The sequence below is a fragment of the Variovorax sp. GW821-FHT06D12 genome, from assembly GCF_059419205.1.
In genome coordinates this window covers 218782-274282 of the sequence record NZ_JBWKRI010000007.1, presented here as the reverse complement: position 1 = coordinate 274282, position 55501 = coordinate 218782, and the positions used below count along the sequence as shown (strand labels likewise).

Annotated in this window: 54 protein-coding genes (2 of these 54 running past the window's edge); 38 read left to right on the top strand and 16 right to left on the bottom strand. The window is 69.4% G+C overall.

The genetic code is table 11. The features are described 5' to 3' along the window. The 10 genes from soxC to AC07SQ_RS22480 all read left to right on the top strand — a co-directional run. Positions 1-1155, top strand: the 3' portion of a protein-coding gene (soxC, locus tag AC07SQ_RS22525; RefSeq protein ID WP_495272874.1) for a sulfite dehydrogenase. It extends 210 nt beyond the left edge of the window; only the last 1155 of its 1365 coding nucleotides appear in the window; its start codon lies off the left edge, out of view; it ends in the stop codon at positions 1153-1155. After that, positions 1139-2188: a c-type cytochrome gene (locus tag AC07SQ_RS22520; protein ID WP_495272873.1), complete on the top strand. Its 1050-nt coding sequence runs from the start codon at positions 1139-1141 to the stop codon at positions 2186-2188. The genes soxC and AC07SQ_RS22520 overlap by 17 nt, the downstream gene beginning before the upstream one ends. Positions 2189-2207: 19 nt before the next feature. Further along, entirely contained in the window at positions 2208-2666 is a 459-nt protein-coding gene (gene soxY, locus AC07SQ_RS22515; protein WP_095950317.1) for a thiosulfate oxidation carrier protein SoxY, read from the top strand. 46 nt (positions 2667-2712) lie between these two features. After that, complete coding sequence (gene soxZ, locus AC07SQ_RS22510) at positions 2713-3024, top strand: thiosulfate oxidation carrier complex protein SoxZ (protein WP_172438442.1); 312 nt, start codon at positions 2713-2715, stop codon at positions 3022-3024. A gap of 67 nt (positions 3025-3091) precedes the next feature. Continuing rightward, positions 3092-3895, top strand: coding sequence for a sulfur oxidation c-type cytochrome SoxA (gene soxA / locus AC07SQ_RS22505; RefSeq protein ID WP_062473848.1), 804 nt, complete (start codon positions 3092-3094; stop codon positions 3893-3895). A gap of 12 nt (positions 3896-3907) precedes the next feature. Continuing rightward, a complete protein-coding gene (gene soxX / locus AC07SQ_RS22500) occupies positions 3908-4561 on the top strand; it encodes a sulfur oxidation c-type cytochrome SoxX (RefSeq protein ID WP_495272872.1) in 654 nt (217 codons plus the stop codon). A gap of 19 nt (positions 4562-4580) precedes the next feature. Continuing rightward, a complete protein-coding gene (soxB, locus tag AC07SQ_RS22495; protein ID WP_495272871.1) occupies positions 4581-6305 on the top strand; it encodes a thiosulfohydrolase SoxB in 1725 nt (574 codons plus the stop codon). A gap of 42 nt (positions 6306-6347) precedes the next feature. Then, positions 6348-7463 (top strand): YeeE/YedE family protein, encoded by a 1116-nt coding sequence (locus AC07SQ_RS22490; protein ID WP_495272870.1) that lies wholly within the window; start codon positions 6348-6350, stop codon positions 7461-7463. A 184-nt stretch (positions 7464-7647) separates the two neighbouring features. After that, entirely contained in the window at positions 7648-8643 is a 996-nt protein-coding gene (locus AC07SQ_RS22485) for a DUF3829 domain-containing protein (protein WP_495272869.1), read from the top strand. An 8-nt stretch (positions 8644-8651) separates the two neighbouring features. Next, a complete protein-coding gene (locus AC07SQ_RS22480; protein WP_495272868.1) occupies positions 8652-8999 on the top strand; it encodes a hypothetical protein in 348 nt (115 codons plus the stop codon). Positions 9000-9018: 19 nt separating this feature from the next. On the opposite strand, the gene AC07SQ_RS22475 is transcribed toward AC07SQ_RS22480, so the two are convergent. Continuing rightward, a complete protein-coding gene (locus AC07SQ_RS22475; protein WP_495272867.1) occupies positions 9019-10233 on the bottom strand; it encodes a hypothetical protein in 1215 nt (404 codons plus the stop codon). A 237-nt stretch (positions 10234-10470) separates the two neighbouring features. Between AC07SQ_RS22475 and AC07SQ_RS22470 the strand changes: the two genes are divergently transcribed. From AC07SQ_RS22470 to kdpE, 10 genes are all read left to right on the top strand, one after another. Beyond that, positions 10471-11121, top strand: coding sequence for a hypothetical protein (locus tag AC07SQ_RS22470; RefSeq protein WP_495272866.1), 651 nt, complete (start codon positions 10471-10473; stop codon positions 11119-11121). 213 nt (positions 11122-11334) lie between these two features. Further along, on the top strand, positions 11335-11475 hold the full coding sequence (locus AC07SQ_RS22465) for a hypothetical protein (protein ID WP_172438440.1): 141 nt from the start codon (positions 11335-11337) through the stop codon (positions 11473-11475). Continuing rightward, positions 11472-11570: a K(+)-transporting ATPase subunit F gene (gene kdpF / locus AC07SQ_RS22460; RefSeq protein WP_056576794.1), complete on the top strand. Its 99-nt coding sequence runs from the start codon at positions 11472-11474 to the stop codon at positions 11568-11570. The genes AC07SQ_RS22465 and kdpF overlap by 4 nt, the downstream gene beginning before the upstream one ends. A 1-nt stretch (position 11571) precedes the next feature. After that, positions 11572-13371 carry a potassium-transporting ATPase subunit KdpA gene (gene kdpA / locus AC07SQ_RS22455; RefSeq protein WP_495272865.1) on the top strand — a complete coding sequence of 600 codons (1800 nt, stop codon included), beginning with the start codon at positions 11572-11574 and terminating at the stop codon, positions 13369-13371. A gap of 13 nt (positions 13372-13384) precedes the next feature. Continuing rightward, positions 13385-15493, top strand: a complete 2109-nt coding sequence (gene kdpB / locus AC07SQ_RS22450) for a potassium-transporting ATPase subunit KdpB (protein ID WP_495272864.1) — start codon at positions 13385-13387, stop codon at positions 15491-15493. A 13-nt stretch (positions 15494-15506) separates the two neighbouring features. Continuing rightward, positions 15507-16100 (top strand): potassium-transporting ATPase subunit KdpC, encoded by a 594-nt coding sequence (gene kdpC, locus AC07SQ_RS22445; protein WP_495272863.1) that lies wholly within the window; start codon positions 15507-15509, stop codon positions 16098-16100. A gap of 13 nt (positions 16101-16113) precedes the next feature. Beyond that, on the top strand, positions 16114-16470 hold the full coding sequence (locus AC07SQ_RS22440; RefSeq protein WP_062473825.1) for a hypothetical protein: 357 nt from the start codon (positions 16114-16116) through the stop codon (positions 16468-16470). Beyond that, complete coding sequence (locus AC07SQ_RS22435; protein ID WP_276307467.1) at positions 16460-16594, top strand: hypothetical protein; 135 nt, start codon at positions 16460-16462, stop codon at positions 16592-16594. Before AC07SQ_RS22440 ends, AC07SQ_RS22435 begins: the two co-directional genes overlap by 11 nt. Positions 16595-16605: 11 nt before the next feature. Further along, complete coding sequence (locus AC07SQ_RS22430; protein ID WP_495272862.1) at positions 16606-19350, top strand: DUF4118 domain-containing protein; 2745 nt, start codon at positions 16606-16608, stop codon at positions 19348-19350. Between the two features lie 8 nt (positions 19351-19358). Next, the gene (gene kdpE / locus AC07SQ_RS22425; RefSeq protein ID WP_062480698.1) at positions 19359-20060 is read left to right on the top strand and encodes a two-component system response regulator KdpE; all 702 of its coding nucleotides are present in this window, start codon (positions 19359-19361) and stop codon (positions 20058-20060) included. Here kdpE and AC07SQ_RS22420 read toward each other — a convergent pair whose 3' ends face one another. From AC07SQ_RS22420 to AC07SQ_RS22410, 3 genes are read right to left on the bottom strand one after another with little or no spacing between them, the layout of a single operon-like run. Beyond that, a complete protein-coding gene (locus AC07SQ_RS22420; protein WP_495272861.1) occupies positions 20061-21227 on the bottom strand; it encodes an acyl-CoA dehydrogenase family protein in 1167 nt (388 codons plus the stop codon). It lies immediately after the preceding gene. 45 nt (positions 21228-21272) lie between these two features. Further along, positions 21273-22043, bottom strand: a complete 771-nt coding sequence (locus tag AC07SQ_RS22415) for an enoyl-CoA hydratase/isomerase family protein (protein ID WP_495272860.1) — start codon at positions 22041-22043, stop codon at positions 21273-21275. Further along, positions 22040-23035 carry a Bug family tripartite tricarboxylate transporter substrate binding protein gene (locus AC07SQ_RS22410; protein ID WP_495272859.1) on the bottom strand — a complete coding sequence of 332 codons (996 nt, stop codon included), beginning with the start codon at positions 23033-23035 and terminating at the stop codon, positions 22040-22042. The genes AC07SQ_RS22415 and AC07SQ_RS22410 overlap by 4 nt, the downstream gene beginning before the upstream one ends. A gap of 100 nt (positions 23036-23135) precedes the next feature. On the opposite strand from AC07SQ_RS22410, the gene AC07SQ_RS22405 reads away from it, so the two are divergent. Beyond that, on the top strand, positions 23136-24371 hold the full coding sequence (locus AC07SQ_RS22405; protein ID WP_495272858.1) for a CaiB/BaiF CoA transferase family protein: 1236 nt from the start codon (positions 23136-23138) through the stop codon (positions 24369-24371). 11 nt (positions 24372-24382) lie between these two features. Next, positions 24383-25069, top strand: a complete 687-nt coding sequence (locus AC07SQ_RS22400; RefSeq protein ID WP_159279552.1) for a TetR/AcrR family transcriptional regulator — start codon at positions 24383-24385, stop codon at positions 25067-25069. Positions 25070-25142: 73 nt separating this feature from the next. Here AC07SQ_RS22400 and AC07SQ_RS22395 read toward each other — a convergent pair whose 3' ends face one another. The 6 genes from AC07SQ_RS22395 to AC07SQ_RS22370 all read right to left on the bottom strand — a co-directional run bounded on the left by AC07SQ_RS22395 (position 25143) and on the right by AC07SQ_RS22370 (position 31210). Next, positions 25143-26273 (bottom strand): zinc-binding dehydrogenase, encoded by a 1131-nt coding sequence (locus tag AC07SQ_RS22395; protein ID WP_070063031.1) that lies wholly within the window; start codon positions 26271-26273, stop codon positions 25143-25145. 89 nt (positions 26274-26362) lie between these two features. Continuing rightward, complete coding sequence (locus AC07SQ_RS22390) at positions 26363-26902, bottom strand: dual specificity protein phosphatase family protein (protein WP_070063032.1); 540 nt, start codon at positions 26900-26902, stop codon at positions 26363-26365. Continuing rightward, positions 26899-27399 (bottom strand): hypothetical protein, encoded by a 501-nt coding sequence (locus AC07SQ_RS22385; RefSeq protein ID WP_447747843.1) that lies wholly within the window; start codon positions 27397-27399, stop codon positions 26899-26901. Before AC07SQ_RS22385 ends, AC07SQ_RS22390 begins: the two co-directional genes overlap by 4 nt. After that, positions 27396-28538: an MGDG synthase family glycosyltransferase gene (locus AC07SQ_RS22380; protein ID WP_495272857.1), complete on the bottom strand. Its 1143-nt coding sequence runs from the start codon at positions 28536-28538 to the stop codon at positions 27396-27398. Before AC07SQ_RS22380 ends, AC07SQ_RS22385 begins: the two co-directional genes overlap by 4 nt. A gap of 84 nt (positions 28539-28622) precedes the next feature. Continuing rightward, the gene (locus tag AC07SQ_RS22375) at positions 28623-30068 is read right to left on the bottom strand and encodes a nicotinate phosphoribosyltransferase (RefSeq protein WP_139700490.1); all 1446 of its coding nucleotides are present in this window, start codon (positions 30066-30068) and stop codon (positions 28623-28625) included. Positions 30069-30133: 65 nt separating this feature from the next. Then, positions 30134-31210: a bifunctional nicotinamide-nucleotide adenylyltransferase/Nudix hydroxylase gene (locus AC07SQ_RS22370; RefSeq protein ID WP_495272856.1), complete on the bottom strand. Its 1077-nt coding sequence runs from the start codon at positions 31208-31210 to the stop codon at positions 30134-30136. Positions 31211-31445: 235 nt separating this feature from the next. Between AC07SQ_RS22370 and AC07SQ_RS22365 the strand changes: the two genes are divergently transcribed. The 6 genes from AC07SQ_RS22365 (at position 31446) to AC07SQ_RS22340 (ending at position 37336) form a co-directional block, all read left to right on the top strand. Then, on the top strand, positions 31446-32702 hold the full coding sequence (locus tag AC07SQ_RS22365) for a hypothetical protein (RefSeq protein WP_495272855.1): 1257 nt from the start codon (positions 31446-31448) through the stop codon (positions 32700-32702). A gap of 94 nt (positions 32703-32796) precedes the next feature. Next, positions 32797-33630, top strand: a complete 834-nt coding sequence (locus AC07SQ_RS22360; RefSeq protein WP_062480682.1) for a pseudouridine synthase — start codon at positions 32797-32799, stop codon at positions 33628-33630. Positions 33631-33640: 10 nt separating this feature from the next. Then, a complete protein-coding gene (locus tag AC07SQ_RS22355) occupies positions 33641-34753 on the top strand; it encodes a winged helix DNA-binding domain-containing protein (protein ID WP_495272854.1) in 1113 nt (370 codons plus the stop codon). 87 nt (positions 34754-34840) lie between these two features. After that, positions 34841-35497 (top strand): response regulator, encoded by a 657-nt coding sequence (locus AC07SQ_RS22350; protein ID WP_062480678.1) that lies wholly within the window; start codon positions 34841-34843, stop codon positions 35495-35497. Then, positions 35494-36855: a sensor histidine kinase gene (locus AC07SQ_RS22345; RefSeq protein WP_495272853.1), complete on the top strand. Its 1362-nt coding sequence runs from the start codon at positions 35494-35496 to the stop codon at positions 36853-36855. The genes AC07SQ_RS22350 and AC07SQ_RS22345 overlap by 4 nt, the downstream gene beginning before the upstream one ends. A gap of 142 nt (positions 36856-36997) precedes the next feature. Then, positions 36998-37336: a hypothetical protein gene (locus tag AC07SQ_RS22340; protein WP_307637602.1), complete on the top strand. Its 339-nt coding sequence runs from the start codon at positions 36998-37000 to the stop codon at positions 37334-37336. 25 nt (positions 37337-37361) lie between these two features. Here the strand turns inward: AC07SQ_RS22340 and aqpZ are convergent, their stop codons facing one another. Both aqpZ and AC07SQ_RS22330 read right to left on the bottom strand, forming a co-directional pair. Further along, positions 37362-38066: an aquaporin Z gene (aqpZ, locus tag AC07SQ_RS22335; protein WP_095747097.1), complete on the bottom strand. Its 705-nt coding sequence runs from the start codon at positions 38064-38066 to the stop codon at positions 37362-37364. Positions 38067-38254: 188 nt separating this feature from the next. After that, positions 38255-39268: a zinc-dependent alcohol dehydrogenase family protein gene (locus AC07SQ_RS22330; RefSeq protein WP_495272852.1), complete on the bottom strand. Its 1014-nt coding sequence runs from the start codon at positions 39266-39268 to the stop codon at positions 38255-38257. Positions 39269-39368: 100 nt separating this feature from the next. Between AC07SQ_RS22330 and AC07SQ_RS22325 the strand changes: the two genes are divergently transcribed. From AC07SQ_RS22325 to AC07SQ_RS22280, 10 genes are all read left to right on the top strand, one after another. Beyond that, positions 39369-40277: a LysR substrate-binding domain-containing protein gene (locus tag AC07SQ_RS22325; protein ID WP_495272851.1), complete on the top strand. Its 909-nt coding sequence runs from the start codon at positions 39369-39371 to the stop codon at positions 40275-40277. Positions 40278-40344: 67 nt separating this feature from the next. Further along, complete coding sequence (locus AC07SQ_RS22320; protein WP_253252561.1) at positions 40345-41394, top strand: ABC transporter substrate-binding protein; 1050 nt, start codon at positions 40345-40347, stop codon at positions 41392-41394. Between the two features lie 158 nt (positions 41395-41552). Then, complete coding sequence (gene htpG / locus AC07SQ_RS22315; protein WP_495272850.1) at positions 41553-43589, top strand: molecular chaperone HtpG; 2037 nt, start codon at positions 41553-41555, stop codon at positions 43587-43589. Beyond that, positions 43586-44152 (top strand): hypothetical protein, encoded by a 567-nt coding sequence (locus AC07SQ_RS22310; RefSeq protein ID WP_495272849.1) that lies wholly within the window; start codon positions 43586-43588, stop codon positions 44150-44152. The genes htpG and AC07SQ_RS22310 overlap by 4 nt, the downstream gene beginning before the upstream one ends. Positions 44153-44210: 58 nt before the next feature. After that, positions 44211-45557, top strand: a complete 1347-nt coding sequence (locus tag AC07SQ_RS22305; RefSeq protein WP_495272848.1) for an SWIM zinc finger family protein — start codon at positions 44211-44213, stop codon at positions 45555-45557. Continuing rightward, positions 45554-47113, top strand: a complete 1560-nt coding sequence (locus tag AC07SQ_RS22300) for a DUF5691 domain-containing protein (RefSeq protein ID WP_495272847.1) — start codon at positions 45554-45556, stop codon at positions 47111-47113. The genes AC07SQ_RS22305 and AC07SQ_RS22300 overlap by 4 nt, the downstream gene beginning before the upstream one ends. Continuing rightward, the gene (locus tag AC07SQ_RS22295) at positions 47110-48189 is read left to right on the top strand and encodes an AAA family ATPase (RefSeq protein WP_159279537.1); all 1080 of its coding nucleotides are present in this window, start codon (positions 47110-47112) and stop codon (positions 48187-48189) included. Before AC07SQ_RS22300 ends, AC07SQ_RS22295 begins: the two co-directional genes overlap by 4 nt. Positions 48190-48202: 13 nt before the next feature. Then, positions 48203-50551 carry a DUF5682 family protein gene (locus AC07SQ_RS22290; RefSeq protein WP_495272846.1) on the top strand — a complete coding sequence of 783 codons (2349 nt, stop codon included), beginning with the start codon at positions 48203-48205 and terminating at the stop codon, positions 50549-50551. Further along, positions 50548-51762, top strand: coding sequence for a VWA domain-containing protein (locus AC07SQ_RS22285; protein WP_495272845.1), 1215 nt, complete (start codon positions 50548-50550; stop codon positions 51760-51762). Before AC07SQ_RS22290 ends, AC07SQ_RS22285 begins: the two co-directional genes overlap by 4 nt. Then, entirely contained in the window at positions 51759-52748 is a 990-nt protein-coding gene (locus AC07SQ_RS22280) for a Bug family tripartite tricarboxylate transporter substrate binding protein (protein WP_495272844.1), read from the top strand. Before AC07SQ_RS22285 ends, AC07SQ_RS22280 begins: the two co-directional genes overlap by 4 nt. A gap of 12 nt (positions 52749-52760) precedes the next feature. Here the strand turns inward: AC07SQ_RS22280 and AC07SQ_RS22275 are convergent, their stop codons facing one another. The 4 genes in view from AC07SQ_RS22275 to AC07SQ_RS22260 are tightly spaced (at most 37 nt apart) and all read right to left on the bottom strand, a layout consistent with a single transcriptional unit that may run on beyond the window. Further along, complete coding sequence (locus tag AC07SQ_RS22275; protein ID WP_495272843.1) at positions 52761-53906, bottom strand: CaiB/BaiF CoA transferase family protein; 1146 nt, start codon at positions 53904-53906, stop codon at positions 52761-52763. Further along, a complete protein-coding gene (locus AC07SQ_RS22270) occupies positions 53903-54349 on the bottom strand; it encodes a PaaI family thioesterase (RefSeq protein ID WP_495272842.1) in 447 nt (148 codons plus the stop codon). Before AC07SQ_RS22270 ends, AC07SQ_RS22275 begins: the two co-directional genes overlap by 4 nt. Before the next feature lie 15 nt (positions 54350-54364). Beyond that, positions 54365-55333, bottom strand: coding sequence for a tripartite tricarboxylate transporter substrate binding protein (locus AC07SQ_RS22265; RefSeq protein WP_495272841.1), 969 nt, complete (start codon positions 55331-55333; stop codon positions 54365-54367). A gap of 37 nt (positions 55334-55370) precedes the next feature. Beyond that, a protein-coding gene (locus tag AC07SQ_RS22260) for a Bug family tripartite tricarboxylate transporter substrate binding protein (protein ID WP_495272840.1) crosses the window boundary here: on the bottom strand, positions 55371-55501 show its 3' portion. 859 nt of this gene lie beyond the right edge of the window; only the last 131 of its 990 coding nucleotides appear in the window; its start codon lies off the right edge, out of view; its stop codon occupies positions 55371-55373.

Genomic DNA, 55501 nt, shown 5'->3' with positions numbered 1-55501 from the left:
ATATTGAACCTGCCCGCGCACAGCACGGGCCTCGGCCAACCGGTGGTCACCGACGGCTACGGCAAGCCTTCCAAGTACGAAGCCAACGTGCAGCGCCGCCAGAGCCCGGGGCTCACGCCGACCGCGCAGGCCTCGGTGTCGTTCGCGCCGCTGCAGTCGCTGTTCGGCATCGTCACGCCCAGCGGCCTGCACTTCGAGCGGCACCACCAGGGCTGGTGGGACATCGATCCCTCGAAGCACCGCCTGATGGTCAACGGCATGGTGAAGACGCCGAAGGTCTTCACGCTCGACGAGCTGATGCGCCTGCCCTCGGTGTCGCGCTTTCACTTCATCGAGTGCGGCGCCAACACCGGCATGGAGTGGGGCAACGTCGCCGTGCCCACGGCCCAGTACACGCACGGCATGCTGTCGTGCAGCGAGTTCACCGGCGTGCCGCTGATCACGCTGCTCGAGATGGCGGGCGCCGACCTCAAGGGCGAGCGCTTCGTGCTCGCCGAAGGCGCCGACGGTTCGTCGATGACGCGCACCATTCCCATGAGCCTCATCCGCTCGGGCGAGGTGCTCGTGGCCTACGGCCAGAACGGCGAGATGCTGCGGCCCGAGCAGGGCTACCCGCTGCGGCTCGTGGTGCCCGGCGTGCAGGGCGTGAGCTGGGTCAAGTACCTGCGCCGCATCGAACTCGGCGACCAGCCCTACGGCGCCAAGGACGAGACCGTGCACTACGTCGACCTCATGCCCGACGGCCAGCACCGCCAGTACACGAACATCCAGGAATGCAAGAGCGTCGTGACCACGCCCTCGGGCGGGCAGATGCTGCTCGACAAGGGCTTCTACAACATCACCGGCCTCGCATGGTCGGGCCGCGGCAAGGTCAAGCGCGTGGACGTGAGCGTGGACGGCGGGCGCAACTGGCGCACCGCGCGGCTCGAATCGCCCGTGCTCTCGAAGTGCCTCACGCGCTTCAACATCGACTGGGTGTGGGACGGCACGCCCGCCATCATCCAGAGCCGCGCGATGGACGACACCGGCTACGTGCAGCCCAGCTACAAGCAGCTGCGCGCGGTGCGCGGCACGCGCTCGATCTATCACAACAACGCCATCCAGTCGTGGCAGGTGCAGGCGAACGGGGAGGTGGCGAATGTCCAGCTTTCCTAAGCGCGCGCTGCTGTTGCTGGTCCTCGCTTGCAGCGCAGCCGCATGGGCGCAGCCCAAGACAGCAGGCTATGCCGGCATCGGCCGCGACGCCACGCCCAAGGAAGTGGCCGCGTGGGACATCGACGTGCGTCCCGACTTCAAGGGCCTGCCGCCCGGCTCGGGCTCCGTCACGCGCGGGCAGGACCTGTGGGAAGGCAAGTGCGCCTCGTGCCACGGCGTGTTCGGCGAGTCGAACCAGGTGTTCAGCCCGATCGTCGGCGGCACCACGGCCGAGGACATCAAGAGCGGCCACGTCGCGCGCCTGAAAGACCCGGCCTTCCCGGGCCGCACCACGCTGATGAAGGTCACGAGCCTGTCGACCGTGTGGGACTACGTGTACCGCGCCATGCCGTGGAACCAGCCCAAGTCGCTGACGCCGGACGATGTGTATGCCGTCACCGCCTACATGCTGAACCTCGGCGGCATCGTGCCCGACGACTTCACGCTGTCCGACAAGAACATCCGCGAGGTGCAGGCCCGCATGCCCAATCGCAACGGCGGCACCACCGCGCACGCGATGTGGCCCGGCAGCGAGTTCGGCCGCGCAGCGAAGCCCGACGTGTCGGCCGTGGCCTGCATGCGCGACTGCGTGCCGGCGGCGTCGTCCGTCGCGCAGCTGCCACCGCATGCGCGCGGCAGCCACGGCAACCTCGCCGACCAGAACCGGCTGGTGGGCGCGCAGCGCGGCATCGCCACCGCTGCGCCCGCTGCCGCTGCCGTGAAGACCAGCGCACCGGCCGCGGCACCGAAAGTGCCCGTGGCGCTGCTCGAGAAGAACAGCTGCACCGCCTGCCACGGCATGACGCAGAAGCTCGTCGGCCCCGCCTTCTCGGACATCGCGAAGAAGTACCCCGGCCAGACCGACCACCTGCTGCAGAAGATCAAGGCGGGCAGCACCGGTGTCTGGGGGGCGATCCCGATGCCGCCGCAGACCCTGGCCGACGATGATGCCAAGGCCATCGCACGCTGGCTCGCCGACAGCGCCGGACCATGATTCGACAGGAGACAACCCCATGAAAAACCGCAGACAGATGCTCACGCAGTCCGCCGCCCTCGCAGGCCTGGCGGCCACCGCCGGCTGGCTCCCCGCCACCGCGTTCGCGTACTCCAAAGACGCCTTCGATGCCAAGAGCGTGGCCGACGCGCTCAAGGCCGTCGGCGTCACCGGCGCGCCCACCGAGAGCAAGGACGTCACCATCACCGGCCCCGACATCGCCGAGAACGGCGCCGTGGTGCCGCTCAGCGTGGCCACTGCCTTGCCCGGCGTGAAGCAGCTCATGTTGCTGGTCGAGAAGAACCCCAACGCCGTGGTCGCGATCTTCAACACCTCGGAGTTCGTCGAGTCGAACTTCACCACGCGCGCCAAGCTGGGCCAGTCGTCCGACGTGTACGCGATCGCGGTCATGAACGACGGCAAGGCGCTCTTCGCCAAGAAGGAAGTCAAGGTCACGCTCGGCGGCTGCGGCGGCTGAGCGACGGGCTTCACACACAGAACACGACGAGAAGAAGGAGACCACCATGGCAGATCCCATGCGCATCCGCGCCCAGGCCGCGGGCGACAAGACGACCGTGCGCATCCTCATGGCGCACGAAATGGAAACCGGCCAGCGCAAGGACGCCGCCGGCAAGACCATCCCCGCCTGGTTCATCCAGGAGGTCACGGCCTCGCTCAACGGCAAGACCGTGCTCACGGCCGACTGGGGCCCGGCGGTGTCGAAGAACCCCTTCATGCAGTTCACGCTGAAGGGCGCGAAGGCCGGCGACAAGATCGCCGTGACCTGGAAGGACAACCGCGGCGACACCCGCACCGACGAAGCCACCGTCAGCTGACGCTTTCTTCGCCCACGCGGGCGCTCGCTCGCGTGTTGTGTTCCCCACGAGAAAAAAAGGCGGCCCCATGAGGACAACCACATGCCTGAGCCTGCTGGTGCTGGCCGGCAGCATCGCACTGCCCGCCGCGGCGCAGAAGACCACGGCCGAAGGCATCGCCGAGTACCGCGCGCTGCTGCAGGACGGCAACCCCGCCGAACTGTTCGAGGCCAAGGGCGAAGACCTCTGGAAACAGAAGCGCGGCCCCAAGGCCGCGTCGATGGAGAAGTGCGACCTCGGCAAGGGCCCGGGCGTGGTGAAGGGCGCGTTCGCCGAACTGCCGCGCTACTTTCCCGACACCGGCCGCGTGCAGGACATGGAGTCGCGCCTGCTCACCTGCATGGAAACCTTGCAGGGCTTCGACGCCGCCGCCATCGCCAAGACGCCGTTCGGCCAGGGCGAGCAGAAGAACCTCGAGGGGCTGGTGGCGTGGATCTCCGCCGAGTCGAAAGGGCTGCCGCTGAACCTGCCGCAGTCGCATGCGAGCGAACGCCGCGCCTACGAAGTGGGCAAGCGCCTGTTCTTCCTGCGCGCCGGCCCGCACGACTTTGCCTGCGCCACCTGCCACGGTGCCGACGGCAAGCGCATCCGCCTGCAAGACCTGCCCAACCTCACGAAGAACCCCGGTGCGGGCGAAGGCTTCGGCGCCTGGCCGGCGTACCGCGTGTCGTCCGGCGAGCTGTGGGGCATGCAGCGGCGGCTCAACGACTGCTTCCGCCAGCAGCGCTTTCCGTACCCGGGCTACGCCAGCGACGTGACCGTGGCACTGGCCGTGTACATGGGCGTCAACGGCAAGGGCGGCAAGACCACCGCACCGGCCATCAAGCGCTGAAGGAGCCACGCCATGAAGTCAGATCATTTCCTCGGCCTGGCCGCCGTGGCCTGCGCGCTCACCGTGTTCGGTTGCGCGTCCGTCGACAGCGCCGCCGAGCTCGACAAGCTCACCGCCGACGCGCTGCAGCGCTCCTTCCGTGACCAGGGCATCGCCAAGGTCGACCGCCTCGTGCAAGACCCCGCCAACCTCGCGTGCAGCGAAGCCGACGCCAGTGGCCAACCGCTGGACGAGCAGCGCACCAAGGAGATCGAGGCCGCCAACATGAAGACCGTGCGCTGGCCTTCCGATGGCAAGTTCGTCGGCGACTGGCGCGAGGGCGAGAAGATCGCGCAGAACGGCCGCGGCCTCACCTGGACCGACGCGGCCAACGCCGCCAACGGCGGCAATTGCTACAACTGCCACCAGATGTCGAAGGAAGAAATCTCCTTCGGCACGCTCGGCCCGAGCCTGTACCACTACGGCAAGCTGCGCGGCGTGAGCGACCCGGCCAGCGCTGCGTCCAAGCCCATCGTCGAATACACCTGGGGCAAGCTGTGGAACGCGCGCGCCTACAACGCCTGCTCGAACATGCCGCGCGTCGGCCATTCCGGCATCCTCAACGAGAAGCAGATCCGCGACGTGATGGGCTTGCTGCTCGACCCCCAGTCCCCCGTCAACCGCTGAACGCCCGGCTTCTCTCTTCATGAACCTTTCCAAGCGCGAGTTCGTCCAGATGCTCGGTGCCGGCGCTGTCGCCGGCCTGGGCCTGGGCCGCCACGACAGCAGCATGGCCGCCGGCCTCGACAGCATGTACACCGTGCCGGCCTTCGGCAACGTGTCGATGCTGCACATGACCGACTGCCACGCGCAGCTCAAGCCGCTGTACTTCCGAGAACCGGGCGTCAACATCGGCGTGGGAAACATGCGCGGCAAGGTGCCGCACCTCGTCGGCGAACATTTGCTGAAGGCTGCGGGCGTGAAGCCCGGCACGCGCATGGCGCATGCGCTCACGTACCTCGACTTCGACAAGGCCGCACAGCGCTACGGCAAGGTCGGCGGCTTCGCGCACCTGGCCACGCTGGTCAAGCAGCTCAAGGCCAGCCGTCCCGGCGCGCTGCTGCTCGACGGCGGCGACACCTGGCAGGGCTCGGCCACCTCGCTGTGGACCGATGCGCAGGACATGGTCGATGCCTGCAAGCTGCTCGGCGTCGACGTGATGACCGGGCACTGGGAGTTCACCTACGGCATGGCGCGGGTGCAGCAGATCATCGAGAAAGACTTTGCGGGCAAGGTCGAGTTCGTCGCGCAGAACGTCAAGACCGCCGACTTCGGCGACCCGGTGTTCAAGCCGTATGTGATGCGCGAGATCAACGGCGTGCCCTGCGCCATCATCGGCCAGGCCTTCCCGTACACGCCCATCGCCAACCCGCGCTACATGGTGGCCGACTGGACCTTCGGCATCCAGGACGACAACCTGCAGCGCGTGGTGAACGAGGCGCGCGGCAAGGGCGCGCAGGTGGTGGTGGTGCTGTCGCACAACGGCATGGACGTCGACCTGAAGATGGCCAGCCGCGTCACCGGCATCGACGCCATCCTCGGCGGCCACACGCACGACGGCACGCCCATGCCCACGCTGGTGAGCAACGCGGGCGGCAAGACCATCGTGGTCAATGGCGGCTCCAACGGCAAGTTCCTCGGCGTGATCGACTTCGACGTCAAGGGCAAGAAGGTGAGCGACTTCCGCTACCGCCTGCTGCCCGTGTTCTCCGACCTGATTCCGGCCGACAAGGAGATGGACGCGCTCATCACCCGCGTGCGCGCGCCCTACGAGGCCAAGCTGTCCGAAACCCTCGCGCACACCGACGGCGCGCTGTACCGGCGCGGCAACTTCAACGGCACCGGCGACCAGCTGCTGCTCGACGCGCTCATGGAAGTGCAGGACGCACCCATCGCCTTCTCGCCCGGCTTCCGCTGGGGCACCTCGCTGCTGCCCGGCCAGGCGATCACGCGCGAGTGGCTGATGGACATGACGGCCACCACATACTCGTACGCCACCGTCACGCAGATGACCGGCGAGACGCTCAAGACCGTGCTCGAAGACGTGTGCGACAACCTCTTCAACCCCGACCCCTACTACCAGCAGGGCGGCGACATGGTGCGCGTGGGCGGGCTGCAATACACCTGCGACCCGACGGCCGCGATGGGCCAGCGCATCCAGGACATGCGCCTGGGCGGCAAGCCCATCGACGCCAGCCGCAGCTACAAGGTCGCGGGCTGGGCGCCCGTGAGCGAAGAGGCGCGCACCGCCGGCAACAAGCCAGTGTGGGAGGTCATCGAGCCGTGGCTGAAGTCGCGCAAGGTGGTGGCCACGCGCCGGCTCGACGAACCCGTGCTGAAGAACATCGCGCCGAACCCCGGCCTGGGCTGAATGGGCCCCCGCACGCGCGGGGTCGCTCCCTAGAATCGGGGCATGTCCATCGCGCAGCTTTCCCTTCTCACCACGCTCGCGCTCGTGGCGGCCTTCGTGCTGTCGGCGGTGTTCGGCGCCGTCGCGCGCGCCACGCGCTTTTGCACCATGGGCGCGATCAGCGACGTGGTGGCGCTGGGCGACTGGACCCGCGTGAAGCAGTGGGCCGCGGCCGGCGGCGTCGCGCTCATCGGCTTCTCGGCGCTCGTGTCCGCGGGGCTCGTCGATGCCGACCGCACCCTGTATGCCTCGCACCAGATCCTCTGGCTGGCCGCGCTCGTCGGCGGCCTGCTGTTCGGCGTCGGCATGGTGCTGTCTTCGGGCTGCGGCAACAAGACGCTGGTGCGCCTGGGCGGCGGCAACCTCAAGGCATTGGTGGTGCTGGTGCTCATGGGCGTGTCGGCCTTCGCCACGCTGAAGGGCATCACCGCGGTGCTGCGCGTCGCGACCGTCGATGCGGTGCACATCGACCTGGCGATGAATGCGTCGCTGCCCGATGTGCTGGCCGCGTCTTTCCAACTGAAGGCATCGTCGCTGCGCCTGGCGCTCGGCCTCGTGCTCGGCGGCGCGCTGCTCGTGTGGGCCGCGTGGGGTCGCGAGACGCGCGACGTGCGCAGCCTTGTCGGCGGCATGCTGATCGGCGCGCTGGTCGTCGGTGCATGGTGGCTCAGCGGCCACTGGGCGGTGGTCGAGGAGCATCCGCTCACGCTCGAGCACGTGTTCCTCGCCACCAACTCCGGCCGCGCCGAAGCGCTGAGCTTCGTCACGCCGGTGGCCTACGCGCTCGACTGGCTCATGTTCTACAGCGACGCCAACAAGCGGCTCACGCTGGGCATCGTGTCGGTGGCCGGCGTGGTGGCGGGCGCCGCGCTGCATGCGCTGTGGTCGCGCGAATTCCGCTGGGAAGGCTTTGCCGGCACCGGCGACCTCGCGCACCACGCGACGGGCGCGGTGCTCATGGGCATCGGCGGCGTCACGGCCATGGGCTGCACCATCGGGCAGGGCCTGAGTGCGTTGTCGACGCTGAGCATCGCGAGCCTGCCGGCCATCGCGGGCATCGTGATCGGTGCGGTGGTAAGCCTGAAGTACCAAGCCTGGCAGCTCGAACGCACGCTCTGACTTTCCAGGGCACGCCTTGAAGCGAATCCTCACAATTTAGTTCGGTGCGCGGGGCGTTTTTCGCGCGTTCGCGACGATCGGACGCGGTGGCGCTGGCTATCATTTTTCGCACCTGTTGCCGCTGCGAACGATGGCCTTCATCGACGGGCGCGGCACCGAACAACCACAACCGAGGGAGAGCGCCATGACTGCGCACAACAACCGATCGGCGCGCACGCGCCTGTTTGCCTTGAGCCTTTGCTTCTGCGCCGTGCTCGCGGCCTGCAAGGAAGACAACAAGCCGACGCCGGCGGCAGCCTCGCCATCGCCGTCCGCATCGGGCAAGACCCAGCCCGCCAAGGACCCGGCCCGCGTGCAGGCCGCGGCTCGCACCACCTACAGCCAGGGCTACAACCGGCTCATCGACGACAACCGCAGCGTGGCCGCCAAGTACAAGAGCTACGTGCAGATGAACGTGAACGGCAAGTCGCCGAGCGGGAACTCGTTCTATGGCAGCCCTTCCGATGTGCAGTCCATCGTGGACGACCTGAAGAAGGCACGCGCCGACGGTTCGGGCGACGCGGCGCTCGACGCGGCCGTCGACGGCGTGGTGGCCACGGGCGAGAAGCTCGTCGCCGTCTGGACGCCGATGGACCCGTACTACCGGTCCAAGAGCTTTCTCGAAGACAAGTGGGTCAAGGGCCGCGCGGCCGACGCCGACATGAACGCCGCCTTCAAGGGCCTGCTGGCCAGCATCGACACGCTGGGCAGCGAGCTGGACCGCGTGCAGGAGGCGTCGCGCACCGAACGCATGGCCAAGCTCAAGGCCGAGGGCGACATGCTCAACTACCACACGCTGGCCTCGATGGCGGTGGCCAAGAAGTTCGTCAACGGTCTCGACCAGATCGACGGCCTGAAGAACAAGGACGCCGTCGCCAAGGTCGATGCGGCGGCCAGCGAGTTGCAGGCTTCGCTGGAAGAACTCTCCAAGGCGCTGGAAGAAGCCAAGGCCGCAGCCAAGGCCAAGGGGGAAGCAGGCAAGGCGCCCAACTACAACTACGAGTCGCTGCACGGCAGCCTGCTGAACATGATCGGCCAATGGCGCACGTTCAAGGACAGCAAGTTCCCGTCGACGTACAAGAACATCGTGAGCTACTACAACTCCGCCGTGGGTTCGTACAACCGCGGCTTCGGCCGCTGACCCGGGCCATGGGCACCGCGCGGGTTCTTTCGCGCGGCAGCGTCGCGGCCCTGGCGGTCGCGGCGCTTCTCGTTGCGACGGGGTTGGCGGGATGCGGCAGCGCCCGCGAGACGCAGCAGATTCCCGTCACCGCGTTCCGCAACTACGGCGCGTCGCCGCTGCAGCACACCTTCTACATCGGCTCCGACGCGCGCTTCCACCGCTTCCAATGGTCCAACGGCAAGCAAGGTGGCACCTGGCTGATCGCGCGCGCCGAGATGGACATCGTCAACGAAAAATCAGCCGACGACCCGGGCGTCGGCCGCGCCGGCTACTTCCTCAGCCGGCGTGACGACGGGCGGTGGATGGCGCACTGAGCCTGTCGCTCGCCCGGAATCATCGGGGCATCACGTCCATGACCACCGGGTAGTAGATGTCATAGACAGGGCCTCCGTCCGGCGTGTAGCGGAACTGAACCTGTGCGCTGTAGTGTCCGGGCGGCAGGCATCGGTCGTTGTAGCAGGCCTGCACCTGCGTACTCCAGCTGTAGCTCTTCGTCGCGTACCTGGGCAAGCCCGCTTCGTTGTAGAAGTAGTCATAGAGCCACAGGTTCGGCCCTGGGTACATGCTGGTGTCCACGCCGGGCGGTGTGTTCATCACCATGCCCATGTAGCGCATCTTGTCGCTGGTGTTGCCCGGGAAGAATACCGCGTTGTCCTGTGCGGGCGCCAGGGTGGGCGTTCCTTCCTTGACCACGAAGTGCGCCTCCGGTTTGGCCAGGACGTAGGGCGCGCTGGAGGGGTTGGTCAGCACGCTCACCTCCAGCAGCCTGGACAGTTTCTGCCCGTCCGAGGTCATGGCGCTCACGCTGAAGCTGGCCTTGTACGACGTGGCGCTCGGCAGCAGCGCCGGCAGCGAGACCACGAGGTTCGGCGAGCCGTCGCCTGCCTTCTCGACCTTGAAGGTATCGGTCGATCCGATCGCCGGCGCGACGGCCCATGAGGCGGCGCCCTCGGGCAGCGTGACCGGAACCGTCACAGGCGCCACGGCGGCGCCGAAGGGGGTGACGAAGTCGACGTTCTTGCTGCCCAGGACCAGTCCGGTCTTGACGGTGATCGCATACGGAATCTGCGGATTCTCGACCCGGATTTCCGACTGGCATGCCGTGTCCAGGCAGGCCTTGATCGTCATGTTGCCCTTGTAGGTCTTGGGGCCGTCGGGTGCGATCTTGCCGGTCATGTTCAGCGAAGCCGACTGTGCCGCGGCATTGATGGCGATGGCGGGCTTCTCTTCGAACAGCGGATCGGGCATGACGACAAGGAGCACCAGCACCTTGCCGCTGAGCAGATTCACGTCGCCCGACAGCGTGCCCGACACCAGGACGCTCGGGATCATCTGCCCTTCGTAGACCGTCTTGTCGATGCTGGCCGGCTGGTTGATGCGGATGGACAGGCCGTTGACATAGTTCACAGGGGGTGCGACGGGCGCGATGCCGATCGGAAAACCACCACCGCCTCCTCCCCCGCCACCACCACCTCCGCCGCCACAAGCGGCGATCACCAGGGACGCAAGGCCGGCCGCAGCCGCCTGAAAGACACGCTTCAGTTTCATCTCTTCCTCTCAGTGGATTTCACTTTTTTGCGGGCCCGATCGATCGCTCTTTCGGTCCGCACCCTCTTTGGTTTGCGCTGGCTTCCTGCGCGCTTGTTTTGAGAGATTGTTGTCGATTCCACCTGGCGGCGGCAAACAACCTGACAGGCATCACCGATCGCTCTGTCTTGGCAGACATGCACCCGACCCGATCGGCAGATAGCATGCGCGTTCATCCCCCCACCAACTTCGCCCCCCATGACCCTCTCGACGAGAAACCTGAAGGCGCTTCCAGACCTTCCGACGTTGAAGCGATTGACCCAGTCTCTTGCAATGCTCGACGCCATGCTCTCGCCGGAGTGGGAGTACCGGTACTACTCGTTCAACGCCGCGTGGTCGGATGAGGCGGCGATGGCATCGATGCGCAATGGTTCGGGCGATCATTGGTTTGCCATCTTCTGCCAGGCCGGCGCCGCGCTCCACGGGCTTGCGCACGAGGCTCCGGCATTCCGGCCGGGGACGCCATGGCCCGGAATCTTCGAACGACTGCCGGGGGAGTTCCGCGCCAACCTGCTGGAAGAGCCGGCGTTCACGACCAGCGACAGCACCTTCTGTCTCTGGCGCCTGAGCCATGAAGAACGCTGGACTTGCGGACCGGTCGAGCTTCCGCCGGGTGAAGATCCGGATGGCTCCGCCGAGCTGCTTGGCATCCTCGCCGGCCGGCCCGAGCAGTACGTCGAATTCGCGTCCGACTACTACGAACGCGACCTCGACCTGGGCGATGTCGAGGCGATCTATCGGCACCAACCGCTCAGCGACGCGCTCGTCCGGCGATTCAATCCCGACCTCGACATGGCGTCGCTCGAAAATGACATCGCCGAGATCGGGTATCCCCGGCAGGTGGACTGACAGGGCCGCGCCATCGGCAACAGTCTTGGCTGTTTGAATGGCTCCGGCCCCTTGCTGGAGCTCGCCGAGACATTCGACGCGACGCATCAGGCGGGCCTCGCCCTCCGCGTTGCCGGCGTTTTTACGCTTTCTTTACGGCCCCCCACTCACTCTTTCCCCCGGTTTTACGCACGCCTGCCGAGACTCGTTTCATCTTGTTTGCAGGAGTGATGAATGGACATCGTCTGGATGGGCGCCTTGCTGGCGCTGTGGGTCGTGGTGGCGGCCATGGTCGTCGGGCTGAACCGGCTCGAAGGGCCGCAGAAGCCGCACGCGGGCGTTGATACGACACGCACGCCGGGGGATGCATCGTGATCGGCCTCGAAGTCCTGTACGGCTTCGGCGCGCTGGTTGCCGTGGTCCTGTTCGCGTACCTGGTGTTCGCGCTGATCTGCGCCGAGGAGTTCTGACATGGAAACCTCGGCCTGGGTCTTGCTGGCCCTTTTTCTCGGCGCGCTGCTGGTGCTGGCCTGGCCGCTGGGCAAGCTGCTGGCCGCGCTGTGCGCCGAGCGCGTGCCGCGCTGGATGCAGCGCATCGAAGCGCCGCTGTACCGCCTCGCGGGCACGCAGCCCGAGCAGTCGATGCACTGGCTGCGCTACGCGCTGGCGCTGCTCGCGTTCAACGCCATCGGCGCGATCTTTCTCTATGCCTTGCAACGCCTGCAGGGCGGGCTGCCGTTCAACCCGGCCGGCATGGGCGCGGTGTCGCCCGACTCGGCCTTCAACACGGCGGTGAGCTTCGTCGCCAACACCAACTGGCAGGGCTACGGCGGCGAGTCGACCATGAGCTATCTCACGCAGATGCTCGGCCTGGCGGTGCAGAACTTCCTGTCTGCCGCCACCGGCATCGCGGTCGCCTTCGCACTGGTGCGCGGCTTCGCGCGCCGCGGTGACGGCAAGGGGCTGGTCGGCAACTTCTGGGCCGACGTGACGCGCGTCACGCTGTGGGTGCTGCTGCCGATCTCGTTCGTGCTCGCGCTGTGCCTGGCAGGGCAGGGCGTGATCCAGAACTTCGACGCCTACAAGAGCGTGCAGACGATCGAGGCCACGGCCTTCCAGCAACCGAAGAACGGCCCCGACGGCCAGCCGCTGAAGGACGACAAGGGCGCCCCCGTGATGGAAGACGCCACCACCCCCACGCAGACGCTGGCCATGGGCCCGGTCGCTTCGCAGGAAGCGATCAAGATGCTCGGCACCAACGGCGGCGGCTTCTTCAACGCCAACTCGGCGCACCCCTACGAGAACCCGACGGCGTTCAGCAACCTGCTGGAGATGCTGGCGATCTTCCTGATCCCGGCGGCGCTGTGCTTCGCCTTCGGCCGCGTGGTCGGCGACCTGCGCCAGGGCTGGGCCGTGCTCGCGGCGATGACGGTGCTGTTCGTGGTGGCGGTGCTGGCCGTCACGCCCGCCGAGCAGGCCGGCAACCCGCTGCTGGGCCCGCTGGGCGTGGACCAGGTGGCCAGCGCGCTGCAAAGCGGCGGCAACATGGAAGGCAAGGAAGTGCGCTTCGGCATCGATGCCTCGGCCCTCTTCGCCGCCGTGACCACCGCGGCCTCGTGCGGCGCGGTGAACGCCATGCACGACTCGCTCACGCCCATCGGCGGCATGGTGCCCATGGTGCTGATGCAGCTGGGCGAGGTCGTCTTCGGCGGCGTCGGCAGCGGCCTGTACGGCATGCTGGTGTTCGCCATGCTCGCGGTGTTCATCGCGGGCCTGATGATCGGGCGCACGCCCGAGTACCTCGGCAAGAAGATCGAGGTGCGCGAGATGAAGCTGATCTCCATCGCCATCCTGGTTACGCCGGTGCTGGTGCTTGCGGGCACGGCGCTGGCGGTGAGTGCGGGCGCGGGCAAGGTCGGCATCGCCAACCCCGGCGCGCACGGCTTCTCCGAGGTGCTGTATGCGCTGACCTCGGCCGCCAACAACAACGGCAGCGCCTTCGCGGGCCTGTCGGCCAACACACCGTTCTACAACGGCCTGCTCGGCCTGGCGATGTGGCTCGGGCGCTTCGCGATGATCGTGCCGGTGCTCGCCATTGCCGGCGCGCTGGCCGCCAAGAAGCGCCTGCCCGTCACCAGCGGCACGCTGCCCACGCACGGCCCGCTGTTCGTCTTCCTGCTGATCGGCACCGTGCTGCTGGTCGGCCTGCTCAACTACGTGCCGGCGCTGGCCTTGGGCCCGATCGTCGAACACCTCGTGCTCTGGAAATAAGAAGGAGCGCACCATGACTGTCAAAACCAAAACCTCTCTCTCGCTGTTCGATGCAGCACTGGTCAAGCCCGCGCTGTGGGGCGCCTTCGCCAAGCTGAACCCGCGCACCCAGTGGCGCAACCCGGTGATGTTCATCGTCTACATCGGGAGCATCCTCACGACGCTGCTGTGGGTGCACGCGCTGAGCTTTCCGGGCGACACCGGCATGCAGCCCGCCTTCGTGCTGGCCGTGACCATCTGGCTGTGGTTCACCGTGCTGTTCGCCAACTTCGCCGAAGCGCTGGCCGAAGGCCGCAGCAAGGCGCAGGCGGCCTCGCTGCGCGGCCTGCGCAAGGACACCTGGGCCAAGAAGCTGAAGGACCAGCAGCAGCCGCACCACGGCGCGCCGTGGCTGCCCGAGCAAGCGCCCAACCTGCGCAAGGGCGACGTCGTGCTGGTCGAAGCCGGCGACGTGATCCCGCTCGACGGCGAAGTGATCGAAGGCGTGGCCTCGGTCGACGAGAGCGCCATCACCGGCGAATCGGCGCCCGTGGTGCGTGAGTCGGGCGGCGACTTCTCAGCCGTCACCGGCGGCACGCGCGTGCTGTCCGACTGGCTGGTGGTGCGCATCTCGGTGAACCCGGGCGAGTCGTTCCTGGACCGCATGATCGGCATGGTCGAGGCGGCCAAGCGCCACAAGACGCCGAACGAGATCGCGCTGACCATCCTGCTGGTGGCGCTCACCATCGTGTTCCTCATGGTCACCGTCACGCTGCTGCCGTTCTCGGTGTTCAGCGTCGAGGCCGCGGGCGCGGGCACCGTGGTGTCGCTCACCGCGCTGGTCGCGCTGCTCGTGTGCCTGATCCCGACCACCATCGGCGGCCTGCTCTCGGCCGTGGGCGTGGCCGGCATGAGCCGCATGATGCAGGCCAACGTGATCGCCACCTCGGGCCGCGCGGTGGAAGCCGCCGGCGACGTCGACGTGCTGCTGCTGGACAAGACCGGCACCATCACGCACGGCAACCGCCAGGCCAGCGCCTTCCTGCCCGCGCCCGGCGTGCCCAAGGGCCGCCTCGCACGCGCCGCCATGCTCGCCTCGCTGGCCGACGAAACGCCCGAGGGCCGCAGCATCGTCGAGCTGGCACGCCGCGACGGCCTCGAAGCGGCTTCGGTCGAAGGTGCGCGCTTCGTGCCCTTCACCGCGCAGACCCGCATGAGCGGTGTCGACCTGCCGGCCGCGCCGAACAGCCTGGACGTCGACGCCATCGTGCTGCGCAAGGGCGCGGTCGATGCGGTGCGCCGCCATGTCGAAGCACTGGGCGGCAGCGTGCCGGCCGAGATGCTGCGCGCCGCCGAAGAAACGGCACGCCGCGGCAGCACGCCGCTGGCCGTGGCCGAAGGCAACCGCGTGCTCGGCGTGGTCGAGCTCAAGGACATCGTCAAGACCGGCATCAAGGACCGCTTTGCCGAGCTGCGCCGCATGGGCATCAAGACCGTGATGATCACGGGCGACAACAAGCTCACGGCCGCCGCCATCGCGGCCGAGGCCGGCGTGGACGACTTCCTGGCCGAGGCCACGCCCGAGGACAAGCTCGCGCTCATCCGCAAGTACCAGGCCGAAGGCCGGCTGGTCGCGATGACCGGCGACGGCACCAACGACGCCCCCGCGCTCGCGCAGGCCGACGTGGCCGTGGCCATGGGCAGCGGCACGCAGGCCGCGAAGGAGGCCGGCAACATGGTCGACCTCGACTCCAACCCGACCAAGCTGCTCGAAGTGGTGGAGACCGGCAAGGCGCTGCTCATGACGCGCGGCTCGCTCACCACCTTCTCGATCGCGAACGACGTGGCGAAGTACTTCGCGATCATTCCGGCGATCTTCGTGTCGACCTACCCGCAGCTCGGTGCGCTCAACGTGATGCGCCTGGCCAGCCCGTCGTCGGCCATCCTGTCGGCGGTGATCTTCAACGCGCTCGTCATCGTGTTCCTGATTCCGCTGGCGCTCAAGGGCGTGCGCTACCGGCCGGTGGGCGCCGCCGCACTGTTGCGCCGCAACCTCGCCATCTACGGCCTGGGCGGTTTGCTCGTTCCCTTCATCGGCATCAAGTTGATCGACTGGCTGCTGGTTGCAGTCCATCTGGTCTGAGGAGTTCTTCATCATGAAAAACAACAACGGCAGCATCGTCCGTCCCGCGCTCGTGCTCTTCGCGCTGCTGAGCGCATTCACCGGCCTGCTCTACCCGGCGGCCGTCACCGGCGCCGCGCAGGCGCTGTTCCCCGCGCAGGCAGCGGGCAGCCTGGTCGTGCGCGACGGCAAGCCCGTCGGCTCCGCGCTCATCGGCCAGAACTTCAGCGACCCGAAGCACTTCTGGGGCCGCCCGTCGGCCACCGCGCCGCAGCCCTACAACGCGAGCGCCTCGGGCGGCTCCAACCAGGGCCCGCTGAACCCCGCGCTGGCCGATGCCGTGAAGGCGCGCGTCGAAGCGCTGCGCGCGGCCGACCCGGGCAACACCGCGCCGGTGCCGGTGGACCTCGTCACGGCCTCGGCCAGCGGGCTCGACCCCGACATCAGCCCCGCCGCCGCGCATTACCAGGCTGCCCGCGTGGCGCGCGATCGCGGCGTGCCGATCGATCAGGTGAACGCGTTGATCGCGAAGAACACCCAGTCGCCGCTGTGGGGCGTGCTGGGCGAATCGCGCGTCAACGTGCTGGCGCTGAACCTGGCGCTCGATGCTTCTTCGACGGTGCGTTGAGGAGAAAACAACCATGGCCTATGCCGCCTACCGTGAACATCCTGTCGCCGTCGTGCGAAGTCCGATCGCGCCGCGCACGACGCAGTTCCATGTGCTCGACGTCACCGTCTGCTGCGCCGACGCGCTGCGCGTGCGCCGAAGCATCGCCGCCTGCGCCGAGGCCGGCGTGGTGCGCTGCGAGCCGTTGCTGCATGCCTGCAGCTCGCAGGAAAGCGACGCGCCCTGCGTGCGCCTGATGATCCGTTTCCCGACCGCGCGCTATGCCGAGGTGCTGCACCGCCTCATCGAATGCGTGCCTTCGGGCGAGATCGGCCGGCTCATGAGCTGGCGCGATCACCTCGCGCGCTGCGGCCTGCGCCATGGTCACTGACCTGCTGCACGCGCTGCTGGCCATGGCAGCGCTGTTCGTGCCGCTGGGATTCGCCTGGTGGGTGCTGTCACGCACCGCGCGCCGACATGAACGGCGGCGCAAGAACGGGCCGCCGATGCGATAACCTGAGAAGCCATGCCCGAGACCCGCCCCGACCCCGACGCCCTGCTCGCGCAACTGCGCAGCGACGAGGCGCGCGCGCTGCGCGGCAAGCTGCGCATCTACTTCGGTGCCAGCGCGGGCGTGGGCAAGACCTGGGCCATGCTCAGCGCCGCCCGGCGCGAGCGCGAGGCCGGGCGCGACGTGCTCATCGGCGTGGTCGAAACCCACGGCCGCAGCGAGACCGCCGCGCTGCTCACGGGGCTCGACACGCTGCCGCTGCGCGAGGTGCCTTACCGCGGCCGCACGCTCGCCGAGTTCGACCTCGACGCCGCCCTCGCGCGCAAGCCCGCCGTGCTGCTGGTCGACGAACTGGCCCACACCAACGCGCCGGGTTCGCGCCACGCCAAGCGCTGGCAGGACGTGCAGGAGCTGCTGGCCGCCGGCATCGAGGTGTGGTCGGCGCTCAACGTGCAGCACCTGGAAAGCCTCAACGGCACCGTCGGCGCCATCACCGGCGTGCGCGTGCACGAGACCGTGCCCGACACCGTGCTCGACGAAGCCGACGAGGTGGTGCTGGTCGACGTCACGCCCGACGAACTCACGGCGCGGCTCGCGGCCGGCAAGGTCTACCTGCCGCAACAGGCCGAGCGCGCCGCACAGAATTTCTTCCGCAAGGGCAACCTGATCGCGCTGCGCGAGATCGCCCTGCGCCGCACCGCCGAACACGTGGAAGACGACGTGCGCGGCTGGCGCGTCGAGCAGTCGGGCCCCGGCGGCAACGGGCAGGGCGGCGCGGCGCTGCAGGCCTGGAACACCTCGGGCGCGATCCTGGCCTGCGTCGGCCCGCACGAGGGCGCGGCGCAGACTGTGCGCACCGCCGCGCGGCTCGCGGGGCAGCTCAATGTGCGCTGGCATGCCGCGTACGTCGAGACGCCGCGGCTGCAGCGCCTCGATGCCGCACAGCGCGACCGCATCCTCGCCGTGCTCAAGCTGGCCGAAGAACTGGGCGCGGCCACGGCCGTGCTCACCGGTGCGGATGTGGCGGAGCAACTGTCCGAGCAGGCGCGGCGCCTGAACTGCGCGACGCTGGTCATCGGGCGCGCGGAGCCCGTGCGCGGCTGGCGGCGCTGGTGGGGCGCGTCCGCCGTGCCGCTGGCGCGCGCGCTGGCGCAGCGGGCGCCGGCGCTCGACATCCTCGAAGTGGGCCGCGCCGACAGCGCGCGCCGCCTGTCGCAGGCGACGCTGGTCGCCACGCAGGCCGACGACGACGACGAACGCGCGCAGTCGCGCTGGCCCGGCTACGCGTGGGCGGCTGCCACCAGCATCGCGCTCACGCTGCTGTGCACCCCGCTGACGGGCGTGCTGGAGTTGTCCAACATCGTCATGCTGTTTTTGCTCGGCGTGGTGGGCGTGGCGATGCGTTTCGGGCGCGGGCCTTCGGCGCTCGCGGCCATGCTCAACGTGGCGGCCTTCGACTACTTCTTCGTCGCGCCGCGCCTGTCCTTCGCGGTCAGCGACGTGCAGTACCTGCTGACCTTCGCCGTGATGCTCGGCGTCGGCCTGCTGGTGGGCCAGCTCACCGCCGGGCTGCGCTTCGCGGCCGGCGTGTCGACCAGCCGCGAGCGTCGTGCGCGTTCGCTGTTCGAGCTCACGCGCGAACTCTCGGCCGCGCTCGAAAGCACCCAGGTCGTCGCGCTCGGCGCCGCCGCCGTGCAGGCCCATTTCGGCGGCCATGCGCGCGTGCTGGTCACCGACGCGGCCGACCAGCTCGTGCCCCCCGCCGACCCGCCGCCCGGCTTCGACGCGCAGGTGGCCGACTGGGCCTTCCGCCACGGCCAGCCCGCTGGCCTGGCCACCGCCACGCTCGCCGCCCAGCCCTGGCACTACGTGCCGCTGCGCGCGCCCATGCGCGTGCGCGGCGTGCTCGCGCTGTGCCCGGCCCGTCCGCGCTGGCTGCTGATTCCCGAGCAGGCGCAGCAGCTGGACACGCTCGCGCGCCAGATCGCCATCGCGCTGGAGCGCGTGCACTACGTCGAAGTCGCGCAGCGCGCCGTGGTCGAGATGGAATCGGAGCGCCTGCGCAACGCGCTGCTCGGCGCCATCTCGCACGACGTGCGCACGCCGCTCACCGCGCTCATTGCGCTGGCCGAATCGCTGCAGACCCTGCCGCCCGAAGAGCACGGCGAGGCCGCGCGCGCCATCGTCGCGCAGGCGCACGCGCTGCATGCGCTGGTCAGCAACCTGCTCGACATGGCGCGCCTCGAAAGCGGCGTGGCCGGCGGCGCGGTCAACCTGCGGCGCGACTGGCAGTCGGTCGAAGAGGTGGTGGGCGCCGCCATCCGCGCCGCCCGCCCCGCGCTGCGCGGCATGACCGTGCAGACCGCGTGGGACCCCGAGCTGCCGCTGGTCGAGTTCGACGCCGTGCTGATCGAGCGCGTGCTCGTCAACCTGCTGGAGAACGCCGCCAAGTACGGCGCTGCGCCCATCGAGGTCGGCGCGCGTGCCGAGCCCGCCGCGCTGGTGCTCACGGTGCGCGACCATGGCCCCGGCCTGCCCGCAGCGCTGCACGGCCGTGAGCAGACCCTGTTCGACAAGTTCACGCGCGGCGAGGCCGAATCCGCCACGCCCGGCGTCGGCCTCGGCCTGGCCATCTGCCGCGCCGTCGTGAGTGCGCACGGCGGCGAGATCAGCGCGGCGAATGCGCGCGACGGCGGTGCAGAATTCACCGTCACCCTCCCGCGCCGCGAGCCACCCGAACCCGCTGAAGCCCAGCTCTGAAACCCGCCATGCCATCCCCCACCGCCATCGTGATCGAAGACGAGCCGCAGATCCGCCGCTTCGTGCGCGGCGCGCTCGAGGCCGAAGGCTGGCAGGTGCACGAGGCCGGCACCCTGCGCGACGGCCTGGCGGCCGCCGGCACGCGCCAACCCGATCTGCTCGTACTTGATCTGGGCCTGCCCGACGGCGACGGCGTGTCGCTGATCCGCGATGTGCGCGGCTGGTCGCAGGTGCCGATCATCGTGCTCTCGGCCCGCACCGACGAAGCCGACAAGATCGCCGCACTCGACGCCGGCGCCGACGACTACCTCACCAAGCCCTTCGGCACGGGTGAGTTGCTCGCCCGCGTGCGCGCCAACCTGCGCCGCCCACGCGCCGCGGGCGGCAACGGCGACGAACCGGCCGCCGAGGCCGTGTTCCGCTTCGGCGAGATCGAACTGGACCGCGCCGCCCGCATCGTGCGCCGCGCCGGCGCCGAGGTGCACCTCACGCCAACCGAGTACCGGCTGCTGTCGGTGCTGGTGGCCAACGCCGGCCGCGTGCTGACGCAGCGGCAGCTGCTGCGCGAGGTGTGGGGCCCGTCACACACGGACCAGAGTCACTACCTGCGCATCTACATGGGGCATCTGCGACAGAAGCTGGAGGCCGATCCGGCGCAGCCGAAGCATCTGTTGACGGAGACGGCGGTGGGGTACCGGCTGGTCGTCTAGTCAGCGTTTCAGGCCGAGCAGTTCGCGCGCCACGACCCAGCGGTGCACTTCGCTCGGCCCTTCGTAGATCCGCATCAGGCGCGCTTCGTTGGCCATCTGATGCAGTGGCATTTCCTTGGTCATGCCCATGGCGCCGAACATCTGCATCGCGTGGTCGATCACTTTCCCCGCCATCTCGGTGGCGAACACCTTGACCATGGAGACCTGGCTGCGCGCCTCGTCGCCACGATCGATGCGCGCGGCTGCTTCGTAGGTCATGAGTCGACAGGCGTGAATGCGCGTGGCCGCGTCGGCAATCCACCATTGCACCGTCTGGCGTTCGGCGAGCGAGGCGCCGAAGGTGCTGCGCTGCGGTGCGTACTCGCACATCATGTCGAGCGCGCGCTGGGCGCGGCCGACGCACCACGCGGCCATCTGCAGGCGCCGGCTCGACAGGCGCGCCTGCATCGGCGCGAACCCCTGGCCTTCCTGGCCGAGCAGGCGTGCATGCGGCACGCGACAGTCTTCGAGCAGCACCTCGTAGGTCGAGACGCCGCCGATCATGGGGATGCGACGCTCGACACGAAAGCCCGGGGTCTGGCGGTCGACGATGAACGCCGAGATGCCCGGACGGCCCGGCTTGGTCTTGTCCGTGACGGCCATGACGATGGTCCAGTCCGCGCGTGCGGCGCGGCTGATCCAGATCTTTCGGCCGTTGAGGACCCAGTCGTCGCCGTCGCGCACGGCGCGCGTCGACATCGCCGAAGGGTCGGCGCCCGCGCCGGGCTCCGAAATGGCGATGGCCGAAACCGTCTCTCCGCGTGCGTAAGGGGCCAGGTAGGCGGCGCGCTGCGCGTCGTTGGCGGCGGTCAGCAGCATCCGCAGATTGGGCGAGTCGGGGGGCAGCTCGTAGGGCGTGATGGTCTTGCCGAATTCTTCGTTCACCCCGACCATCGCCACCACCGGCAGGTCGAGGCCCTCCATTTCGGCGGGCGCATCGAGGCCCCACAGGCCACGGGCCTTCGACACGGTGTCCAGCCGCGCGTGCTCGTCGGCCGACAGCTCCCAGGGTTCACCGGCGGCCTCCCGCTGCAGCAGGGCCGGTTCCAGCGGCAGCAGGTCTTCGCGCACGAAGCTGGCGACGAGCTCCTTGAGCGTCTGGTGTTCGGGGTCGAGTTCGAAATTCATTCAGGTACTCCGTCGTTGTCTGTGCAAAGCTGATCGAGTGGTCGCTCAGCGACCGGTGAAGCGCGGCGTGCGGCGCTCGGCCATGGCCTTGATGCCTTCACGGAAGTCGTCGCTCAGGAATTGCACCTGTTGCTCGGCCAGCTCCCGTTGGTTGATTGCGCGCACGTCGTGCGCGCAGCCGGCGCGCAAGGTGGCGCGCGTGCTCTGTACCGCGAGCGGCGCCGACACGGCGATCTCCTGGGCGAGCGCCTGGGCGCGGGCCAGCACCTCGTCGGCCATCACCAGTTCGTCGACCAGGCCGATGGCCAGCGCTTCGGTGCCGTCGATGCGGCGGCCCGTGTAGAACAGCATCGAGGCCTGCTGCAGGCCGATCAGGCGAGGCAATGTGTGGCTCAGACCGAAGCCGGGGTGAAAGCCCAGCCGGTTGAAGTTGACGCTGAACCGCGCCTGCGCGCAGGCCACGCGAAAGTCGGCCACGAGCGCGAGCCCGACGCCCGCGCCCACCGCCGCGCCCTGCACCGCCGCGATCAACGGCTTTCGTGCGTTGAAAAGCCGCATGGCATGGGTGTAGAACTCGGCGGGGTCGACCGCCTGACCGCCCGAGGGAACCGCCGAGAAGTCGGCGCCGGCACAGAACGACTTGCCTTCGGCCGCGAGCACGATGGCGCGGCAGCCTGCATCGTCGTCGAGTGCGGCCAGGCGGTCGGCCAGGTCGCGCATCGTGCCGGCATCGACAAAGTTGTGAGGGCCGCTCCGCAGGGTCAGCGTGACGACATGGGCGTCGCGGCTTTGGGAAATGGAGGGCGAATCGGTCATTGGAGTTCGATCCTTGCGGCCGCCGCGATGCGCTTCCAGACGGCGATCTGTTCGCGCTGGAAGTCGCGCAGCTCGTCCTGGCCGCCTTTCATCGTGATCACGTTCTGCCTGGCGTAGAACTCTTGCGTCTCGGGCATGGCGAGGATCTTCACGAACATGCCCGACAGCTTGTCGACCACCGGCTTGGGCGTGTTGGCCGCCACGGCGACGCCCGTCCACGTGTCGGCGCTGAAGCCGCCGATGCCCTGTTCCTGCGCGGTGGGCACATCGGGCAGGCCGGCAAGGCGCTGGTCGGCCGCAATGGCGAGTGCGCGGATCTTTCCGCCGCGCAGCAACTCCATGGTGGCGGTGATGTCGGAAAAGCCCAGATCGGTCTGCCCGGAGAGGGTGGCGTTGACTGCATCGGGCGCGCCCTTGTAGGGCACGTTGAGCAGCTGGATGCCGGCCTTGTCGGCGAACAGTTCGCCCATGAGCTGGTAGGCGGCCGACCCCGATGCATAGGTGCGCTGCCCGGGCTTGGCGCGCGCCGCATCGATCAGGTCCTTGAGTGTCTTGTAGGGCGAGTTGGCCGGCACGATGAGCACGATGGGCGAGCGCATGAGCGTCGAGACCGGGGCCAGGTCCTTCACCGGGTCGTACGGCAGTTGCTTGAACAGCGCCACGTTGGTGGCCAGCGTCGAGTTGCTGCCCATCAGCAGGGTGTAGCCGTCGGCAGGCGCGGAGGTCACGGCCTTCACGGCGATGAAGCCGTTGGCGCCCGCGCGGTTCTCGACGATCACCGGCTGCCCTGCCAGCTCGCTCAGCTTTCGCGCGAAGAAGCGTGCGCCGACGTCGGTGCCGGAGCCGGGCGGAAAAGGCACGACGAAATGGATCGGCTTGGACGGATAGGTCGCGGCGGCCTGTTGTGGCTGGGCCTGCGCGAACAGTGCCGCGGCGGATGCCAGCGCGGCCGTGAACGCCGCGGCGCGCAGCATCTTCGACAAAGGGTTCATGAACGTGTCTCCTGTGGTGGAGGCCGGATTCTATGAAGTTACTTGTTGATCGACAAGCAAGTTGATAAGATGACCCTCACCACATCAGCAGAGAACCTTCATGGAAAAACGGCCCCCCACGACACCAGCGGCGAGCGGACCGCTCAAGGGCGTTCGCGTGCTCGACCTGACCTCGGTCGTGCTCGGACCCGTTGCCACGCAGATCCTGGGCGACTATGGCGCCGACGTCATCAAGGTCGAACCGATCGAAGGCGATCTGATGCGCGCCAACGGTGTGTCGCGTCACGCCGGCATGAGTTCGATCTTCCTGGCCATCAATCGCAACAAGCGCTCCCTGGCGGTCGACCTCAAGAGCGCCGAAGGCCGGCAGATCCTGCTCGAACTCGCGGCGGACGCCGATGTCTTCGTGCACAACATGCGCGTTCCCGCCATTGAACGCCTGGGCCTGGGCTACGACGCGCTGCGTGCGGTACGTCCCGACATCGTCTACTGCGCGGCCACCGGCTTCGGCCAGGACGGCCCGGACCATGCCAAGCCTGCGTTCGACGACATCATTCAGGCCGCCAGCGGTGTCGCAGGGCTGATGTGGCAGTCCACGGGAACGGCCGACTACGTGCCCACGCTGATGGCCGACAAGACCACCGGCATCGTGGTCGTCAATGCGGTGCTCGCGGCGCTGTTCCATCGCGAGCGCACCGGAAACGGCCAGTACGTCGAAGTGCCCATGCTCGAGACGATGGTCGAGTTCACCATGGTGGAGCACATGGGCGGGCTCGCCTTCGATCCGCCGACCGCACCCGCGGGCTACGGGCGCGTGGTGAGCGGCGGGCGCAAGCCGGCACCGACGTCGGACGGCTACATCGCCATGCTGCCGTACAGCCCGCAGCAGTGGCTCGCGCTGTTCCGCCGCGTGGGACGGGAAGACCTGGCGGGTGGCTACGACCTGTCGGACCGGCACAAGCTCAACGCGAGCGTTCGCGAGCTCTATCGCGAGCTCCACAGCCTGACACCGACGCGCAGCACCGCCGCGTGGGTCGCGATCTGCGAAGAGCTCGACATTCCCGCCACGCAGATCTGGCGCATCGACGACCTGCCCGAGCACCCGCACCTGAAAGCGGTCGGCATGTTCCAGCCGATGGACCATCCCTCGGAAGGCGCCCTGCAGACCACGCGGCCGGCCACACTGTTCGGCGCCACGCCGGCGCAGATCCGCAGCGGTGCGCCGCTGCTCGGGCAGCACTCGAACGAGATCCTCGGGGAGTTGGGCTATGCGGGCGACCGGATCGACCGGCTGCTCGGCGCCGGCGTGGTCAAGGATGCCGCACCGCGTCGTTAGACTTCGGGCCCATGAGGACCGCCGCCAAATCGCCGAACACCACGCTCCCTCGCCGAACGCAGATGGAGCGCCGCGCAGCCGCTGAGGCACGCCTGCTGGAAGCGGCCCGCGAGATCGTGTCGCGCAAGGGGTGGGTCGGGATGACGCTCGCCGAAGTGGGCGAGGCGGCCGGCTACAGCCGGGGCCTGGCGGCGCATCATTTCGGAAGCAAGCCTGCGCTGCTGCGTGCGCTGGCTGCCTACATCAACCAGAACTTCATGCACGAGCTCGAGCGCAGCCCTCCGGCCGACGAGGGCATGGCATCGTTGCTTTCCTTCGTGGACGTGTACCTGGGACGCGCCGATGGCGGATGGACCAACACCCGCGCCTTGCTGGTGCTGATGGCCGAGGCCACCACCGACGATTCCGAAACCGGCGAAAGCCTGGGGCGCTACAACCAGAGCGTGATCGACTTTCTGGCGCTGCACTTCCGGGCCGCCATCGCGGCAGGCGAAATGCGAAAGGGCGTCGATCCCGCCACGGCTGCCGTCATCGTGCTGGGGGCGCTGCGTGGCGTGATGCTGCAGGCGCTGTTGAAAGAATCGACGGTCGATTTGCGCGCGGTGCAAAAAGAGCTGTCGACGATGATTGTTCAAAGCTTCGCGCAAGACCCCGACGCATGGCAGGGGGCCCGCAGCCGCAATTCGCGGCCGAGGTGAGGGGCCACGCCGGCTGAATCGAGCCGAACGCCGGGTTGCGGGCCGGGCCGATGGCCTTGCGCCCAGGCAGGTGTCAGCCCGCCAGCCCCTTGTTCGGATTCAGCAGGAATTTCTCCCCGGTCGCCTGCTTCCCATACACCCCGATCGCATCGAGCTGCAGCGCCTCGACCAGCGACACCTCCCGCGTGTAGTGGCTCGCAAACGTCGTCTTCAACTCAGCCACCACGCGCGAACGCAGCCGTTGCGTGCCTTCATCGCCCAGCTTCTGCAGGAACGGGAACAGCAGCCAGCCGCCCATGCCCCAGGCCATGCCGAAGTTGCGCACGAACTCGGTCGGGCTGCGGTCCAGGCCGCCGTAGATGTAGACCTGCTTGTGCGTGGTCGAGCCGTAGCGGCTGTATTCCTTGGCCGTGCGGTTCAGTGCCGCCTCCATGCAGCCGAGGATCTGGCCGGCCAGCTTGCCGCCGCCCGTGGCGTCGAAGGCCAGCGTGGCGCCGGTGGCGACCAGGGCGTCGGTCAGCTGTTCGAGGAAGTCCGGCGAGCTGGCGTTGCACACGTACTTCGCGCCGATGCCGCGCAGCAGCGCTTCCTGCTCGGGCTTGCGCACGATGTTGACGAGGTCGATGCCGTCCTTCTGGCAGATCTTGTTGAGCATCTGGCCCAGGTTGGACGCGGCCGCCGTGTGCACCAGCGCCTTGTGGCCTTCGCGCTTCATGGTCTCGACCATGCCCAGCGAGGTCAGCGGGTTCACGAAGCACGACGCGCCCTCGGCCGGCGTGGTGCCCGCCGGCAGCTCGAGGCACATCGCCACGGGCACCGCGCGGTACTGCGAGTACATCGCGCCGCCGATGGCTGCCACGGTCTTGCCCAGCAGCGCCTGCGCAGCCGGCGACGAACCGGCCTTGACCACCACGCCCGCGCCTTCGTTGCCCACGGGCATCGACTGGTCGAGCCGCGCCGCCATCGAGGCGCGCGCGCGTTCGGGCACGGTGGCGGTAACGACGGGGCGATCGGCCGTGCCGGAGGCCACGGCGGTGCTCATGTCGGCGGCGCCGAAGAGCAGGCCCAGGTCCGACGGGTTCATCGGCGAGGCCTCGACGCGGATCACCACCTCGTGGGCCTGCGGTTCGGGCATCGGGTCGTCGTGCAGGGAGAGTTCGAGTTCGCCGTTGGAACGGACGAGGGAGCGCAGTTGGAGTGCCATGGGAAAGCCCCTGTGAAAGGTCGTTCGGAGATGGCCATCGGCCACGGGGCGGCCAGTATAGGAGCGGGTGCGCGCGCCTGCTGGCGCCTTCAAGACACCATGGGGATCACCGGGGCATGGGCCAGCGCGTGGCGCATCCGCAGCGGGTCGAGCCGCTCGATGTAGCGCGGGATGTTGCGCCACAGCGTGTGGTACCCATAGCCGCCGCGCAGCATCTCCTGGCGCGCGCTGTCCTTGTCCCAGTCCTGCACGGCCATGCGGTAGACCGCCGCCACCACGCCCGTGCGGTCGGCGCCGTGCATGCAGTGGATGAGCACCGGCCCCTGCTTTTCGGCCTCGCGCATCGCGACCAGCGCGCGCAGCACCTTGGCGTCGTCGATGGCCCAGGTGTTGATCGGCACGCGCACCAGCCGGATGCCGCTGCCCGCAAACACCTTCCGGTCGTCGTTGAAGGAACGCAGGCTCACGACGGTGCGGATGCCCAGCGACTGCAGCGCCGCCACATTGGCGCGGCGCGGCTGCGCGCTGCGGTACAGCGTGGGCGTGATGCGGTGCAGGTTCTCGACCTGCAGGGCGTCGAGCGGATCGGCCCAGTGGTCGGGGCGCAGGTCGGCGGTGTCTTGCTTCATCGTGCGCGGCGCGGCCAGTGGCGACGCACCAGGATCAGCAGCGCCACCGCGAGCCCGCCCCAGTAGTCGACCGGCGCGCCCCACAGCCAGTGCTTGTGCCAGAAGGCCTTCACGGGATTGAAGTTCTCGAAGCCGAAGGCCGGGTTGATGAGAAACCACAGAAAGTCTTCGCAGACCCAGAACACGATCAGCCCCGCGAGCGCCAGCCCCCAGTCGCGCAGCGTCCAGCGCCCCTGGAAGGCCAGCGGCGAGAAGAACACCAGCATCATGAAGGTGAACACCCAGGCGTGGTACCCCGTCATCGCGCGGCCGCCCCAGAACAGGTCGAGCCAGATGTTGTTCTCGATGCGCCAGGTGGGCAGCGAGGTGGCCCAGCCGGCGCCGCCTTCGATCTGGATCTCGGCGTTGGCGAAGAAGAACGCCATCGTCACGACCCACGCGAGGTAGACCAGCGTGCGGCCGATGGGGGGCCGCTGTTCCGTGGCGACGCCGCTCATTCGGCAACGCCCAGCACGCGCTGCAGCACCGCGCGCGCGGCCTGCGGCTTGCCCAGGGCGCGGCTGCGCGCGGCCATGGCCGCGAGCTTGGCGGGGTCGGCCATGAGGCGCGCCACCTTGTAGTCCAGGCCGATGGCGTCGTAGGCCAGCCAGGCGGCGCTTTCTTCCATGAGGAAGCCGGCGTTGTGCTCTTCCTGTCCCGGAATCGGCGAGATCAGCAGCATCGGCTTGCCCAGCGCCAGGCACTCGGACACCGTGAGGCCGCCGGGCTTGGTCACGACCAGGTCGGCCGCGGCCATCATCTTGTGCATCTCGTTCGTGAAGCCGACGGCCACCACGCGGCCCGGATGGCGCTGCGACAGCGCCTCCAGCCGCGCATGGGCTTCGGCGTTGCGGCCGGCCACCGCGATGACCTGGAACGGCGTGTCGCCGCCCAGCGCCAGCACGCGCTCGACCATGCTCGGCAGGTCGCCCACGCCGGCACCACCCGAGGCCATCAGCAGCACTGGTCGCGCGGGGTCCAGGCCCAGTGCACTGGCGCAGGCCGCGTGCGCGAGCTCGGGCGCATCGGGCTCCGAAAAGGCCGGCATCACCGGAATGCCCGTGACATGCACGCGCTCGGGCGGAATGCCACGCGCGCGCAGCCGGAAGGCGACTTCTTCCGTGGCCGCGAGGTAGCCCGTCATGCCCGGCACCAGCCACATGTTGTGCAGGTCGTAGTCGGTGATCTGCAGCCACACGGGGCACTCGATGCGGCCCCGGTTGCGCTCGCGCATCAGCAGCTCGGCCGGCAGGAAGTGGGTGCAGATCACGGCGTCGGGCTTGGCGCGGCGGATCTCGCGCACCAGCGCGCCGGTGCTCAGGCGCTCGATGCCGCGGCGCAGCCGCTGCGAGGGCGCGTGGTGCGGCGTGACGTCGGTGCGCTGGTGCAGGTACGACCACAGCTCGGGCGCGCGGTTCACCAGCTGCAGGTACCAGTCGGTGTACACCTTGCGAAAGCCCGCCGGCACATGGGCCATGGCGTCGACATGCACCGCGGTGTGCGGCACGAACGACTGGGCGAGGGTGGCTTCGAGCGCCTGGGCGGCGCGCACATGGCCGTTGCCGGCGCTCACACTGAGGATCAGGAGTTTGGTCATGGATTCGGCGGTCTGGTCGCCGGATTATGGACATGCCATGTGGCACGGCCGGTGCACACGTGCCGTGCTGGAAGGATCACCGCCTCAGAGCGGCGCCCGCGACGTGACGAGCTGATTCACGCCGGCGGCCGCCCGCTCGCGAATCGCCTCGAAGGTGGTGTTCGCGACGATGCGTCCGTTCTCGAACACCGTTTGCAGCAGATCGACCTGGCCGCTCGCCAGCGCTTCTTCGCGCAGCGTCTGCACCTCGCCGCGCGCGTTGCGCACCAGCGCGAGCCGCCCCTTCTTCGAGGCCTTGTTCACATCGCCCACCGGCGACTTGTAGACATCGCGCCACTCGCCGTTCACCTGCATCGCCGAGCACTTCATCGCCCATTGCATGGTGTCGCGGTTGACCTGCTGCAGCAGGCCACCGCCCATGCCGAAGGAGATGTTCTCGGTCGAGAAGCCGTTGTGGAAGAAGTTCGAGAGGCACAGCCGCAGCGAGTCGAGGTTCACGCCGTCGCCCTGGATGATGCGCACGTTGTTCAGCACGCGGAACCCCTTGGCATTCGTCGTGGTGCCGAAGCGCTCGGCCAGGATCTGCGCCACCTTGAGCGTGGTTTCGGCCGGGTCGCCCGAGTCGGGCCGCACCACCAGCGTCGCACCCGAGGCCACCACCTTGGCCTTGAGCTCGTCGCCCCAGATGCGCGCGCAGGCATTGAAGATGTCGTAGCTGTCGCTCACCACGGCGAAGGTCGTGCCGGGCTTGGCGAACTGGTCGACCATGTTGCTGTACGCGTCGGATTCGTGGTCGCGGCCCCAGCCCGTGATGGTGCTGTGCTCGGCCGCGGGAATCGAAAAGCCCGCCACGTCGCAGTCGTAGTAACGACGCGCCGCCACCAAGGCCGCCAGCGTGTCGGTGCCCATGAAGTTGACCAGGTGGGCCATGCCGCCGAGCGCCGCCGACTCCAGGCTCGACACGCCGCGCGCGCCGAAGTCGTGCAGCCTGAACGCGATCTGGCCTTGCGGGTCGTCGCAGGTCGCTTCGAGGTAGCGCAGCAGCGTGGTGCGTGCGGCGGCCGAGAGCGTGGCCACCGTGGTCGGATACCAGATGGCGCGCAGCAGTTCGGTTTCGAGAAAGCTCGTGACCCAGAAGAACTCGGGGTCGGTGTTCTCGATGGTCGCGAGCACGTTGTGCACCGGCAGCACGCTGCCCTCGGGCACCGCACGGATGCGCACGGGCATCAGTCCGTCGTGCTTCTCGATCAGCCGCAGCCACCCTTCGCGGTTGAAGGGTTCGCCGTGCACGGCCATCATCGCCGCGGCCTCCTCGACGTCGCTGCGCGTCACCGGCGTCTGCAGGTACTCGCGCAGGTATGCCTGCAGGCCGAAGAACAGCGAATGGCTGAAGAGCCCGCCGCGCGATTCGATGTAGCTGTGCACGGTCTGCGTACCGGGCGGGTACTGCATCCAGTGCGACACCTTGTAGGAGTCGGTGCGCAGCAACAGGTTGTTGCCCAGGGGCGAGGAGGTGAGGTTGCGGTTCATGTGAAAGCTCCTTTCACGTGGGCCCCGTCAACCGGGACCCGTTCTTGCTGACAAAGCCTGGTCGTTCAGTTCTTGCCCAGGCCACCCAAAAAATGGTTTGCGATGAAGTAGTGGTCTTCGTAGATGCGGTCCGGCATCCCGAGGAACTCGGCAATCGGCACCCACCGCACGGCGGCCGCGTCGTCGTCGGCACGCACATCCGACAGGCCCGTCCACTGGTTGTGGGCCAGCTCGAAGAAGAAGCCGTGCGTGATCGTGCGGCCGCGCTGCGAGCGGTCGGGCGCATCGAACACATGGCTGGCCTTCATGCTGCCGTTGAGCACGGGCACGGGCACCTTGAGGCGGGTTTCTTCCTTCAGCTCGCGGATGGCCGCGTCCTGCAGCCGCTCGTGCTGTCCGACGAAGCCGCCGGGCAGCGCCCACGTGCCCTTGCCGGGATGGAACTTGCGCTGCACCAGGAGGATGTGGCCGGCCTCGACCACGATGGCATCGACCGTGGTGTAGATCGGCGGAAAGTCGCTGCCTGCGTAGCGGTACTTGTCGCGGTAGTCGACGAGGAAGGCGCGCTCGTCGCAGAGCTCGGCATAGTCGGCGGTGCCGGTGAACTTGTCGAGGAAGGCGGCGGTGCCGTCGGGCAGGTCGGCGCGTGCGAGCTGGCCGCGGTTCTCGGGGTCGAAGTAGAGGTTGCGCACGTCGGTGGCGTTGAGGCTTTCCACGCTGTGCTGGCCCACGAACTCCCAGTGCGGGAAGAGCTTGAGGTAGTAGCTGGAGCTGTCCTTCAGGTGTCCCACCAGCGCGACCTTGGCCCGCGCCGCGGGCACGAGGCCATCCTGCTGGATCAGCCGCTCGACGGCAGACTGGATCGACGCGATCCAGATCTGGTCGTTGTAGGGCGAGTCGCCGACGCCGACCACGCTCACGCGCATCTGCTCTGTGCCGCGCAGGCATGCGCGCACCATGCGTTCGCGTTCATCGAAGGTGAAGGGGTCCTTGACGCTGCGGGGCTTGCGGTCGGAGCCGACCACCACGATGACCCGATCGGCGGCGCGAAGGCCTTCTTCGATGAGTCGCTGGTGACCGAAATGAACGGGCTGGAAACGCCCGATGACGATGGCGTACTGAAACTTGCGTGTGTTTGGCATGCTCACTTGGGAATCCCCCAAAAAGGGCGCAATCAACTTGCGCCTGGATTCAGGATAGCACCGGTCTGACGCATCGATCAAGTATTCCGAAGCGCGGGAGGTGTGTGTGCAGTCGCAAGTTTTTCGCACTTGTCCCGATTGGTTGCGAGAAGCGCGGTCGTTTGACCGTTGTTTGCAAAACCTGCAGCGTGAGTGCCGCAGACTTTCCGCTCGTTGTGCGCCAGGTTCTTCGCGCATGCATCAGGCGCTCTCTTTCCGCGCCATTCCATCGTCCGGACCCTTCATCTTCATGTTCGCCAACGCCACGCCGCTTCTCGATCAACTGCTTGCCAGTCAGATCATCGACCAGGCGGCCCACGACGCCGCAAAGAAAAAACTCGAAGAACTTGCATTGCCTCGAGAGCCGTTCCACACGCTGGGCACCGGGCTGTTCTGGTTGCTCGACAACGAAGTCGTGTCTGCCGAAGCGCTTGATGAAATCGCCAGGCTCTCTGAACAAGAAGAAGAGGGGGCTTTTGCCAACAACTCCATTCGCAAGCAAGCCGTGGCTGAATTCCTGGCCCACCTCGCAGCACTGCAGCGCGCAAGCTTCGAGCGGCAGTTCTGGTCGGGCATTTTTCCCGGACCTCGCTGGGCTTGGCTGACAGGCGGCGCCGCTGCCGCTGTGTTCGCGGGGTGGTTCTTCCTGGCGCCCGATGCCACGCCAGCATGTGAGGACGAGCGTGTTGCCAGCGCGCTTCGCCGTGCGCTGGTTGATGTCGCGTTCAGCGATTCCAGCAAACCACTGTTCGGTACGGCGGAAGACCGGTCCAATCTGCTGTTTGCAAGGTTCACTCACATCAAGGAGATCGGCTACATCAAGGCCGAGCGATCGCGCGGTTGCGCGGCTACGCTCACCCTGGAGGACGCGTCCCTGCCGATCGGCTTCACCGTGGGGCCCGAGAACGGTGGCAAGGAGATCATGGTGCGCACCGGCGATCAGCGCGTAATCGAGGCCAAGTACAGCCGGGCCAACAAGGATGGCACCGTTTCCGAACTCGGTGCACCGATCGGCAAGGCGCAACTGAGCGCTGCATTTACAAGCGGCGTGGAAGCGTTTGAGAAGAAGACCGCCCCGATCAATGCACCGGCGTTCAAGGAAATGGACCGCCGCCGCGGCATCGACCCTGACAGAAAAACGGTCCAGTCCGTAGAACCGCTGGCAGATTGCCTGGTCGTCGAGCCCGACAAGACGTACGCGTGCCGCCTGCAGGTTCAGTACATCGACCGCGCCATGAGCATCCTCGGCACGTCGGAGACGCAGGTGGTTCAGGGCGATTTCGAGTTCGTGAAGCAAGGGGCGGGCTGGGCCGTCTCCGACAACTTCTCCCGGCAATACCTGGATGCCATGGTGCGCGGGCGTCTTGCCGCCCTCAAGGGCGATGAAGCGGCTAACAAGCTGGAAGAGATCCAGAAAAATCGCGGCAAGGAAGCCGCATCCACGGACAACTGACGCGTCGAGTGATCGCCGGCTTGCACGACGCGGCAGGCGGCCGACTGCAAACGGCCAGATACTCCGAGGGTGCATTTGCTAGGATTCGCCCCCCATGACCGAGCCCTCCACCTCCCCCCACGCGCCCGTGCGCCTCAACAAACGCATGGCCGAACTCGGCCTGTGCTCGCGCCGCGAGGCGGACGACTGGATCGCGCAGGGCTGGGTGCGCGTCAACGGCAAGCCCGCCGAGATGGGCGTGAAGGTCACGCCCAACGACCGCATCGAGGTCGACAAGGCCGCCAAGGGGCAGCAGGCGAACCAGGTCACGATCCTCATCAACAAGCCGATCGGCTATGTGAGCGGGCAGGCCGAGGACGGCCACGAGCCGGCGGTCACGCTGTTCACGCCGCAGAACCGCTGGTCGGAAGACAACGCGCGCTTCTTCTTCGGCCCGCAGCAGCTGCGCGGCCTGGCGCCGTGCGGGCGGCTGGACATCGACTCCACCGGCCTGCTCGTGATGACGCAAGACGGCCGCATCGCGCGCCAGCTCATCGGCGAAGACTCGACGATGGACAAGGAATACCTCGTGCGCGTGGCCTACCACGGCCTGGACCAGCCCGCGCCCACCGGCCAACTGGTGCGCCTGGACGACGACGACCCGGTCACCACCAACGTGCAGGCGGTGTTTCCGCCCGCCATGTTGGCCCGGCTGCGACACGGTCTGAGCCTGGACGGCCAGGCGCTCAAGCCGGCGCGCGTCGAGTGGCAGAACCCCGAGCAGCTGCGCTTCGTGCTCACCGAAGGCAAGAAGCGCCAGATCCGCCGCATGTGCGAGCTGGTCGGCCTCAAGGTGGTGGGCCTGAAGCGCGTGCGTATCGGCAAGGTGATGCTCGGCAACCTGCCGGTGGGCCAGTGGCGCTACCTGGCGCCGCACGAGAAATTCTGACGATCTGCCCATGGCCGCGGTGCTGAGCCGGCGCGCGCTGAACCGGGCCACGCTGGCGCGGCAGATGCTGCTGGCGCGGCGCAAGGCGAGCGTCGCGCAGGCCATCGACAAGCTGGGCGGGCTGCAGGCGCAGGCGCCCAACCCGCCCTACATCGGCCTGTGGAGCCGGCTCGAAGGCTTTCACCGCGCGCAGCTGACCGACGCGCTGAAGAACCGCCGCATCGTGCGCATGTCGACGCTGCGCGCCACCCTGCACCTGATGACCGCTGCGGACGCGTGGGCCTGGCGGCCGCTGCTCGAACCCGTGCACCAGCGCGGCCTGTCGGGCCTGCATGCGCGGGCCCTCGAAGGCGTCGACCGCGCGGCCGTGGTGAAGGCGGGCCGTGCACTGCTCGGCGACGGGCCGCTCACCGGCACCGCCCTCGGCCAGGCGCTCGCGGCGCGCTGGAAAGACCACGCGCCGGCCTCGCTCGCCGCGCTCATCCGCAACAACGTGCCGCTGGTCCACCTGCCGCCCGCGGGCAGCTGGAACTCGCACCAGAACGCGCTGCTGCAGCCGCTCGGCGAATGGCTAGGCGATGCCACCGCCGAGATCGCCACTGCCACGCAGGACGACCTGCTCCTGCGCTACCTCGCCGCCTTCGGACCCGCGACGCTGGCCGATGCCGGCGCGTGGTCGGGCCTCACGGGCTGGAAGGCCGTGGCCGATCGATTGAGGCCGCAGCTGCGCGTGTTCACCGGCGACGAGGGCCAGGAACTCTTCGACCTGCCGCGCGCGCCGCGCCCCGACCCCGATACGCCCGCGCCGCCGCGCCTGGTCGCCGAATGGGACAACCTGCTGCTCTCGCACGCCGACCGCCGCCGCGTGCTCGACGAGGCGCACCGCGCCCGCGTGTTCACCATCAACGGCATCGTGCGCGGCACGGTGCTGCTCGACGGCTTCGTGGCGGGCACCTGGAAGATCGAGCGCGCGGCGCAGGCGGCCACCGTGGTGCTGGAACCCTTCACGCGCTGGTCGGCGGCTGACCGGCGCGGCGTGGAGGAAGAGGCGCTGCGCCTGCTGGCCTTTGCCACGGACGCAGAGGACGAGCAGCACGCCGTCCGCGTCCTAAGCCCCGCCTAAGTCTTCGCGCCTACGCTGCGCCGAGGCGCAGGGCCCCTGACGATCATCCCGGTCGCGTGCTACCTTGCGCGCAAAGGAGTCGCCGCGATGCGCGTGCTGCTGGTGGAAGACGACGAAATGATCGGGCGCAGCCTGAAGCAGGCGCTCGAGGGCGCGGGCTGGTCGGCCGACTGGGTGCGCGACGGCGAGCTGGCGCACAGTGCGCTCGGCGACGGCGGCTACACCTGCGTGCTGCTCGACCTGGGCCTGCCCCGCCAGGACGGCACCGAGGTGCTGCGCCGCGCGCGCGAACGCGGCGACGCCACGCCCGTGCTGGTGCTCACCGCGCGCGACGGCCTGGACGACCGCATCCACAGCCTGGACCTGGGCGCCGACGACTACCTGCTCAAGCCCTTCGAGTTTCGCGAACTGCTCGCGCGCATGCGCGCCGTGGTGCGCCGCCGCGACGGCGCCGCGCACTCGCTGATCGGCACCGCCGCGCTGCAGCTGGACCTCACGACGCGTGAGGTGGCCGTGAACGGCGTGCGCGAGGCGCTCACCGCGCGCGAGTTCGCGCTGCTGCATGCGCTGCTGGAGCGGCCCGGCGCCATCCTTTCGCGCGAGCAGCTCGAGAACCGCATCTACGGCTGGGGCGACGAAGTGACCAGCAACGCCATCGATGTGCTGATCCACGGCATGCGCCGCAAGCTCGGCGCCGACGCGATCCGCAACGTGCGCGGGCTCGGCTGGCGAGTGGCTGCATGACCGATGCCGCCCGCCGCTGGTGGCGCCCGCGTTCGCTGCGCACCCAGCTGCTGCTGTGGCTGGTCACGCTGCATGTGGCGGCGGCGGTGCTCACGGCGTGGTTCTCTTTCCTGGCCTACGGCAACCTCGTGCACAACGCGCTGGACGACCAGATGCGGCTGGTGGCCGAGTCGTACGCGGGCAACGACCCGCCCAAGACCCCGCGCGCGATGGACGGCGAGGCGGCCTTCTCGCGCGGCGCCTTCGTGGTGCAGATCTGGAGTGCCGACGGCGCCACCCTGCGCGCGAGCTCGTGGCCCGCGCTGTCGGTGCCGCTGCAACCGGGCAGCGGCTTCAGCGACGTGCACGCCGAAGGTCCCGCGCATTCGCGCTGGCGCGTGTTCACTGCCGAGCCCGCGCCGCATGCCGATGCGCCGCGCGTGCAGGTGCTGCAGAACGAGGACTACCGCCATCGCCGCGCGCTGCGCCGCGCCCTGCTCGAAGGCCTGCCGATCGCGCTGTTGCTTCCGGCGGCGTTGCTGGTGCTGTGGCTCATCGTGTCGGCCGCCTCGCGCTCGCTGCGCGGCGTGGCGCGCGACGTGGCCTCGCAGGACGAGCGCCGCCCCACTGAGCTGTCGCTGGCGCGCGTGCCCGACGAGATCACGCCGCTGGTGGGCGCCTTCAACCACCTGCTGTCACGCGTGCGCAGCGCCTTCGCCACGCAGCGGCGCTTCGTGCAGGACGCGGCGCACGAGCTGCGCACGCCGATGGCCGCCATCGGCCTGCAGATCGAGAACCTGCGCGCGCACGTGCCGGCCGGCGAAGCCACTGAGCGCTTCATCCAGCTCGAAGCCGGCGTGACGCGCGCGCAGCACCTGATCGAGCAGCTGCTGCAGCTGTCGCGGCAGGACGCACCGCCCTCGGATGCGCCGGGCGAGCGGGTCGACATCGAGGCGCTGCTGCGCGAGAGCCTGGGCCAGCGCATGGTGTTGGCCGATGCGCGGCGCATCGACGTGGGCTTCGAAGGTTTGACCGGTGCGGTGGTGACCGCGCCTGCGATCGAGTTGCGCAGCGTGTTCGACAACCTGATCGACAACGCGCTGCGCTATGCGCCCGAAGGCGGCGTGGTCGATGTGCGGCTGCACCGTGTCGACGGGCAGGCGGTGGTCGACGTGCTCGACAACGGGCCGGGCATTCCGCCGGCCGAACTGGAGCGCGTGTTCGACCGCTTCTTCCGCGTGCCGGGCGCGGCGGCGGGCGGCAGCGGGCTGGGCCTGGCGATTGCGCGCACGGCGGCCGAGCGGCATGGCCTGCGCATCGAATTGCGCAACAGGGACGACGGGCCGGGGCTGAGGGCGCGGGTGGTGCTGCCGACGTAGTCATCGCGTGGTGCTCACTCCCGGCTCATTCTTCGCTCACGCTGGCCTCAGTCAGGCTGCCTAGAGTGGCTGCAGGTCCTGCTGCGCGCGGTCCGCGCGACGGCACCGGACCGGAGACAACCTGCCCTCAGGAGAACACACCATGCGCACTTCGTTCAAGCTTCTCGCCGTTGCTTCCTTCACCGCGTTCGCGGCGCTGGGCACGGTCAACGCCTCAGCCGAAACCACCGACGGTTCGGACTTCCACCCGCTGCAGTTGAATTCGCCGGAGAACCCGGAGGTGCAGGCCGGCGCGATGGCGGCGGCACGTCCGAGCGGCACGGAGCCCATTGGGCAGTCGACGTCGGCGCCGGCGATCAACGGGATGACCCCGGTGTCCGACATCCAGGCCGGCGCCTATGCGGCCTCGCATCCGACGGGCACCGAGCCCATCGGGCAATCGACTTCACTGCCGATGGTGAAGTCGGGCAGCGGAAGCTGAGCCTCTAGCTTCCGCTGCAGGAAGCTCAGTCGTCGTTGCTGCTGAGCAGTGCGCGGTAGATCACCGCGCCGATGATCGCGCCCACGATCGGGGCGACCCAGAACAGCCACAGCTCCGACACCGCGTACGACGGGCCGAACAGCGCCGGGCCGGTGCTGCGCGCCGGGTTCACCGAGGTGTTGGTCACGGGGATCGACACCAGGTGGATCAGCGTCAGGCACAGGCCGATGGCCATGCCCGCGAAGCCGGCGGCCGCGCGCTTGGCGGTGGCACCCAGGATCACGATCAGGAACACGGCGGTCATCACCACTTCGCTGATGAGCGCGGCCGTCATGCCGTACTTGCCGGGCGAGTGCTCGCCGTAGCCGTTGGTGGCAAAGCCGCCGATGTCCGCGCCCGGCTTGCCGGTGGCGATCAGGTACAGCACGCCGGCCGCCGCGATGGCGCCCAGCACCTGCGACACGATGTAGCCCGGCAGCTGCCCGGCCTTGAAGCGGCCGGCGGCGGCGAGGCCGATCGACACGGCCGGGTTGAAGTGGCCGCCCGAGATCGGACCGAGCGCATAGGCGCCCGTGACCACGGTCAAACCGAAGGCCAGCGAGACGCCGAGCAGGCCGATGCCGACGCCCGGAAAGGCCGCGGCCAGAACTGCGCTTCCGCAGCCTCCGAGCGTGAGCCAGAAAGTACCAATGAATTCTGCAGACCACTTTTTGTAGGTACTGTGTTCCATAACGCTCCATCCTGAAGTTGAGAAAGCACGCACGGCGGGAGCCGAACGCGGGCCGCATTCTAGGAACGGGAATTGGAGGCGTCGAGCAAACCGGCGCGCTTAGCGGCAACTGTTCACGAATGCTGTGGATTTGTGCCCTGCAGCATTTGCAAATGGTCGGGCGAGGGCGGGGCTGCGTCACATCGTCGTCATGCCATCGTCACGACGACCTTGCCGAACGCGCCGCGTTCCAGGTGGTCGAGCGCGGCAGGCAGTGCGTCGAAGCCGTAGCGCGCCGCGATCACCGGCTTGAGCGCGTTCGCATCGACCGCGCGCACCAGCTCTTCGAGCGCGCGCCGGTGGCCGACGCCGATGCCCTGCACCGTCACGCGGCCGAGCACCATCGCGTAGAACGACGCGCTCAGCGTGTCGCCGCCGAGCATGCCGATGATCGACACGCGCCCGCCCTGCTTCACGGCCTGCAGCGAGCGGTCGAGGTCGGGACCGCTGGAGAGTTCGAGCACGTGGTCGGCGCCGCGCCCGTGCGTGAGCCGGCGCACTTCGGCGGGCCAGTCGCTGTCGCGTGCGAGCACGTGCGTGGCGCCGAGCGCGCGCGCCGCGGCCTGCTTGTCGGCGCTGCCCGTCACCACGATGGCCTGCGCGCCGTGCAGCCGCGCGAGCTGCAGGCCGAACAGCGCGACGCCGCCGGTGCCGTGGACCAGCACCGTCTCGCCCGCGCGCAGGGCACCGGTTTCCACCAGCGCGAACCACGCCGTGAGGCCGGCGCAGGGCAGCGTGCTCGCTTCCTTGAGGCTCAGCGTGGCGGGCGCGGCCACGGCCCAGTTCGCATCGATGCACACGTGCGAGGCCAGCATGCCCGGCCCGGGGCCACCGAGCAGCGTGGTGTCGGCATGCCAGTGGCTGTCGGTCCAGTCGCCCCAGAAGGTGTTGATCACGCGGTCGCCCGCGGCAAAGCGGCGCACGTTGGGGCCCACGGCCACCACCGTGCCCGCCATGTCCGAGCCGGGCGTGAAGGGCAGCTCGAGCGCCATGCCCATGCCGTCGCGCACCATGAGCAGGTCGCGGTAGTTGAGCGCCACCGCGCCCACGCGCACGAGGATCTGGCCCGGGCCCGGCGAGGGCATCGGCGCTTCGGCCTGTGCGAGGTGGGCGCGGCCCAGTCGGGGAAGCTGCCAGCGGCGCAGCACGTCGGGTTCTTGCATCGGAAAGGCTCCATCGGAAAAGATCGGCCTCGATGCTATTGACGATGAAAACGATCCGGTGGTGGATAATTTTCCGAAGAATGGTGCTTGAAAGTATCCAATGAGCCAACGCCTGCAAGGCATAGAGGAGTTCGTCGCGGCGGTGGAGGCGGGCAGCTTCGCGCTCGCCGCGCAGCGCCTGCACGTCACCCGTTCGGCCGTCGCCAAGAGCATCGCGCGGCTCGAGGCGCGGCTGGACACGCGCCTGTTCCTGCGCACCACGCGCAGCCAGAGCCTCACCGAGGAAGGGCACGGCTACTACGAGCGCTGCCGCCGCGCGCTGGCCGAGCTGGAGGCGGCCGAGGCGCTGACCGACGCCGCGCGCCACACGGCCGCCGGCCTCGTGCGCCTGAGCATGCCGGCGATGCTGGGGCGGCTCAAGGTCGGGCCGTTGCTGCTGGCATTGGCGCGCCAGCATCCGCAGCTGTCGCTGGAGCTGGCCTTCAACGACCGGCGCGTCGACCTCGTGGAAGAGGGGCTCGACCTGGCCATCCGCAGCGGCGAGCTCGACGACAGCGCCGGCCTCGTGGCGCGGCCGGTCGGCGTGCAGTGGATGCTGCTGTGCGCCGCGCCCGCGTACCTGGCCGAGCGTGGCCATCCGCGCGACTTCGCGGCACTGGTCGCGCCGCACGAGGCCGTGTACTACGCCCGCGACGGGCAGGTCTCGCCCTGGCGCTTTCGCGAGGGCGACGCGGTGGTGGAGGCCGCGCTGCCCTCGCGGCTGCGCTGCGACAGCGCCGAGGTGCTGCTGGAGGCCGCCATCGGCGGCATGGGCCTGGCGCGGTTGCCGGCCTGGCTGGCGGCCGACGCGCTCGCGGCCGGCACGCTGGTGCGCGTGTTCGACGAGCCCGAGCCTTTCGGTTTTCCGCTGCACGTGATCCGCACGCCGAGCCGCTACCTGCCGCTGAAGACGCGCGTGGTGATCGACTGGCTGGTGGAGCACCTGCCGCCGCTGCTGGCGGCGCGCTGACCTCAAGCACCCGAGCCGGCGCTATCCTGCGCTGTCATACAACGTCGAACAACGAGGAGACCTGCCCATGCCTTCATTCGCCCCCCGGCACACCGTGCGTGCCCTTGCCACCGCCTGCCTGGGCACGGCGCTCCTGCTCGGGGCGTCGCAGGCCGCCGCGCAAGGCACCGTCAACGCGCTGTGCAGCACCGACGCGGGCTGGTGCGAGGCGGCCGCCACGGCCTTCACGCGCGAGACCGGCATCAAGGTGCAGCAAGCCCACAAGGGCACCGGCGAAATCGGTGCGCAGCTGCGCGCCGAAGCCGCCAACCCCAAGACCGACCTCTGGTGGGGCGGCACCGGCGACCCCTTCCTGCAGGCCGCCGAGCAGGGCCTGCTCGAGCCCTACCGCCCGGCCTACATCAACGACCTGCACGACTGGTCGGTGCGCCAGTACGCCATGTCGCAGAACATGGTGGGCGGCTTCTACACGAGCGCCATGGGCTTCGGCTTCAACACCGAGCTGCTGAAGAAAAAGAAGCTCGCCGAGCCCAAGTGCTGGGCCGACCTCATCAAGCCCGAGTACAAGGGCGAGATCGAAATTTCGCACCCCGCCACCAGCGGCACGGCCTACACCGTCATCGCGGGCCTGGTGCAGCAGATGGGCGAGGAGCCCGCCTTCGACTACCTGAAGAAGCTGCACAAGAACGTCACCAGCTACACGCGCAGCGGCCAGGCCCAGGCGCCCAACGTGGCCAAGGGCGAGGTGGCGATCGGCGTGAGCTTCATCTTCGGCTTCGAGCGTTGGCGGCACGACAAATTTCCGGTGAAGACCGCCGCGCCTTGCGAAGGCACGGGCTTCGAGATCGGCGGCATCGCGCTCGTGAAGGGCGCGCGCAACAAGGAGAACGCCAAGCGCTACTACGACTGGCTCATGAGCCCCGCGGGCCAGTCCATCGGCGCCAAGGCCGGCAGCCTGCAGTCGCCGGCCAACAAGACCTTCAAGCCCGATCCGCGCATTCCGTCGATGGAGAGCGTGAAGCTCATCAAGTACGACTTCGAGAAGTACGGCAAGGCGGCCGAGCGCAAGCGGCTCATCGACCGCTGGACGCGCGAGGTGGAATCCCAACCTCGCTGAAAGCGCGGCGCGTAGCCGACACCCGTGTGACAAAGTTCGCGCGGCCTTGCGCTCGTTGTTTTTTGGCGCGACAACCCCAGTTCATAAAGTTGGCAAGGCCGCCGCCCACCACGGGCGGCTCGCCTTAGAATTTTTTGGCTTCGATCCCTTTCTTTCCCATGGCTGATTCCTCCAATACCAAACTCCCGTTCCAGGCTGAAGTCGCGCAACTGCTGCACCTCGTCACGCATGCGCTGTACTCCAACAAGGAGATCTTCCTGCGCGAGCTGATCTCGAACGCGTCCGACGCGTGCGACAAGCTGCGCTTCGAGGCGCTCGACCACCCCGCGCTCTACGAAGACCAGCCCGACCTGGACGTGCGCCTGACCTTCGACAAGGCCGCGCGCACCCTCACCATCACCGACAAGGGCATCGGCCTGTCGCGCCAGGAAGCCATCGACAACCTGGGCACCATCGCCAAGAGTGGTACCAAAGACTTCATGAGCCGCCTGAGCGGCGACCAGAAGGCCGACGCGCAACTCATCGGCCAGTTCGGCGTGGGCTTCTATTCGGGCTTCATCGTGGCCGACAAGATCACGGTCGAGTCGCGCCGCGCGGGCCTGCCCGCCGACCAGGGCGTGCGCTGGGTGAGCGGCGGCGCCGGCGACTTCGAGGTGGCCGACATCACGCGCGCCGCGCGCGGCACCAGCATCACGCTGCACCTGCGCGACGACGCCGACGAATACCTCAACGCCTGGAAGCTCAAGCAGATCGTCGGCAAGTACTCCGACCACATCTCCCTGCCCATCCTGATGGAAAAGGAAGAGTGGAAAGACGGCGAGAACGACCAGCCCGGCGACATGGTGAAGACCGGCGAGTGGGAAACGGTGAACAAGGCCAACGCCCTGTGGAGCCGCCCCAAGAAGGACATCACCGCCGAGCAGTACGAAGAGTTCTACAAGAGCATCAGCCACGACTTCGAGGCGCCGCTGGCCTGGAGCCACAACCGCGTCGAAGGCAGCACCGAGTACACGCAGCTGCTGTACATCCCGTCCAAGGCCCCCTTCGACCTGTGGAACCGCGACAAGAGCGCGGGCGTCAAGCTGTACGTCAAGCGCGTCTTCATCATGGACGACGCCGAGGCGCTGCTGCCCAACTACCTGCGCTTCGTGAAGGGCGTGATCGACTCGGCCGACCTGCCGCTCAACGTGAGCCGCGAGCTGCTGCAGGAAAGCCGCGACGTGAAGGCCATCCGCGAAGGCAGCACCAAGCGCGTGCTGTCGATGCTCGAAGACCTGGCCAAGAAGCAGAAGACCGCGCCCGACAGCAACGAAGGCAAGACCGATGTGGGTTCGGGCGAATCGGTGCCGGCTCCCGAGCCGACCGAAGGCGTGACCGATGTGGTCGACAAGAACACCACCCCCGCCGCCGAAGCCGCCGCCGAGTACGCCGACGAATCGGGCAAGTTCGCGAAGTTCTACGCCGAGTTCGGCGCGGTGCTGAAGGAAGGCCTGGGCGAGGACATGGGCAACCGCGACCGTATCGCCAAGCTACTGCGCTTTGCCTCCACCACGAGCGACGTCGCGAGCGTGAGCTTCGCCGACTACAAGGCGCGCATGAAGGAAGGCCAGGACGCCATCTACTACATCACGGCCGACAACCTCGCCGCCGCCAAGAACAGCCCGCAGCTCGAAGTCTTCAAGAAGAAGGGCATCGAGGTGCTGCTCATGACCGACCGTGTCGACGAGTGGGCGCTGAACTACCTGAACGAGTTCGACGGCACGCCGCTGCAGAGCGTGGCCAAGGGCGCGGTCGACCTGGGCAAGCTGCAGGACGAAGCCGAGAAGAAGGCCGCCGAGGAAGCCGCCGAGTCGTTCAAGCCGCTGCTCGAGAAGCTGAAAGAAGCGCTCAAGGACAAGGCCGAAGACGTGCGCGTGACCACGCGCCTGGTCGATTCGCCCGCCTGCCTCGTGGTGGAAGACGGCGGCATGAGCACGCAGCTCGCGCGCATGCTCAAGCAGGCTGGCCAGCCCGCGCCCGACCTCAAGCCCGTGCTCGAAGTCAACGCCGAGCACCCGCTGGTGAAGAAGCTCGAAGGCTCCGCGCACTTCGACGACCTCGCGAACATCCTGTTCGACCAGGCCCTGCTGGCCGAAGGCGGCCTGCCGGCCGACCCGGCCGCCTACGTGAGGCGCGTCAACGCGCTGCTGGTGTGAACGCCCGGCCGCGCATCGTTCGTCGCGCAGCGGCTGCCACCTCGGCGCTGCTGCTGTTGCTTCTGGTGGGCGGCTGTTCGCACTATCACATCGGCATTCCGCTGGTGCCCGGGCTCTCGCTCGGGCTCGGTGCCACCAAGGACGGCAACTTCTCCGTCGGCCTGAACACCGGCTGGGGCCCGCTCGGCGCGGGCGTGGCGCTGCACGACAACGGCGCCGTGACCGGTTCGGCCAGCGTCGGCGTGGGGGTCGGTGTCGGTCCGATCGGCACCGGCGTGGGCGTCGGCAAGAGCGTGGTGCTGCACAACCCGTACGAGACGGCGGCGCCAGCGCCCGGGCAGGCGACGCCGGCCGTGGTGGTGCCTGCCGGCACACCGCCCGCCACGCCCGTCACCGTCACCAAGGCAGGCGTCACGCGGCCGATGGCTTCGGCGCCGCAGCCGTCGCCACCGATCGCCGCCGCACCCGTGCCGGCGGCACGCGTGTCCTACCGCGCCCCTGCTGCGAAAACAGCGGTCGTGGCCGGCGAAGCAGGCACGCCCGGCAACCCCATCGCGCCCTGATGGTCGCGCCCCTCCCACCCCTGACCGCGCCGCGGCCCGGCGCGAGGCTGCCCTTTCCATGAGTCTCAGTACCGAAGCCGTCCTCGCGCTCGCGCCGGACGACGCCTCCGCGAAGGCCGCCAAAGGCCTGCTCGCACCCGCCAAGTGGCCCACGCTCGGGCATTCCGACGACGCCGTCTGGGGCGAATGCCAGGGTAGCGGCAGCAAGCCGTACCAGACGCAGGTCGACCTGTCGGGCCCGGTGTTCCGCTGCTCCTGTCCGAGCCGCAAGTTCCCCTGCAAGCACGGCCTGGCGCTGATGCTGCTGCGCGCGCAAAGCGAAGCCAGCTTCACCGCCGGCGCGCCGCCGCCGTGGGTGGCCGACTGGCTCGCCTCGCGCCGCGAGAAGGCCGAGAAGAAAGAAGCGCGCGCCGCCGAACCCGCTGCCGCGCCCGATCCCGCTGCCGCCGCCAAGCGCGACGCGCAGCGCTGGAAGCGCATCGAGGCCGGCGTGCAGGAGCTCGCGCGCTGGCTCGACGACCAGACCCAGCGTGGCCTGGCCGCGCTCGGCAGCGAGCAGGCCGAGGGCTGGACCGCCATGGCCGCGCGCATGGTCGACGCGCAGGCGCCGGGGCTCGGCCAGCGCATCACGCAGGCGGCCGAGTTGATCGGCGCTGGCGAGGGCTGGCCCGCGCGGCTGCTCGACCGGCTGGGCCGGCTGCAACTGATCGTCGATGCGGTGCCGCGCCGCGACAGCCTCTCGCCCGCCACGCGCGCCGACCTGCGCGCCGCCCTCGGCTGGCCGCAGGACCGCGAGGCGCTGCTGGCCGACGGCGAACGCGTGAGCGACCACTGGCTCGTGCTGGGCCAGTGCCTGGACGAGCGCGACACCAAGCTGGTCGAGCGCCATGTGTGGCTGCAGGGCCGCGCGAGCGGACGCCGCGCGCTGCTGCTCGACTACTCGCACGGCGGGCGCGGCTTCGAGACCGGCTGGGTCAGCGGCAGCGAACGCGCGGCCGTGCTGTGCTTCTATCCCGGCCACGCCTCGCAACGCGCGGTGGTGGCCGAGTTGCCGGCCGAGGCCGCATCGACCGCAGCGTCTGTTGCGGTTCACGACGAAGCCGGTGAATGGCAGCGCATGGCGCAACAGATCGCGGCCAACCCGTGGCAACCGCTGCTGCCCCTGGTGTGGGCCGATGCCGTGCCCGCGCGGCACGGCGACCAGTGGTGGCTGCGCCTGGGCGCCGCGTCGCAAGCGCTGCCGATGCAGCTGGCCGCGGCGGAAGCCTGGCAGCTGCTGGCGCATGCGGGCGGCGCGCCGCTGCGCGTGTTCGGCGAATGGGACGGCGAACAGTTCGCGCCACTCACGGCGTGGGCCGCCGAGGGTGGAACACCCGTCTGGACCTTGAGCGGAGCACGCGCATGAGCCACTGGAACACCTTGCTGCAGACCGCCCTCGTCGGCACCGCACGCCAACCCGTGCCGGCCGCCGACGGCATGGCCGGCGATTTCGGCGCGCTGCTTCAGGCGCTGCAACAACCCACCGACACCGCGCAGGGCGTGCTGCTGCGCGTCGCGGGCGCCGTGGCCGTCGGCCGCCGCGCGGGCTTCGTCGCGCCGGGCCTGCCGGCCGACGATGCACCGCCCGCCGCCAACGATCCCTCTCCCGCGCTCGGCGACCCCACCTTGCTCGCCGTGATCGCCGATGCGCTCGCCGCCGGCCCGCAGCGCCTGCAGCACGAGGTGCTGACCGTGCTTTCGACGGCTGACTGGCGCCTGCCGCCCAGCCTGCTGCCCGCCGCGCTCGATGCCGGCCGCCGCGACACCGCATTGCGTCCCGCCGTCGTCCTCGCGCTCGGCGAGCGCGGGCGCTGGCTGGCCGCGCGCAACGACGACTGGCGCTACGCCGTCGGCGCGAGCGCGCAGGCCGACACGCAGACCCGCTGGGACGAAGGCAGCATCGACCAGCGCCGCGCCGTGCTCGCCGAGCAACGCCGCGACGACCCGGCCGGCGCGCGCGAACGCCTCGCCGCCGAACTGCCGCAACTGCCCGCCAAGGAACGCGCCGTGCTACTCGGCGCATTGGCCGAGAACCTCGGCCCCGACGACGAAGCGCTGCTCGAAGCCCAGCTGAAGGACCGTGCACGCGACGTGCGCCAGACCGTGGTCGAGCTGCTGCAGCGCCTGCCGGCCAGCGCGCACGTGCGGCGCGTCGAGGCCTTCCTCGCGCCGCTGCTGTCGTCGCAAGGCGCGACGTGGCAACTCAACGCCCCCGAGGCCGCCGACCCGCGCTGGAAGGACGACGCCATCGACGCCGCACGCCCCACGCACGACAGCCTCGGCGAGCGCGCGTGGTGGCTCTACCAGCTGGTGCGCCAGATGCCGCTTTCCTGGTGGACCGCGCGCACCGGCCTGACGCCCGCTGCATTGCTCGACTGGGCCGCCAAGGGCGACTGGCACGACGCGCTGCTGCGCGGCTGGAACGAGGCCGTGCTGGCCGCGCCCGATTTCGACTGGTGCGACGCGCTGCTCGACCGCCCGCGTGCCCATCGTGGCGGCGTGGGCCCGCTGCTGGCGCTGCTGCCGCGCGAGCGCCGCGAGCGCCACTGGGCGACGCAGCTCGGCGATGCCGGGCAGGGCGTGCAGGACGTCGTCGCGTTCGCCGACCAGGCCTGCGCACCCGGCGACACGCCCTCGGCCGCGCTGTCGCTGCGCATCGCCCAGGCGCTGCGCATGCGCGTCGAGCGCGGCGACCTCGTCAACGACTACGTGCTGCGCCAGGTGCTCGGCACCGCCGCCGCGCTGCTGCACCTCGATGCACTGGCGCTGCTGGCCGACCTGCCGCGCGCGGCCGAGGAAAGCCCCGGCCTCGCCAACGCACTGGCCGACACCGCGCGCATCGTGCGCGCGCGCCGGCTGGTTGCAACGCTTCCCTCTTCTTCCTCTTCTTCACTTTCAACCTCTTCCCAAGGCCGTCCATGAGCAATGTCCTGCGCCAGCATGCCGAACAGCAATTCGCCGAAGAACTCGAAGCGCTCCAGAAGGTCGACGACCGCCAGCGCCCGGCCAACTGGAAGCTCTCGCCCTGGGCCGTGCTCACCTACCTGATGGGCGGCAAGCTGGCCAACGGCTTCGAGATCAGCCCCAAGTACATCGGCAATTCGCGCCTGATGGAAATCGCCGTGTCCACGCTCGCCACCGACCGCGCGCTGCTGCTGTACGGCGTGCCGGGCACCGCCAAGTCGTGGGTGTCGGAGCACCTGGCCGCCGCCGTGAGCGGCGACTCGACCATGCTGATCCAGGGCACGGCCGGCACCAGCGAAGAACAGCTGCGCTACGGCTGGAACTACGCCGAGCTGCTGGCCCACGGCCCTTCGGAAAAGGCGCTGGTGCCGAGCCCGCTGGTGCACGCCATGCGCCTGGGCAAGATCGCGCGCGTCGAAGAACTCACGCGCATCCCGGCCGACGTGCAGGACTCGCTGATCACCGTGCTGTCGGAAAAGACCCTGCCCGTGCCCGAGCTGGGCACCGAGGTGCAGGCCACGCGCGGCTTCTCGGTGATTGCCACCGCCAACAACCGCGACAAGGGCGTGAACGAGCTGTCGAGCGCGCTCAAGCGCCGCTTCAACACCGTGGTGCTGCCGGTGCCGTCGAGCGAGGCCGAGGAAGTGCAGATCGTCGTCAAGCGCGTCGGCGAACTGGGCCGTGCGCTCGCGCTGCCGGCCGAGCCGCCCGCGCTGCAGGAAGTGCGCCGCGTGGTGCAGATCTTCCGCGAGCTGCGCAACGGCCAGACCGAAGACGGCAAGACGCGCATCAAGTCGCCCACCTCCACGCTCTCGACCGCCGAGGCCATCTCGGTCATCAACAGCGGCATGGCGCTGGCCGGCCACTTCGGCGACGGCGTGCTGCGCTCGGCCGACGTGGCCTCGGGCCTGATCGGCGCGGTCATCAAGGACCCGGTGCAGGACCAGGTGGTGTGGAAGGAATACCTCGAAACCGTGGTGAAGGAACGGGCCGACTGGAAGGACCTGTACCGCGCCTGCCGCGAACAACTCTGACGCGAGCCGGCGCATGAGCACGAGCGCGGCGCCTTCGCCGCTGCACTACTTCGGCATCCGCCACCACGGCCCCGGCTGTGCGCGCAGCCTGTTGCGCGCCTTCGAGTCGCTGCAGCCCGACTGCATCCTCGTCGAGGGCCCGCCCGAGGCCGAGCCGCTGCTGTCCTTCCTGGCGCACGCCGACCTGCAACCGCCGGTGGCGGTGCTGATCCACGCGAGCGAGGACACCGGCCTGGCCGCGTTCTATCCTTTCGCCACCTTCTCGCCCGAATGGCAGGCGCTGCAGTGGGGCGCCGCGCGCGGCGTGCCCACGCGCTTCATCGACCTGCCGCAGGCGCACCGCATGGCGATCGAGCAGGCCGCCCGCGCGGCCGACGAGGCCAAGGCGCAAGCGCCTGAAGAAACACCGCTGGGCGATGACGAGACCGACACGGTGCCCGTCGCCGAAACGGTCGAAGCCCCCGAGGAAGAACAGGCCGCCAACACGCTGCCCGACGACCCCTTCGACTGGCTCGCCCATGCCGCCGGCTATGCCGACGGCGAGAGCTGGTGGAACCACATGGTCGAGGAACGCGGCGACGGCGAAGACCTGTTCGGCGCCATCGCCGAAGCCATGACCGCCGTGCGCGCCGAAACGCCCGAAGACCGGCGCGGCGTGCGCGCGATGGAGCGCGAGCAGCGGCGCGAAGCCTTCATGCGGCAATCGATCCGCGAGGCCGTGAAGGCCGGCCACCAGCGCATCGCCGTCGTGTGCGGTGCGTGGCACGTGCCCGCGCTGCAGGGCGCGGCCACCGCCAAGGCCGATGCGGCGCTGCTCAAGGGCCTGCCCAAGCTCAAGGTGCTCGCGACCTGGGTGCCGTGGACCTATCGCCACCTCACGAGCGCCAGCGGCTACGGCGCCGGCATCGATTCGCCGGGTTGGTACGAGCACCTGTGGCAGCAGGGGCACGAAGTGGCGGGCCGCAGCACCGGCTGGCTCGCGCGCGTCGCGCGCCTGCTGCGCGAGCACGACCTCGACTGCTCTTCCGCCCACCTCATCGAGGCCACGCGCCTGGCCGACACGCTCGCCGCATTGCGCGAGCGCCCCGCGCCCGGCCTGCCCGAGCTCGACGAGGCCGTGCGCAGCGTGATCTGCATGGGCGAGCAGGCGCCGCTCACGCTCATCCGCGAGCGCCTCACGGTCGGCGACCGCATGGGCCAGGTGCCGGCCGACGTGCCCACCGTGCCGCTGCAGCGCGACCTCGAACAGGCGCAGAAGAGCCTGCGCCTGAAGCCCGAGGCCACCGCGAAGACGCTCGACCTCGACCTGCGCCAGCCCAACGACCTGGCACGCAGCCACCTGCTGCACCGCCTGCGCCTGCTCGACCTGCCGTGGGGCGAGGTCACGGCCGGCCAGCGCGCGAGCCGCGGCACCTTCCACGAGGTGTGGCAGCTGCAGTGGCAGCCCGAGTTCGCGCTGCGCGTCATCGAGGCCAGCCGCTTCGGCGCCACCGTGGCGCATGCCGCCAGCGCGCGCGTGATGGAAGGGCTCGCGGCCGAGACCTCGCTCACCGCACTGGCCGAGCAGGTCGACACCGTGCTGCTGGCCGACCTGCCCGTGGCCGTGCAGGCCGTGACCCGCGCGCTCGAAGACCGCGCCGCGCTCACCGGCGATGCCGTGCAGCTCATCGGCGCCGTGCCGCCGCTGGCCAACGTGTTCCGCTACGGCAGCGTGCGCCAGACCGACAGCGCGCTGCTCTCGCACGTGCTCGACAGCCTCATCGTGCGCGGCGCCATCGGCCTGCCGATCGCCTGCGGCGCGCTCGACGCCGAAGCCGCCGAGTCGCTGCGCACCCGCCTCATCGGTGCGCACGACGCCGTGCGCCTGCGCGATGGCGAAGAAACGACCACCGCCTGGCGCAATGCCCTGCGCGCCATCGCCTTCGGCGAAACCGGCGCGCCGCTGCTGCGCGGCGTGAGCTGCCGGCTGCTGCTCGACGACGCGCAGATCGACAGCGACGGCGCCTCGCAGCAACTCGCGCGCAACCTCTCGGCCGGCGCGCCGCCCACCGATGCGGCGGCCTGGCTCGAAGGTTTTCTCAACCGCAACGCGATGGTGCTGCTGCACGACGATGCCGTGTGGTCGCTGGTCGACGGCTGGCTCGCGGGGCTCGGCGAAGAACACTTCGTGCAGGTGCTGCCGCTGGTGCGGCGCAGCTTCGCGGACTTCTCGGGTGCCGACCGGCGCGCGCTCGGCGAACGCGCCAAGCGCGGCGCCGTCGGCGGCACCTTGCCGTCCGCGGTGGCCGCCACCGACTGGGACGAATCACGCGCGGTGCTCGCGCTGCCGCTGTTGCGGGAACTGCTGGGAGTGAAGGCATGAGCGCGAATCCAACACCCATCGACGAAGAACAAACCCTGCCGCCCACCGACCGCCTGCAACGCTGGCGCCTCGTGCTCGGCAGCGAGGCCAACGCCAGCTGCGGCGCCATCGAAGGCCGCGTGCGCGAGATCGACCAGGCGCTGGCCGCGCTCTACGAAGCCGACGGCCGGCGCGGCCTGGGCCAGGGCGGGCAGCGCGGCGGCCGGGGCGATTCGGCGCCCAGCGTGGCGCGCTGGCTCGGCGACATCCGCAAGTACTTTCCGAGCCAGGTGGTGCAGGTCATGCAGCGCGACGCGATGGAGCGCCTGAACCTGCGCCAGATGCTGCTGCAGCCCGAGATGCTCGAAAACGCGCAGCCCGACGTGCACCTGGTGGCCAACCTCGTGGCGCTGGCGAGCGTGATCCCGGCCGGCACCAAGGACACGGCGCGCGCCGTGGTGCGCAAGGTGGTCGACGAGCTCATGAAGAAGCTCGAGGAGCCGATGCGCAGCGCCGTGAGCGGCGCGCTCAACCGCAGCCAGCGCAACCGCCGCCCGCGCCATTCGGAGATCGACTGGCACCGCACCATCCGCGCCAACCTGCGCCACTGGCAGCCCGAGTACCGCACCGTGGTGCCGCAGACGCTGGTGGGTTACGGGCGCAAGGCGCGCCAGCCGCAGCGCGAAGTCATTCTGTGCATCGACCAGAGCGGCTCCATGGCCGCGTCGGTGGTCTATTCGAGCATCTTCGGCGCGGTGATGGCGAGCCTGCCGGCGGTGTCGACCAAGCTGGTGGTGTTCGACACCGCCGTGGTCGACATGACCGAGCAGCTGCAGGACCCGGTCGACCTGCTGTTCGGCGTGCAGCTGGGCGGCGGCACCGACATCAACGGCGCCGTGGGCTACTGCCAGACGCTGGTGCGCGAGCCGCGCAACACCATCCTGATCCTCATCTCCGACCTGTACGAAGGCGGCGTGGAAGACGGCCTGCTGCGCCGCGCCCACCAGCTGGTGGAGGCCGGCGTGCAGTTCATCGCGCTGCTGGCGCTCAGCGACGAGGGCGCGCCCTCGTACGCCCGCGACCTGGCCGCCAAGCTCGCCGCGCTGGGCGTGCCCTCGTTCGCCTGCACGCCCGATGCGTTCCCCGGCCTCATGGCCGCCGCCATCAAGCGCGAGGACGTGTCGACCTGGGCCGCGGGGCAGGGCCTGAAGACCAGCCGGGCCGCCCCGTGACGCCGCGCCGCCTGCCCGACCTGAAGCGACGGCGGCTGGCCGCGCTGCTGGGTCTGGTGGCCGGCACGGCCTGGGCGCAGCAGCCCGACGACACCGCGCGGCCGATCCGCTGGATCGTGCCGTTCCCGACGGGCGCGATCGCCGACGTCGTCGCGCGCGCCATCGGTGCCCAGCTGGCCATCGACACGGGCCAGCCGGTGCAGATCGAGAACCGCCCCGGCGGCAACACCGCGCTCGCTGCCCTCGAGGCCGCGCGCGCACCGGCCGACGGCCACACCGTGCTGTCGGCCGACAACGGCATGTGGGTGTTCAACCCGGCGCTGTACCGCAGCCTGAGCTACAGCCCGTCGCGCGATTTCACGCCGGTCACGCAGCTGGTGCGGCTGCCGATGGTGCTGCTGGTCGGCCCGGCCAGCGGCGTGCGCGATGCGAGTGCCTTCATCGAGGATGCGCGCGCCTTTCCGGGCCGCTTCAGTTTTTCCTCGGCCGGCAACGGCAGCGCGCAGCACCTCGCGATGGCGCTGCTGGCGCGCGAGGCGGGGCTGGAGATGGTGCATGTGCCGTACCGCAGCGCCGGGCCGGCGCTGGTCGAGGTGGCGGGCGGGCAGTTGCCGTTCGCGATGGGCGAGCTCGCCACGGCGCGCCGCTTCATCCAGGGCGGCCGGCTGCGCGTGCTTGCGGTGGCGAACCCCGCGCGCCTGGCGCAATGGCCGGGCGTGCCGACCTTCGCGGAACTGGGCCTGCCGAAGGTCGAGGCCGCGATCTTCCACGGGCTCGTGGCACCGGCGGGCACGCCGCCCGAGGTGGTGGCGCGGCTGCAGCGCGCGGTGGCCAGCGCGCTGCACAACCCGGTGGTGCAGCGCCGCCTCGCCGAGGCCGGCGTCGAGCCGGTGGGCGGCACGCCGGCCGAGTTCGAGACCCTGCTGGCGCGCGAGTCGGCGCGCTGGCATCCGCTGATCCGCGCGCTCAAGCTCTCGCTCGACTGAGCGCGCTACAGGTCAGCGCGCCGCGTCGTCGTAGGGCAGGAAGGTGTCGCCCGGCGTCAGCGGCGCATGGCGGTAGCTGGCCGGCGTGCGGCTGAGCTTCACGGGCGCGCCGATGCCGCGGTAGCCGCCTTCCATCTCCACCACCATCTCGCGGTGCAGCGTGTGCGGGTGCTGCAGCGCGGCCGCCACCGGCAGCACGGGCGCGGCGGGCACGCCGGCGGCCATCAGCTGGTCGACCAGCGTGCGGCCGTCGAAGGCGGCGAGTGCGGCTTCGAGCTGCTGCTTGAGGCCGTCGCGGTTCACCGAGCGCGCGCCGGCGGTGCGGTACAGCGGGTCGTCGGCCAGCGCGGGCAGGCCGATGCAGCGGCAGAAGCTCGCGAACTGGCGGTCGTTGCCCACGGCCACGAAGATCGGGTCGGTGCCCGTGGCCAACGCGTCGTAGGGGTAGATGTTGGGGTGCGCGTTGCCGGTGCGGCGCGGCGCCGTGCCGTCCATGAACCAGTTGGCCGCGTGCGGGTGCAGCAGCGACAGGCCGCTGTCGTACAGCGCCGCCTCCACGAACTGGCCGCGTCCGCTGCGGTTGCGCTCCTGCAGCGCGAGCAGCACGCCGATCACCGCGTTGAGACCGGTCACCATGTCGACCACCGGCAGGCCCACGCGCAGCGGGCCGCCGTCGGCCTCGCCGTTGATGCTCATGATGCCGGTCATGGCCTGCACGGCGGCGTCGTAGCCCGGCAGCGCGCCCAGCGGGCCGTCGGCGCCGAAGCCCGACACGCGGCACCACACCAGGCGTGGAAAGCGCTGCGACAGCGCCTCGTAGCCGATGCCCCAGCGCTCCATCGTGCCGGTCTTGAAGTTCTCGATCAGCACGTCGGCCTCGGCCACCAGTGCCAGCAGCGCCTCGCGGCCTTCCTGGGTCGAGAAGTCCAGGTGCTGCACGCGCTTGTTGCGGTTCAGCCCGTGGTAGTACGAGGCGACGCCTTCCTTGAAGGGCGGGCCCCAGGTGCGCGTGTCGTCGCCCTGCGGTGGCTCCACCTTGAGCACGTCGGCACCGTGGTCGCCGAGGATCTGGCCGCAGTAGGGGCCGCCGAGGATGCGCGAGATGTCGAGCACGCGGATGCCCGCGAGGGCGCCGGTCGAAGTGGAGGCGGTGGTCATGGGGTGGACTCGGAAGAAGGAGAAGCGGTGCGCGGCACCAGCTTGAAGGTGCCGGTGGCCAGCGCGAGCAGTTCGCCCTCGGCGTTGCGCGCCTCGCCGCGCGCGAAGCACATCGCACGGCCGCGCCGCTCGCACACGGCGGTGGCGATCACGTCGCCGGCGCAGGGCGCGGTGTAGTGCACCGTGATGTCGACGGTGACCACGCCGAAGGCCGTGGGCGCATGCGAACGCACGGCGCTGGAGAGTGCGCAGTCGAACAGCACGGCGATCGCACCGCCGTGCACGTCGCCGCGGCTGTTGGTGCGGTCGGCGCTGTAGGGCATGCGCATGCGCGCGCGCTCGTCGCCGATGGCCTCGCCGCGCAGCGCGAAGGCGCGTGCCATCGGCATGGGCAGGCCGAACAGCACGCCCGGTGGTTCGTTGACGAAAGCGGTGTCCGACATGGTGTACGTGTGGGGTCAGTCGAGCAGGCCGCGCTGGCGCAGGCGCGCCACGCGCTCTTTCTCGCGCGCGGTCGTGGCCAGCGCGTAGCGGCGGTACTGCTCGGGGTCCATCGCGTTGGCCTGCTGGTTCAGCTGCTCCAGCACGCGCAGGCCGGCGGGCGAGGCCAGCGCTTTGCGGAAGGCGTCGTGCACGGTCTTCACGCGGGCCGGGTCCATGCCGGCCGGGCCGGCGATGCCGTAGGGCGAATCGATGACCGCGTCCACGCCCTGTTCGCGCAGCGTGGGCACCTGCGGGTAGCGCTTGACGCGCTGCGGCGTGAGCATCACGAGGTAGCGCATCTTGCCGGCGTCGATGTGCGGCACGGCCACGCCCGAGAGCGGCGCGGCGTCGATGTGGCCGCCGAGGATGGCGTTGGTGACTTCGGCGTCGCCCTTGAAGGGCACCATGTTGAGCTGGACCTTCGCCATCTCGGCGGCCTCGTCCATCACGATGCGCGGCGTGCCCACGGCGCCGGTGGCGCCCACGTTGAGCTTGCCGGGGCGGCGTGCGGCATCGGCCGCGAAGTCCTGCCAGGTCTTCCACGGTGCGTCGGCCTTCACGGCGAGGCCGAAGGTGTAGTCGGACAGCATCACCACGTACGAGAAGCTGCGCGCGGGGTCGAAGGCCACCTTGTTGATGAAGGGCTCGCGGTACACCGAGGCCGGCAGCACGGCCAGCGTGTAGCCGTCGGGCGCGGCGCGCACCAGCGCGGCGGCGCCGTTGGTGCCGCTCGCGCCGGGGCGGTTGTCCAGCACCACGGGCTGGCCGAGGGCCTTGCCGGCTTCTTCTGCCACGGCGCGCAGGTGCTGGTCGGTGGGCCCGCCCGCGGCGTACGGAACGATCAGCGTGACGGGGCGTTGCGGGTAGGTCTCTGCGGTGGCGGTGCCGGCTGCGGTGAACAGCGCGGCGAGGGCGAGCAGGCGTGACAGCCGTTGCGTTTTCATCTTCTTGTCTCCTTGTTTTTCTTGTGCGTCGTGGCGGTCAGTCGAGCTGCGCGCCGGACTTCTTCACCACGTCCTTCCACTTGGCCGTTTCGCTGCCGATGAACTGCGCGAGCTTCTGCGGCGAGGTGTCCGCCGTGGCTTCCAGGCCCTGCGCGGCGAACATCTGCT

Coding starts and splice junctions, on each gene's coding strand:
- AC07SQ_RS22520 (WP_495272873.1), top strand. CDS start 1,139: ATGTCCAGCTTTCCTAAGCGCGCGCTGCTGTTGCTGGTCCTCGCTTGC.
- soxY (WP_095950317.1), top strand. CDS start 2,208: ATGAAAAACCGCAGACAGATGCTCACGCAGTCCGCCGCCCTCGCAGGC.
- soxZ (WP_172438442.1), top strand. CDS start 2,713: ATGGCAGATCCCATGCGCATCCGCGCCCAGGCCGCGGGCGACAAGACG.
- soxA (WP_062473848.1), top strand. CDS start 3,092: ATGAGGACAACCACATGCCTGAGCCTGCTGGTGCTGGCCGGCAGCATC.
- soxX (WP_495272872.1), top strand. CDS start 3,908: ATGAAGTCAGATCATTTCCTCGGCCTGGCCGCCGTGGCCTGCGCGCTC.
- soxB (WP_495272871.1), top strand. CDS start 4,581: ATGAACCTTTCCAAGCGCGAGTTCGTCCAGATGCTCGGTGCCGGCGCT.
- AC07SQ_RS22490 (WP_495272870.1), top strand. CDS start 6,348: ATGTCCATCGCGCAGCTTTCCCTTCTCACCACGCTCGCGCTCGTGGCG.
- AC07SQ_RS22485 (WP_495272869.1), top strand. CDS start 7,648: ATGACTGCGCACAACAACCGATCGGCGCGCACGCGCCTGTTTGCCTTG.
- AC07SQ_RS22480 (WP_495272868.1), top strand. CDS start 8,652: ATGGGCACCGCGCGGGTTCTTTCGCGCGGCAGCGTCGCGGCCCTGGCG.
- AC07SQ_RS22475 (WP_495272867.1), bottom strand. CDS start 10,233: ATGAAACTGAAGCGTGTCTTTCAGGCGGCTGCGGCCGGCCTTGCGTCC.
- AC07SQ_RS22470 (WP_495272866.1), top strand. CDS start 10,471: ATGACCCTCTCGACGAGAAACCTGAAGGCGCTTCCAGACCTTCCGACG.
- AC07SQ_RS22465 (WP_172438440.1), top strand. CDS start 11,335: ATGGACATCGTCTGGATGGGCGCCTTGCTGGCGCTGTGGGTCGTGGTG.
- kdpA (WP_495272865.1), top strand. CDS start 11,572: ATGGAAACCTCGGCCTGGGTCTTGCTGGCCCTTTTTCTCGGCGCGCTG.
- kdpB (WP_495272864.1), top strand. CDS start 13,385: ATGACTGTCAAAACCAAAACCTCTCTCTCGCTGTTCGATGCAGCACTG.
- kdpC (WP_495272863.1), top strand. CDS start 15,507: ATGAAAAACAACAACGGCAGCATCGTCCGTCCCGCGCTCGTGCTCTTC.
- AC07SQ_RS22440 (WP_062473825.1), top strand. CDS start 16,114: ATGGCCTATGCCGCCTACCGTGAACATCCTGTCGCCGTCGTGCGAAGT.
- AC07SQ_RS22435 (WP_276307467.1), top strand. CDS start 16,460: ATGGTCACTGACCTGCTGCACGCGCTGCTGGCCATGGCAGCGCTGTTC.
- AC07SQ_RS22430 (WP_495272862.1), top strand. CDS start 16,606: ATGCCCGAGACCCGCCCCGACCCCGACGCCCTGCTCGCGCAACTGCGC.
- kdpE (WP_062480698.1), top strand. CDS start 19,359: ATGCCATCCCCCACCGCCATCGTGATCGAAGACGAGCCGCAGATCCGC.
- AC07SQ_RS22420 (WP_495272861.1), bottom strand. CDS start 21,227: ATGAATTTCGAACTCGACCCCGAACACCAGACGCTCAAGGAGCTCGTC.
- AC07SQ_RS22415 (WP_495272860.1), bottom strand. CDS start 22,043: ATGACCGATTCGCCCTCCATTTCCCAAAGCCGCGACGCCCATGTCGTC.
- AC07SQ_RS22410 (WP_495272859.1), bottom strand. CDS start 23,035: ATGAACCCTTTGTCGAAGATGCTGCGCGCCGCGGCGTTCACGGCCGCG.
- AC07SQ_RS22405 (WP_495272858.1), top strand. CDS start 23,136: ATGGAAAAACGGCCCCCCACGACACCAGCGGCGAGCGGACCGCTCAAG.
- AC07SQ_RS22400 (WP_159279552.1), top strand. CDS start 24,383: ATGAGGACCGCCGCCAAATCGCCGAACACCACGCTCCCTCGCCGAACG.
- AC07SQ_RS22395 (WP_070063031.1), bottom strand. CDS start 26,273: ATGGCACTCCAACTGCGCTCCCTCGTCCGTTCCAACGGCGAACTCGAA.
- AC07SQ_RS22390 (WP_070063032.1), bottom strand. CDS start 26,902: ATGAAGCAAGACACCGCCGACCTGCGCCCCGACCACTGGGCCGATCCG.
- AC07SQ_RS22385 (WP_447747843.1), bottom strand. CDS start 27,399: ATGAGCGGCGTCGCCACGGAACAGCGGCCCCCCATCGGCCGCACGCTG.
- AC07SQ_RS22380 (WP_495272857.1), bottom strand. CDS start 28,538: ATGACCAAACTCCTGATCCTCAGTGTGAGCGCCGGCAACGGCCATGTG.
- AC07SQ_RS22375 (WP_139700490.1), bottom strand. CDS start 30,068: ATGAACCGCAACCTCACCTCCTCGCCCCTGGGCAACAACCTGTTGCTG.
- AC07SQ_RS22370 (WP_495272856.1), bottom strand. CDS start 31,210: ATGCCAAACACACGCAAGTTTCAGTACGCCATCGTCATCGGGCGTTTC.
- AC07SQ_RS22365 (WP_495272855.1), top strand. CDS start 31,446: ATGCATCAGGCGCTCTCTTTCCGCGCCATTCCATCGTCCGGACCCTTC.
- AC07SQ_RS22360 (WP_062480682.1), top strand. CDS start 32,797: ATGACCGAGCCCTCCACCTCCCCCCACGCGCCCGTGCGCCTCAACAAA.
- AC07SQ_RS22355 (WP_495272854.1), top strand. CDS start 33,641: ATGGCCGCGGTGCTGAGCCGGCGCGCGCTGAACCGGGCCACGCTGGCG.
- AC07SQ_RS22350 (WP_062480678.1), top strand. CDS start 34,841: ATGCGCGTGCTGCTGGTGGAAGACGACGAAATGATCGGGCGCAGCCTG.
- AC07SQ_RS22345 (WP_495272853.1), top strand. CDS start 35,494: ATGACCGATGCCGCCCGCCGCTGGTGGCGCCCGCGTTCGCTGCGCACC.
- AC07SQ_RS22340 (WP_307637602.1), top strand. CDS start 36,998: ATGCGCACTTCGTTCAAGCTTCTCGCCGTTGCTTCCTTCACCGCGTTC.
- aqpZ (WP_095747097.1), bottom strand. CDS start 38,066: ATGGAACACAGTACCTACAAAAAGTGGTCTGCAGAATTCATTGGTACT.
- AC07SQ_RS22330 (WP_495272852.1), bottom strand. CDS start 39,268: ATGCAAGAACCCGACGTGCTGCGCCGCTGGCAGCTTCCCCGACTGGGC.
- AC07SQ_RS22325 (WP_495272851.1), top strand. CDS start 39,369: ATGAGCCAACGCCTGCAAGGCATAGAGGAGTTCGTCGCGGCGGTGGAG.
- AC07SQ_RS22320 (WP_253252561.1), top strand. CDS start 40,345: ATGCCTTCATTCGCCCCCCGGCACACCGTGCGTGCCCTTGCCACCGCC.
- htpG (WP_495272850.1), top strand. CDS start 41,553: ATGGCTGATTCCTCCAATACCAAACTCCCGTTCCAGGCTGAAGTCGCG.
- AC07SQ_RS22305 (WP_495272848.1), top strand. CDS start 44,211: ATGAGTCTCAGTACCGAAGCCGTCCTCGCGCTCGCGCCGGACGACGCC.
- AC07SQ_RS22300 (WP_495272847.1), top strand. CDS start 45,554: ATGAGCCACTGGAACACCTTGCTGCAGACCGCCCTCGTCGGCACCGCA.
- AC07SQ_RS22295 (WP_159279537.1), top strand. CDS start 47,110: ATGAGCAATGTCCTGCGCCAGCATGCCGAACAGCAATTCGCCGAAGAA.
- AC07SQ_RS22290 (WP_495272846.1), top strand. CDS start 48,203: ATGAGCACGAGCGCGGCGCCTTCGCCGCTGCACTACTTCGGCATCCGC.
- AC07SQ_RS22285 (WP_495272845.1), top strand. CDS start 50,548: ATGAGCGCGAATCCAACACCCATCGACGAAGAACAAACCCTGCCGCCC.
- AC07SQ_RS22275 (WP_495272843.1), bottom strand. CDS start 53,906: ATGACCACCGCCTCCACTTCGACCGGCGCCCTCGCGGGCATCCGCGTG.
- AC07SQ_RS22270 (WP_495272842.1), bottom strand. CDS start 54,349: ATGTCGGACACCGCTTTCGTCAACGAACCACCGGGCGTGCTGTTCGGC.
- AC07SQ_RS22265 (WP_495272841.1), bottom strand. CDS start 55,333: ATGAAAACGCAACGGCTGTCACGCCTGCTCGCCCTCGCCGCGCTGTTC.